The organism is Thermogemmatispora sp. (assembly GCF_042408735.1).
GTDB lineage: Bacteria > Chloroflexota > Ktedonobacteria > Ktedonobacterales > Ktedonobacteraceae > Thermogemmatispora.
Genome location: NZ_JBHOQV010000126.1, coordinates 115,344 through 173,014, shown reverse-complemented (window position 1 = coordinate 173,014; position 57,671 = coordinate 115,344). Strand labels below are relative to the sequence as shown.

Genomic DNA, 57,671 nt, shown 5'->3' with positions numbered 1-57,671 from the left:
CCAGTGGAAAGACACGCTACCGCTTCGACTATTACCCAACAGCAAATCAAGGTATATGCAACGAGCTGGTGTGGTGATTGTCGCAGAGCAAAGCGCTGGCTCGATGAACACCACATCGTCTATGACTACATCGATATAGAAAAAGACGAGCAGGCGGCTGCCTACGTCATGCGGGTCAATGGGGGTATGCGCAGCGTTCCCACCATCGTCTTTCCCGATGGCACCGTCCTCGTCGAGCCATCCAACCGCGAGCTGGCCCAGAAGTTTGGCCTCAGCTAAGAGCTGATCACTCAAGGCCCGTAGTCGCGTATCATTGCCTATCTACTCAGCGGGCCGGCGCTAGCCTAGCACCGCAGCATCCTCCTTCTCCTCTCCTTTGTTCTCTCTCTGAGTTTCTCCCTCTTGCTTGGTGATCGGAGGAATGAGGAACAGGGCGAGACCATGGGAGGGAGGATGCTGGTGGTGGCTTGGGGGCTGGCTCGCTTTCTCTTCTTCTTATCCTCTTCCCTCTTCTCTGAAGAGCGCCGGGGCCAGCCGGTGCCTGGGGCGTCCCCTCCCTCAAGCCAGATGTGATAAGATCTAAACGATCGGTCCTCGTCCGGCTCCTGGGTTTCCCGCTCTCGCTCTCACCTGGTGAGGGATTGGCCAGGCGAGTGCCTCGCGGACAAGGTCTCCGGCACTCTGCTCGGGGCCATAGTCCCCGGTGGCTGGAAGCCCGTGGGAGGCGGGGCGAGGCCGTTGATGTCGAGAGGAGCAGGAATTCTGGCTATGGAAGAGAGAGAGCAGAAGCGAGCAGCCCTTGATTCTGCCCAGCAAGAGCAAGCCACTGGCGACATGGACCCGGCCAGCTTTCGCCTCTATGCCCATCAGGTGGTTGACTGGATGGCCGATTATCTCGAGCATGCCGCTGACTATCCCGTCCTGGCGCGCACCCAGCCGGGCGACATCCGGCGGGCCTTGCCGGCCCAGCCGCCGCAGCAGCCCGAATCGATGCAGGCCATCCTTGCCGACTTTGAGCGCATTCTCCTGCCCGGCATTACCCACTGGAACGCGCCGGGCTTCATGGCTTTCTTTGGCATTACCGGCTCCGGACCGGGGATCCTCGGCGAGATGCTGACAGCGGCCCTCAACGTTAATGCCATGCTCTGGCGCACCTCGCCGGCGGCCACCGAGCTAGAGCAGGTGGCCCTTGATTGGCTCCGACAGATGCTTGGCTTGCCAGGGCCGCTCTTTGGGGTCATCAACGACACCGCCTCGGCTGGCACGCTCTACGCCCTGGCGGCGGCGCGCGAGGCTCTCAGCGACCTCCAGATCCGTCAGCGCGGTATGAGTGGGCGGCCCGAGGTTCCGCGGCTGCGCTATTATGCCTCGCAGGAAGCTCACTCCGCCGTCGACAAGGCTGGCATTGTTCTGGGTGTGGGGCTGGAGGGGCTGCGCAAGATTCCTGTCGATGACGAATACCGCATGGATGTTGCCGCCCTGGAGCGGGCCATCAAAGAGGACCTGGCGGCTGGTTGGCGACCCTTTGCCGTCGTGGCGACCGTTGGGACAACTTCTACCACCAGCGTCGATCCGGTTCCGGCGATCGCCGATCTCTGCGAGCGCTATGGTCTCTGGCTGCACATCGATGCCTCGTACGCTGGCTCTGCCGCCTTGCTGCCGGAGTACCGCCATATCCTGGCTGGCTGCGAGCGGGCCGACAGCTTTATCGTCAACCCTCACAAGTGGCTCTTCACGCCGCTCGACTGCAGCGTCTTTTTCACGCGCAAGCCCGAGATTGTCAAGGCGACCTTCAGTCTAGTCCTCGAGATCCTGCGCACCGAGGAGGAGGCTCCCAATCTGATGGATTATGGGATCTCGCTTGGGCGGCGCTTCCGGGCCTTGAAGCTCTGGATGATCATGCGCTACTTTGGGCAGGAGGGTCTGCAGGCCCGCTTGCGCGAGCACATCCGTCTTGGCCACCTGTTGGCGCAGTGGATCGACGAGGCCCCCGACTTCGAGCGTCTGGCCCCCACTCCCTTCAGTACGGTCTGCTTCCGGGCCCATCCGCGTGGTCTCGACGACGAAGAGCGGTTGACCTCCCTTAACGAGCGCCTGCTCAATCGCATCAATGGGGCGGGCCACTATTTTCTCTCGCATACCAGGCTGCGCGGCAGATATAGCCTGCGGGCCGCCATCGGCAACCTGCGTACCAGCGAGGAGACCGTGCGCGGCCTCTGGCGTGAGCTGCAAGATGGACTACAGGAGGAGCTGGCCCGAGGCTTCTAGGCATCGCAGCCCTTGCATCAAAGGGAGGCTGACAACAACAGTGAGTCAGGAAGGAGGTCAGTGTGAGCCTGCGCCATCCTGGACTGCGCGGCGACCCGATCTATCTCGACTACAATGCCACCACGCCGGTCGATCCTGTAGTGCTTGAAGCCATGCTCCCCTACCTGCGCGAGCACTTCGGCAATCCCTCCAGTGCTCATAGCTACGGTTGGGTGGCCCATCAGGCCATCGAGCGCGCGCGGGCCGAGGTGGCCGATCTGCTGGGCTGCAGGCCGGCGGAAATCATCTTCACCGGGGGAGGCTCCGAGAGCGACAACCTGGCCTTGCGAGGCGTGGCCCTGGCACGGCGGACGCAGGGTGACCATATCATTACCCAGGTCAGCGAGCATCCGGCGGTCCTCAATACCTGCCGTGCCCTGGAGCGGCTCCACGGCTTCCGCATCACCTATCTGCCGGTCGACGAGTACGGGCGCGTTCGGCCGGAAGAGGTTGAGCGCGCGATCGATCGGCGCACCATCCTGGTGAGCATCATGCACGCCAACAACGAGACCGGCACAGTGCAGCCGCTGGTCGAGATCGCAGCCATTGCTCACCGCTACGGCGCGCTCGTGCACAGCGACGCGGCGCAAAGCGTGGCTAAGATCCCCACGCCCGTCGCCGAGCTGGGTGTAGACCTGCTAACGGTGGCCGGTCACAAGCTCTATGCTCCCAAAGGGATCGGTGCGCTCTATGTCCGCCATGGCCTCAACCTTGACCTGGAGCCGGTCCTCTACGGAGGAGGGCAGGAGCGTGGCCTGCGAGCCGGAACCGAGAACGTGGCGGCCTGCGTAGCCCTGGGGGCTGCCTGCCGCCTGGCGGCTGAGCGTCTGTCCTCGGAAAGGGCCCGCTTGCAACGCCTGCGCGATCTGCTCTGGCAGCGCCTGCACGAGGGCCTGGGCGAGCGTCTCCAGCTCAACGGCCATCCCGAGGAGCGCCTGCCCAACACCCTCAATGTCAGCGTCGCCGGTCTCAGCGGCGAGGAGATTCTGGCGGCCACGCCCGAGGTTGCGGCTTCAACCGGCTCAGCCTGCCATGAAGGCAGCGCCGACCCCTCGCCGGTCCTCCTGGCGATGGGACTGAGCCGTGAGCGTGCCCTGGGGGCCTTGCGTCTGACGCTCGGACGCTGGAGCCGCGTCGACGAGGTCGAGCGGGCCGCGGTCGCGCTGCTGCGTAGCATCGGAACTCTGATGCGCCGGGGGCAGGTCTAGATAGACTAGATAGATAGGAGGAATGCCAGTCTGGCTGCTCTTGCCCCCCGACCTCCGAGGTGGGGTGGTGGGAGGAGGACAAGGAACGGCGGATCTGCTATACTCTGCGCTAGTAGCGGATGCCGATGGGGCCGGGGGGATGAAGGGGGACCTGAGCATCGCGAGAATAGCTAGAATAGATAGAAAGAGAGCCGAAAAAGGGGCTGCGTGGACGAGACCAGGCCCCGACGTCTTGTCTTCAGCACTCTGCAGTCCGGCGCTGGGCCGGGCTGGAGGCAGGGATTGAGGCTGCTAACGAGGTCCCCCGCGGCGGACCCTCTTCCGGTGCCACGGCCAGCGGGCCGGCCCTGGCTAGATCGCCAGGCCCTTCCAGGTGTGGACAGGCTGAGCCGGGCTGACTTACATATGGCCTGAACACCTCAGCACAGCGGTGGTCCACGCCACACCACAGGCAACCTGCAAAGACATGAGCAAGGAGCAAGCAGCCATGACCACGGATGCGTCGCGTGTGCCGTATCCGGCACCGCCTGCGGTAGAGCATCCTGAGCTAGAGAGCTATCGGCAGGAGTTCCCCATTCTCCAGCGCAAGACCTATCTCAATAGCTGCTCGCTGGGGGCCCTCTCGCAGCGCGGGATGGCGCGTCTGGCCGAATTTATGGAGCGCTGGAACGAATGGGGGGCGCATGCCTGGTACGAGCTTTGGCTGGGTGAGCTAGAACGGGCGCGGCGTCAGTTCGCGGCCATCATTGGCGCGGAGCCGCACGAAGTAGCTCTGGCGCCCAATGTCTCCGTGGCCCTTGGGGCGATTGCCAGCGCCTTTGATTATCGTCAGCGCAACAAGGTTGTATTGGCCGACATGGACTTTCCCACCCTCGCCTACCAGTGGCTGGCCAAGCAGCGCCTGGGAGTCGAGTGCGTCTTTGTCGAAAGTCCCGACCGCATTTACACGCCCCCGGAGCTGTTCGAGGAGAAGGTCGACGAGCGCACGCTGCTGGTAGCCACTTCGCGCGTCTTCTATACCAGTGGCTACATCCAGGATGTGCGGGCCGTGGCCGACATTGCCCACAAGCAGGGGGCCTACCTGCTGATCGATGACTACCAGGGCACGGGGCAGATCCCCATCGATGTCGAGGCTATGGACATCGATATTCTGGTGAGCGGCACCCTGAAGTGGCTGATGGGAGGGCCGGGCCTGGCCTTTGTCTATATCCGTGAGGGGCTGCTTTCGCAGTTGGAGCCGACGATAGCTGGCTGGTTCGGCCATCGTGAGCAGTTCCAGTTCAAGACGCGCGAGCTGGCCTTTCGCCCGGACGCAGCCCGGATCGAGCTGGGGACGCCGGCGGTGCCTTCTGTCTATGTTGCCAATGCGGGCATGGAGATTGTGCGCGAGATTGGGGTTGAGACCATCTGCGAGCGCACGCGTTACCTGACCAACGATCTGATCGCCAGGGCCCGCGAGCATGGCTGGCAGGTGCGGGCTCCCCGCGAGCCGGAGCGGCGCAGCTCGATCGTCATGTTGGAGGTAGAGCAGCCCGAGCAGGTGGTCGCCGAACTAATCAAGCGCGACATTGTGGTTGATTCGCGCCCCGGTCTCGTGCGCATCTCCCCCTACTTCTACAATACGATCGAGGAGAACGCCATTGTGATTGCCGCGCTGGAGGAGATCCTACAGGAGCGGTCTCGCTCTGGCCAGAGCTAGGGCGGGGGAACGAAACCAGGCTCTGCCTCGGCCCGTTCTATTTCTGTACCTGGGAGTCAAGCGAACATGACGAACATGAAGGACGTAAGCGTAAGGGAGGAGAGCAATGGTCTGTCCTGAATGTCAAGCCAGTTGCGCTCCGGAGGACCAGCGGTGTCCGGTCTGTGGAGCTGAACTGGTGATCCCGGTCTCGCGCAGCCTGGTGACCAGGCCGCGGCCTGCCCTGGAGCCGCGCCGGCTGCAATGGCCGGCGGCTCTGCGCGGTCCAGTCCAGGGGGTGGCCGCCGGGGTAGGAGCCTTGGCGGTAGGGGTAGGCCTGGAGCTGCTACGGAGGCGCCTGACTTCGCTGCTAGCGCGCTCTGCGGGTGCCGGACGCCAGGCAGCCCAGGCGCTGCCGCTGCTCAGTCATCTGAAGCCGCTGGAGCCGCTGTCATCCGCGAAGGCGCCCAAGTTGCCACGGGGCTATGAGATTCACGAGACCGTTATCTACGTCCAGCGGGTCATCCGCCGCCGCTCGTAAAAGGCTGCGGCAGCAAGCGCTCTGCTCTAGCCATTGGCGGCGCTGGCCCTCATGGCGTGCCCCTGGCCTGCTCTGGATGCTCATCGTGGGAGCGCTCCTCTCGCTCCTGGCGGCCTGTGCTCCCAGCAGCGGCATTCTGGCTGGGGGGGCCTGGGAATCCACCGGCCTGCAGCAGGAACATATCCGGGTCTTAGTGGTAAACCCCGCCAACCCGCTTCAGCTCTATGCCGGTGACGCCCAGGCGGGGATCTTTGCCAGCAACGACGCCGGTCAGCACTGGCAGGCGCGTAACCGCGGTCTGCCTCTGCCGCTGGCGGTGAATGCCCTCAGCTTTGACGCCAGCGAACGTCGTCTCTATGCCGCCAGCGATCGCGGGGTCTTTGTAAGCAGCGATGGGGGGGAGCACTGGCAGGCTGCCAGTCGGGGCCTCCCAGCCGACAGTTGCACGGCCCTGGCCGTTGATCTGGAGCGGGCTAGCCTCCTCTACGTTGGTACGGCCCGTCATGGGGTCTTTGTAAGCAGCGATGGGGGGGAGCACTGGCAGGCTGCCAATCGGGGCCTCCCGGCGGGCCAGCCGATCAATGACCTGGTCGACGTGAGCGATCAGGGGCGACTCTGGGCGGCCACTGTCGGCGGCATCTACCGCTCCGACGATGATGGGCGGAGCTGGCAGGCTGTCAGCCGTGGCCTGCCAGCGGGCATCACCGTCTACCGTGTACGCCCGGCGGCCCTCAGCGGGGGCGAGCCGAACCTGGTCTTTGCCGGTACCGATCAGGGTATCTTTCTCTCTCACGACAATGGGGCAAGCTGGCAGCGCAACAAAGAGGGCCTGGCGCGCCTCAGCGTGCGCGCTATCCTGATCGACTTTCGCACGCCAACCACCCTCTACCTGGGCACCAGCATCGGCGTCCTGCGCAGCAACGACAGCGGACAGGTCTGGAGCGCGGTCATCGGCAGCGGCGGTCTGCCCAAGAATCGCCAGGTCTATGCCCTGGCCCTGGGGGCTAGCGACTACAGCCAGCTCTACGCCGCCGTCGATGACGTCTACGTCTTCCCCGGCAGTAGCGGCGGTTGGAACAGCAACGGCCTTATTCCTCTGCTTCTGGCGGCAGTCTTTTTCGCCCTGCTCTATTGGCTCACGCGCAGCAACCGCCGTCACCGGCGCGGGCTGCTCAGAGTCTCCCCGCCCCCGGCGGGGCAGAACGGGCGGCCTTCCGCCCAAGAGCGGGAGGCCGGGCAGCGCCTGCCGCCGGCCGTACCCCCGCATCGGCAAGGAGGGGAGTCGCCCTCTGAGCAGCGCTAGCGGTCGGCAGCGCGAGGCTCTCCCCTGCCGGCTCTGCTGGCGGGCCTGGCGAGAGCCGCTGCGGTGGTCGATCTGCTCTCCTCATGGGTGATGACTGCCGATATAGGCCACCAACAAATAAATCGCGTAGAGTAAGATGCAGACCAGGAGAATAGCGCCATAGCAGGTCAAAGTCCAGGCGCGGCGCGTATTGAGCGCCTGGCGAAGCTGCTCCTCCATATCTGGGGGATCGAATTGAATATGCGGCGCCAGCTCGCGCAGGCGTGGGAGCATTGCGCGGAAATCGCGTACATTGCTCATTCCCTCGGCCAGCATCACCGTCTCATGCTCGTCAAGATCAGCCAGCAGGATCAGCCTGGCGGGATTCGGATCGCCCGGCATCAAGATCAAACGCTGGATCTCGGCCAGGGGGATGCGTGTCTCCTCGCCCTCCTCGCGCTTCACCACCGCCAGCTCCTCTGGATAGAGCTGGATCTCCTTGCCCAGACCGAAGCGGACCACGCTGACGGGGAGTGTTTTACCCTGTTCCTGTTCGCTCTCGCTCATAGGTTCCTTTGTCAGACCTTGCGTCCTGATTGCTTTGCTTGGCTTGTGTACTAGTTGGCCCCGATGGCGCCGCGGCGAAGCGGATCCTGGCGGGCCGGGCAGAAGCGCGCCCGACCAGCCTGGTAGGAGGAAGTCCAGACCCCGGAGGCAGATCGCTGGCCTGTGCGATGGAATGGACGATCTGGAAGCGGCGCATCAGAGCGGCAGAGCGGCGGCCTCGCCACACAGGCTGCCTTTCTCCTTCTTATCTGAAGGCATTGTACAGCATTGACGGCGGCCCGTCGAGGCGACGCAAGACATAGCTTGCACCCTTCGCAGGCGCAACACTATCTTGACATGCGTCTATCAAGAACACTACAATCTTGAACGGGATGTGTTAAGCAAAGGAGAACCATCACCAGATTTGCAGGACGTTGTCTGTCACCCTTTCTGTCTGAAAGAACAGGCAACAGGTCTGCTTTCGTAAGCGAGAAGGTAGCAATATGGCGCAGGTTGGCCTGCTGGAAGATAATCCGCGCATCGCGAAGCTTTGCGCGACCTTGCTAGACTTTGCCGGTCATCGCGTGGTGCATTATCGCCATCCACGTGAGTGCCTGGAGGCTCTCCTGGCAGAGAGGTCGGCCTCCCCAGACATGGCGGAGCGTACGCCCGACCCCCTGCCGATCGATCTACTCATCCTCGACCTCTACATGCCCGACATACCCGGCGAAGACGTCCTTCGGCGGCTGCGGGCCCATCCTCAGACGCGCAACCTTCCTCTCATTCTCTGCACTGCGGCGCCAGCCAGTGAGATTGAACAGGCCAGAAGCATTGCCCCTCGGGCAATGGTCGTCGAGAAGCCCTTTAAGCTCCAGACCCTGACAGCGGCCATCGATGCCCTTCTAAGTGCCCCTAACGCCGTTTGAAAAGGCGGCCTGTCTCTCGTCGCCGATGTAACTCGGCGAGCGACCTCTGGCCTGAAGCGGTAGGGAGGTGGTAGGGAAGCGGGCGCTGCGGCGCCCGGTGCAGGCAAGTACCCACTCAGATCCTGACGCTTGTCCCGACTTTCCCCTCTTGCCTCCCCTGCTCTCCTCCTCGTCTACTCGCAGATCTCGGCCCTGGATTCCTGACCCTGGTCTCTTCAGGTCCGGCCCGACCTCTCCTTGCTCTCTCTCGTCAGCAGGCAAGCAAGCGGCTTATATTAGGAGCGAGATCATCGGAAATGCATTGCTTTGAAAAGGAGCGATATGATATCACTGTTAGAGAAAGAGCCAGGGAGCATCTCCTGGCGACCTGCCGCCAGTGCTGTCGGAGGCAATGCCGCACAACGCGCGGATCTCTCAGTTGGCTATTTCCGGTTGAGGAGTGAGGACCTGGGGATGAGCACGCTCTTACTCTCTATCATTGCCTTCTGCTCCACCTGTGCAGGGGGAATCGTCGCCCTGCGGCAGCGGGAGCAGCTCCAGCAGGTCATGGCCTTTGCGGCTGGGGCCCTTGTCGGCCTGGCGGCTTTCCAATGGCTGCCGCGCCTCTTTAGCGTGCTGGCGCTCCTGCCAGAGGAGCGCTTTGCGGCCTTCGCCGCGCTGGCCGGTGGCTTCTTTACTTTCCATCTGCTCGAAAGACTGAGCCTTCACTGGCAGGAGAGTCAGCGCCAGGCGTCGGCCACCAGCGCGCCCTGGCCCCTGCTCGGAGTCGTCTCCGTCATGCTCTTCTCCCTCCATCGCCTGCTCGAGGGAGCGACCATCAGCCTGGGCTTCGTCGTCAACCCGGCCACCGGGCTGCTCCTGGCCGGGGCCATCATTCTCCACAACCTTGTGGAGGGACTCAACGCCGTTGCCCTCTTGCTGGCCAACCACAGCAGCCGCCAGCAGGCCTTCGCCTGGCTGCTCTTCTTTGCCTGCACACCTCTGCTGGGGACCCTGGCAACCATCTGGATCAGCCTTCCGACCGCGCTCCTGCCGCGCTATCTTGGCTTCTTCAGCGGCTTCCTGCTCTATTTGGGAGCCAGCCATCTTCTGCCTGCGGCCCAGCGGCCCGGCGCGCCCTGGTCCTTGCTGTGGACCCTGGCCGGAGCGGGGGCGGCTCTCCTCATGACCGTCCTGCTGCAGCCCATCTAAGACGAGGGCCAACAAAGTCGCGGCACGGGTCCACAGCTTCCCCAAGCCGGCTCCTGGCCTAGGCCGAAGGTGGCGGCGACTGCTCGTCAGAGGAGGTAGCGGGACCCGTCGCCTGGGCTGGCGGCTGCACCGCCTGGCGCAGGTGCCAGTTCTCCGCAAAAAGGTTGAAGAAAATGCGCTGGCGCGGATGGGCAGCGACGAAAGCCTCATCAAGCGTCACTCCCAGGCCTGGCCCTTGAGGAAGAGAGAAATAGCCGTCGATCACCTCGGGGTTACCTGGGGCAGCCTGCTTGACCCACTCCTCGTTGAGATCGTTGAAGTGCTCCTGGATCTTAAAATTGGGAGTCACAGCGGCCAAATGGAGGGCGGCCGCCGTTGACACCGGACCGCCGACATTGTGGGGAGCGACCAGCAGATAGTAGCATTCCGCCCAGGCGGCCAGCTTGCGCACCTCCAGCAGCCCGCCGCAGTGAGTAATATCGGGCTGAATAATATCGGCGGCCTGCAGCTCAAAAAGCTGGCGAAAATCGTAGCGCGTATGCAGGCGTTCGCCAGTAGCGACCGGAATAGTCACCTGCTCGGCCACCTTCTTAAGAGCCGCCAGATTTTCTGGCGGGACCGGCTCCTCTATCCACGACGGCTTGAAAGGGGCCAGCTCGCGCGCCATCTCCACCGCCGTAGCAGGATTAAAGCGCCCATGCATCTCGATCAGCAGCTCCACATCTGGACCAACGGCAGCGCGCACCGCCTCTACCAGAGCGACCGCCTTGCGCTTCTCTGCCGGCTCCAGCTCGTAGAAGCCCGAGCCGAAAGGATCGAGCTTCAAAGCGCGATAGCCGCGCTCAATCACGCGCCGGGCTGCCCGATGGAACTCCTCCGGTGTGCGCTCGACCGTATACCAACCATTGGCATAGGCTTTGATGCGATCGCGGACCGGGCCGCCCAGCAACTGATAGACCGGGCGTCCCAGGGCCTTGCCCAGGATATCCCAGCAGGCGATCTCGATGGTCGCAATGGCCGACATGGCGATCTCGCCGGCGCGGGCATAGTCGTTGCGGTACATGCGCTGCACCAGGTCCTCGATGTGGCCCGGATCGTGGCCGAGCACATGGTTGGGCACAGCCTCCGCCAGATAGCCCAAGAGGGCATCAGTATGATTGAGCATGCGGACCTCACCGACCCCTTCCAGTCCCTCGTCGGTAATCACGCGCACGAAGGTCAGATTGCGCCAGGCTGTCCCCATCACATGAGTTTTGACATCGACGATTTTCATGGTGGTACCCGCTAGCTCCTCCAGAGAAAGTGTCAACGATCTGATCTGCGGTCAATCGCCCCAGGCGAACTCACCTTGCCCTGCCCCCAGCTTGACAGAGACCGCATCTTATATTATCATACCGTTAAATTGTATGACAATTCTGGAGGCAGATGGCAAGAACCTTCCGTTCGCTCAGGCGGCAGAATCTGTCTGCGCAGGTCGTGCGGGAGATAGGGCTAAGCATCATGCGCAAGGACTTTCAGCCGGGCGATGCCCTCTTGAGCGAACCAGAGCTAAGCCAACAATTCAATGTCAGCCGTCCGGTCTTACGCGAAGCACTCAAAGTGCTGGCTGAGAAGGGACTGATCGAGGCGCGCCCACGGACGGGAACGCGTGTGCGTCCCCGGGCGGACTGGAACCTGCTTGATCCTGAGGTGCTGACCTGGCAGTACGAGGTCGGACCTGATCCAGCCTTTCTGGAGGCGGTCTGTGAAGTACGCCTCATGTTTGAGCCGATGACGGCGAGGCTGGCGGCCTCGCGCGCCACTGCCGAAGAGATAGAGACCATTGAGGAGGCCTGTGGCCGGCTGGAGGAGCTGGTCGAGGAGGCCGAGCCGTACATCGAAGCTGACCTGGCCTTTCACAGTGCTATCTGCGCCGCAGCCCACAACGAGCTGCTAGAGCGCATCGTGGCCACGCTGGCCGCTCCACTGCGCGCCAGCCGCCTGGTGACGGCGCGCCTGCCGGGGGCCAATCAGCGCACGATGCCGCTCCACCGGCGGGTCGCAGAGGCGATTCGCCTGCGCCAGGGCCTGACCGCTGAGGAAGCCATGCGCGACCTCATTGTCTTGACCACCGAGGATGTTCACCGGGCTTTGGGCTACGCGCTCTCTGGCTCAGGTCGCTCCCTGAGCGCCTGCCCCTATGACAGCCAGAGCGAGGCGCCCGCAGTGACAGGAGAAGGAGGTGAGTGAGCGAGCGAGTGAGTGAGTGGCCGGCGACTCGACGCTGCCCAGCAGCCGTGGTCGTCCCGCCATCGCTGCCCATTCGAGAGATCGATGAATATGGATGAAGGTGGAGAGTAGGAGCGCCGAGCGAGGTTGGAAGGAAGCGGGAGGGAGACAGACCGCACGCAGGCAGGCAAGGTAGCACAGCGACTGAGGCGAGGAAAACAAGCAAGCGGCAGCAAGGAGGAAGCTCTTCTTGCTGAGTTTCGTCGCTCGCTCGGAGTGAGCCTTCCCAGGCAATCGCTCTGTCTGTCAGGCGACTAGCTAGAAGGAACTGGAGGTCCAGCCGTGGAAGGATCAAGCTTCTCAGCCTATTTCGAGCGTCTTCCTCTCAGACGACGGCGTCTACTGCAGACCGCGCTGGCGGGAGGGGCCGGGGCCACACTGGCGTCGGCGCTGGCGGCCTGTGGTGGTCAGCCCACCAGCAGTTCGCCCACGGGAGTGGCGGGCAACTTCCCCAGCCATCCCAAATGGAACTTCGTCTTCATCAATCACGTCACCACCAACCCCTTCTTCGTTCCCACCCAGTACGGCATCCAGGATGCCTGTGCCCTCGTTGGCTGCACCTATCAGTGGACCGGCTCAGCCAACAGCATTGTGAAGGAGATGGTAGACGCCTTCAACGCCGCCATCGCCGCCAAAGCCGACGGCATCGCCGTCTCGATCATCGACCCTACGGCCTTCGACGACCCGGTCAACCGCGCTCTTGACGCCGGCATTCCTGTCGTGGCCTATAACGCCGATGCGCCTGCTGGCAGCAAGAACAGGCGCCTGGCCTATATCGGTCAGGACCTCTACCAGTCGGGGTACCGCATGGGGCAGCGCATCGTCTCCCTGGTTGGCAGCGGCGACGTGGTAGGCTTTATCGCCACGCCTGGCTCGCTCAACATTCAGCCGCGTATCGACGGAGCCAAGCAGGCCATCCTGGACTCCAAAGCGCCGATCAACTTCGTGGAGGTGGCGACCGGGGCCCAGGTTGAAGAGGAGCTGTCGCGGATCGAAGCCTACTATCTGGGCCATCCCAATCTCAAAGGCATGTTTGCCGTTGATGCCGGCAGCACCCAGGGCGTGGCCCAGGTAATGGAGAAGTACAACCTGGCGGCTAAGGGAGTGCATGGCGGCGGCTACGATCTGCTGACCAAAACTCTCCAGGAGATCCAGGCTGGCAACCTTGACTTCACAATCGATCAGCAGCCCTATCTGCAGGGCTTCTACCCGGTTATTCAGCTCTTTCTCTATCTGCTCTCGGGCGGCCTGATGGTGCCTTCCGACACCGACACAGGTCTGCTCTTCGTCACCAAGGAGAACGTTGGCCCCTATCTGCGCACGCAGACGCGCTTCGAAGGCAGCTCCTCTAAGGAGCAACTGGTGCCGCGCTCCTGACAGCCAGGTGCGTGGGGGGCAAAGGCCAATAGGGGCAAAGATCTGCCCGAGAAGCGGACAATACCAGGGCTAGTGAGCGGACTGGCGGGTCTGGATGACCATCAGACCATCAGACCTGCCAGTCCGCCAGGGTCGCAGCTCAGTGAACGAAAGAAAAGCGGAATCTGTAAGTCTGGCGCGCTGGAGGCTCCTCTGATCTGGCTGTGGGGGTGAAGGCCAGTCTGACGGGCCAGAGCCTCTTTCTGGAGAAGAGGAGCAGGAAAGCGGTGGGGACTTACAGATTCGTTTCCTATGGAACATACTATTACTGTCCGCTCCCTGGGTGGAAGAGGCGGAGGACCGGGTGGCCAGTGAGGAGCATAGCGGCGGGTGGAGAAGATCGGGGGGGGGAGCGCGATGCGGTGGGGCAGACAGGCAGGAGGCCATCGGAAGGTAGGCAGCACACACCAAGAAGGAGCATCGCAATGGCCGAGAACGTTCTTTCTGCTCCGCCAGTGAAGGCGGAGCCGGAACCGACGCCGGAGCGGCCCAATCCCTGGCTGCGGGTGGCCCGTCTCTTCCTGCGGCAGCGTGAAGCCAGCATTGTGGTCGTGGCCGTCGCCCTGGTGATCTACTTCCAGTTCTCCAATCAGGCCTTTCTCTCGGCGCAGAACATCAGGACTCTCTCCCAGTTTGTGGCCGCGACCGCCATCATTTCCGCCGGCGAGGTCATGCTCCTGATCTGTGGCGAGATCGACCTGTCGGTAGGTCAGGTCTATGCTCTGGCCCCCTTCATTATGTACTTCGCCAACCAGGCGGGGTTACCGCTGCTCGTGGGGCTGATCCTGGGACTGATTGTCTGTGCGCTTGTGGGACTCTTCAATGGCCTGATCACCGTTGTCCTGAAGGTGCCCTCGTTCATCACCACCCTGGGCACCCTCTTTCTGATCAATGGCCTGACGCTGACCATCTCGCAGGGCTTCCCGGTCCTGACGCCCTCGGAAGGGCTGGTCAATGAAGTGCTGGGGCACGCTTCCTACTCCGAGATTATCTGGGCCATTGCCATCGCGATCGTGATGCAGATTGTGCTCTCCTGGACCCGCTGGGGACTACACACCGTAGCGACCGGTGGAAACTTGCTGGGAGCCAGCGAGGTAGGGGTGAATGTGGCCCGCATCAAAATTGGAAATTTCATGCTCTGTAGCGTCCTCGGCGGCTTCGCTGGCACCCTGGAAGCCTTTCGGATCACCTCGATCGATCCTCTGGCTGGCGGCACCGACATTATGTTCATGGCCGTGGCCGGGGCCGTCATTGGGGGGACGGCCCTGACAGGTGGTCTGGGAACGATCATTGGGGCCTTCCTGGGAACACTGGTGCTCTCCATTCTGCGCGATGGTTTCACCTTGTTGGGAGTGAGTGCCTTTACTTTCGATATCATTCTGGGGGCAGCCATTCTGGTAGCCATGATTTTGAACGTTCGCCTGCGACTATGGCGAGAGGCAGGGCGCGAATGAGTACATCCACGACGACAGAGGTGATCCGCACGGAGGGCCTGGTTAAGCGCTTTGGGGCGGTGACAGCCCTCAATGGCGTCAGTCTCTATCTGCGCCAGGGCGAGGTCCTGGGCCTGGTCGGCGACAATGGCGCCGGTAAATCGACCTTGATCAAGATCCTGACCGGCTTCTTGCAGCCCGACGAGGGGCGCATCTTTATCGATGGGAGGGAGGTGCGCCTGCGCTCGGTCTCTCACGCGCGCTCGCTGGGGATCGAGACCGTCTATCAAGATCTCGCTCTCATCAATGAGCTGAGCGTCTACCATAATATGTTTCTGAAGCGCGAGGCGCTATTGAATCCTTTCCCGCTGCTCAATAATCAGCGTATGCGCCGCCAGGCGCGCGAGTATCTGGAGCGCATGGGGGTCAATATCCCTTCGGTCGATACGGAGGTGGCCCAGCTCTCCGGTGGCCAGCGCCAGTCGATCGCCATTGCGCGCGCGGTCTACTCGCAGGCCCGGATCTTGCTGTTGGATGAGCCGCTGGCGGCGATGGGGGCCAAGGAGGGCAGCCTGATTTTGAATCTGATTCGCACGCTCAAGCAAGAGGGCCAGGTCTCGATCATCATGATCGCCCATAACTATGCCCAGGTACTGGAGATCTGCGATCGCGTCAATTTGTTGCAGCATGGGCGCATTGCCCTCGATAAGCCGGCAGCCCAGACCTCGGTTGACGAGCTGACGGAGCTGGTGATGCGCGAGTATCGGAGCGGGGTCAACCAGCGCAGGCAGCCGGCGGCGGGTCGCTAGCTGCCTGCGCCGGTGCGCTTTGCTTGACAGGGCCGCCTGGCAGGTGCTATGTTGCAGCCCGGGAGGGCTTCTTGAAGGTCACTCCCCTGATACACAACATCTGGTAGCGATAAGACCGCTGCCAGCCTGGAGAAGAAGGGTAGCTTGCTTATGCAGCAACAGAGCACCGTTTCTCCGCAAGAGAGCGGAGCCGCTGAGAAGCCGGCCCGCGAGCGTGTAGGACTGGCCTTCTTTGGGACCGGTCAGGTTGCCCAGTTGCTGGCGACGCTGCGCCGCGCCGAGGAAGCCGGCGTGCGCCAATGCTGGATGACCCAGTTGCCGACCTCGCCGGATACACTGACGTTCTTTGCCGCGGCGCTGGTGCAGACCCAGAGCATTCGCCTGGGCACGGCCATTGTGCCGACCTATCCGCGTCATCCGCTGGTGATGGCCCAGCAGGCGCGCACATTGGAGGCGTTGGCTCCGGGGCGTCTGCGTCTTGGCATCGGGACCAGCCATCGTCACGCTGTCGAGGGAGTCTATGGCTTCTCGATGGTTGAGCCGCTGGAGCACCTGCGCGAGTATGTGACCATTCTGCGTGCCGCGCTGTGGGAGGGGAGCGTTGATTTCCAGGGCCGCTTCTACACGGCGCGGGCCTCTTTCCCCCAACCCTCGCCTCTGCCCATTCTCATCTCTGCCCTGCGCAGTCGCGCTTTCCAGTTGGCAGGCGAGTTGGCGGACGGCGCCATTTCCTGGATGTGCCCCCATCCCTATCTGCTGGAGAAGGCCAGGCCGGCCCTGGCTGAGGGGGCCGCCGCGCGAGGGCGCTCGCGGCCGCCCCTGCTGGCTCATGTGCCCGTCGCCCTGGGGACAGACTGGGCGGCGGTGCTGGAGGCAGCGCGCGGCCATCTCGGTGTCTATGCGCGTGTACCGTTCTATCGCAACATGTTCGCCGACGCCGGTTTCCCTGTGGGGGCCGACGGTCTCCTGCCCGAGGAACTGATCAAAAACCTCGTCGTCTGGGGCGATGAGTCCGGCGTGGCCGCCCGTCTGCGCGAGCTGCTGGCCCAGGGCTTCGATGAGTTGGTCGTGACCCACGTGCCCCTGGCCGATGGTCAGCGCGAGCTAGAGCAGCTGATGGCACTGCTGGGCAATCTCTAGCCAGTGAGGGCAAAGGCCAGGTCAGTGTCAGACATTCAGGCTGGGACTGGGCGGGCTGCAGGTCCGGCAAGAGGCTGCCCCTTGAAACAGCCGGCCTGCCTCCCGCCTCCCTCCTCTCTGATTGGCTGTTTGCCTGTCTGTCTGTCTCCCTCCCTCCCTGCCTTTGCTCTCGCGTCCTGTGGCCGCGGGCTGGCTTAGGCGGGACCCTGTTCTCCCCCTTGAAGGGCGTATGTGATACAATAGAAAGCAATCTCATTGATTCGCGGCCTCGCACGCTCGGCGAAAAATGGGGTTCCACAGCAGAAAGCGCGATTGCAGCTATGATGGAAACAGAAGAACGCGATGCACAGGCTCTAGACGCCTATTCGCGCGCGGTAACCACTGCGGCGGAGCGGGTGGGGCCGGCGGTAGTGCGCATTGACGTTGAGCGCGGCGGGCTGCGCTGGCCATACGTTCCCCCCTATGGCGGTCCCGGTTTTGATGCCACCGGCCTGGGTTCCGGTTTTCTCTTTGCCTCCGATGGGCAGGTTCTAACCAATGCCCATGTTGTCGAAGGGGCGCGGCGCATCCGCGTGACGCTGGCCGACGGACGCTCGTTTGATGCTGGGCTGGTTGGCGCTGACCCCGAGGCCGATGTGGCCCTCTTGCGCATCGGGGCGGACCGTCTCCCGGTCGCCGAGTTCGGGCGAGGGAAGCTGCGGGTAGGCCAGTTGGTGATTGCCGTGGGCAACCCCTACGGGCTGAACTGGACCGTGACCGCTGGGGTGGTCAGTGCCCTCGGACGTACTCTGGAAGGGCGTGGTGGGCGTCGCCTTACCAATCTCATCCAGACCGATACTCCCATTAATCCAGGCAACTCGGGCGGCCCCCTGGTTGACAGTTCGGGGCGGGTCGTCGGCATGACGACGGCCATGATGGCTCTCGCTCAGGGGCTGGGCTTTTCAATTCCTCTGGAGACGCTCCAGTCAGCCATTGCGCGCATCACACGCGGCAGCACGGCGCGGACGGGCAGCGTGGCCTTGGGAGTCGGAGGAATGCGCGTGCTGCTGGATGCGGCCCTACGGCGCGCTGCTCAGCTCACCCAGGTCAGTGGTATGCAGCTACTCGAGGTTCACCGCGATAGCGCCGCCGAACGGGCTGGCCTGCGTCGCCTCGACATCATTGTGGCCGCCGATGGCGAGCCAGTCACTGAGCCACGCGACCTGCAGCGCATCGTGCGTCGCCATCTCCCCGGCGATCGCCTCATCGTCAATTTTCTGCGCGATGGCAAGCTGCGCCGGGTAACGGCCGTCCTCTGAGAGCGGCGAACCCGTTGTCTTGCTCCATAGTTGATGGTTGCCACTCGGTCCGCTCGCGCGCTGCGGGCGGACCGGGGCTTGATCCGGAAGCAGGTCCTGGTCCGCCCACCCCCGACGCTGACGCCGGTCGATCCTGCTCCCGAGTTGCCACTTCCTCCCTCTGTCTCTTCACCTGGTGTCCCTCTGACCTGCTGCTAGGTCCGCGCCTGATCTTCCTTGATTACCGGGGAATATTCTTTCAAAAGCTTTTGCACCTTGGGAGCAATTACGATCATGCAATAGGGTTGATAGGGGTGGCGATCGTAGTAGTCGCGGTGGTAGTCTTCGGCTGGGTAGAAGTTGCTAAACGGGACAATCTCGGTGACGATCGGATCGCGGTAGGTCCCTGCCTGCTCCAGGGCCGCCTTTGAGGCCAGGGCGAGGCGATGCTGCTCGTCGTTATGGTAGAAGATGGCCGAGCGGTACTGCGTACCGACGTCGTTCCCCTGGCGGTTGAGCGTCGTAGGATCGTGGGTGTGCCAAAAGATTTCCAGTAGCTGCTCAAAGGAGATGACGCGCGGGTCGTAGCGGATCTGAACGGCCTCGGCGGCGCCAGTTTTACCCGAGCAGACTGCTTCGTAGCTCGGGTTCGGTACCTGCGAGGCGGCGTAGCCCGGCGTGACGCTCACTACTCCCTTGACGCGCTTAAAGACTGCCTCGGTGCACCAAAAGCAGCCCCCAGCCAGGGTAGCCAGCTCCAACTGATCATGGTCGCTCATAAAGCACCTCGTCTCATGCAGATTCTCTGCCTGTCCCTGTACTCTATCACAGCGGCCAGGGGGGCCACAATCTCTGCTGTGGCGAATCCTCTGGCCACTGCTGTCCGCCTGTTTCCCCGTCGTAGCTCTCCGCTGAGGGGCGGAGCCGCCTGTCTCCTCGATAGCCCCTCTTCTCGTGAAGAGAGATGTGCCTACCTGGCACATCTTTTCATGGAAGCCAGAGCAAAGCGTCCTTATAGAGTGTAGGTGGTCAACAATGTACCTGGGGTGATAAAAGAGCCTGCACACGACCGAAGAACGAAGGAGTGAGAGATCATGCTGCCACTGTTCATCTTTGCCATCTGCATCCTTCTGCTCGGCGGCCTCGTGGTTCTCTGCCACCTCTACCTGCGCTGTGGCCTGGGCCAGCCACGCCTCACCTCTCTCGGCCAGTGGCACGGACGCTGGACCGCGAGGACGGATGTCGATAGGTCGATCTCGACGCTGGAGCCGATCCAGCCGACCGTTCACGATGAGAGCCTGCTACTGGCCGTCAACGTGGCGCCTGACGAGACCAGCCGTCAGGCCCGCTTCATTGCCTTCCTTCTGCTCGGGGGCTTTTTCCTGAGCATCCTTCTGCTCCTCCTGAGTCTGGGGTCCTAGCCCTGGCCTTTGAGAAAAAGGAGAGGGGCCAGGCCAGGAAAGCGGGAGGGGCATGGCCTGAGCCTTTTCTCAGGCTGGGGAAGAAGCTGCTGGCTTGTGGCCCCAGACGGTCACCAGGGTCCAGACGGCGCAAAAGTCATCTTGTTGCATCTCCGCCAGGGCTTGCTGTATCTGCTGCTCTAGTTGATCCTGTTCGATCAGGCCGGTACGGAGCAGGAAAGGGCGGATCAGCTCCAGGCCCATCAGGCAATCCTTAAAGAGGCTGTAGTAAGCGGGAGTATCGATCGACCACTCGATGGCGCTGGCGTGGAGGCGTACATGCTGGAAGCCAGCTTGGCGCAACAAGCGCGGCAGCACTGGGGTGATGCCGACATGACGCCCATCCGGCGAAAAGCTCTGTCCGACCAGCTTCAAGGCCCGAGTACCCAGCTCGTGGAGTGCACTGAGCGTCGGACTGGTCGTCAGCGATAGCTCGCCCTCGGTCAGGCGTAGTACCCCTCCCGGCTTCAGCAGGCGGTACCCTTCGGCGACCAGGGAGGGCCAGGCCCCTGGCAGCATAAAGCCAGCGAGCAGGCGGCCATTGACCAGGTCGAAGGATGCCTCGGGGAAAGCCAGCGGCTTCATCACATCCATCACCTGGAAGGTGACGTTAGCCAGGCGACGGGTCCGTGCCTGAACCGAGGCGTACTCGACGACCGCCTGGCTGATGTCGACGCCTACCACCTCGGCATCGGGGTAGGTGCGGGCCAGGTCCAGGACCCAACCGCCTGGGCCGCAGGCCAGATCGAGCACCCTGGCTGCAGGAGGAAGCGTCTGTCCCTCGGGGAACAGGCCGCCCATTCCCTCGGTAATGATGCGCTCCTGCATCATCAGGCGTGCCATCTCCGCCGGATTCTCGGGATCGATCACGTAGGTGTGGCGGTCTGAGGATGAAGAAGGTCGCCCGGCGGGCTTATGTTCTCCAAAGTGCTCCGTTGAAGCGCTCATTGTCGGCCTATCCCTCTTATTGTCTGACACAGCGAGAAGAGGCAGCTCTTTCAGCCCGGACAGGCGGGCAGCCAGGGAGGCCGGTCCGACTCTTGCGAAGCAGTTGCCTCTCCTGCTTGCTGTTCTGGCTATGCCCTATTAGATAGAATAGCACGAGAGCCGGCCCCGTGCCAGGCTGATCAACTAGAGAAGCAAGCTGCGCGTAATGGAGAGGGAAGTGATTATTTGTTATTCAAAGCAAAGAAAGAGAAAACGAGCGCAGTGGTGAGGGAGAGGCTGGCGTACCGCTGCGCTCGTTGGGAGCGAAAGGAGAGAGAAGACCGGGCGAAGTTAGCGCTGAGAGTGGAAGGGCGCTGCTAATCCATGAGCATGCCGCCGTTGACATCCAGCACCAGGCCGGTGATCCAATTCGAGGCTGGGGAAGCCAGGAAAAGGATGGCCTCAGCAATATCGCGCGGGTCACCCAGGCGACCCAAAGGAGACATCTCATCGCGATAAGGATGCCCGATCGTCATATCGGTCCAGACCGGTCCGGGAGCCACGGCATTCACATAGACCGCGTAAGGAGCGCCGGCCTTAGCCACCCACTTAATAAAGGAGTGGACACCGCCCTTAGCGGCCACATAATGGGGCCCGGAGATCACGCCTCCCACCTTGCCGGCCACCGAGCCTACGCACACTATTTTCCCATAGCCGCGGGCCTTCATATGGGGGTAGACGGCCTGCACGCAGAGGAACGTGCCTCGAAGATCGATAGCCAGAACTCGGTCCCATTCCTCTACGGTCATAGCCTCCAGATCCGTACGAGAGACCACGCCGGCGCAGGTCACCAGGATATGGGGAGGACCGAGGCGGGCAACGACCTCATCGATAGCCTGGCGCACCTGCTGAGCATCAGAGACATCGCAGGAGAGGCCGATGGCCTGCTGACCCAGCGCCTCCACGGTCTGCACTGTCTCTGTGCACGGAAGCAGATCGAGGGCCGCCACGCTGGCCCCCTCTCGGGCCAGCACCCGGGCGGTGGCCTGGCCGATACCCCGGGCCGCACCGGTTACCACCGCCACCTGACCACTCAGGTCGATCCGATCGCTGACAGGAGCTACTGCCATAACGAAACCGCCTTTCGCTGCATTGCTTCACACTTGGCATCAACGCACAGTCGGCATCGCCCGTCTGGGCCGCGGGCTGCCTGGACGGACGAGCGAGTTGCAGCCAGGGCTAAACTCAATCGCAGAGCCTGCGGCTGTCTCGCTAGTCTGCCCTGATCTGTCAAGGCTTCTTGCCGCGCCCGCTGGCCGGCAGGCCGACGCCAGTCAGTCGGCTTATGCTACGATGAACCGGCTGGAGTTGCCTGGGCCTCCTTCTGTCTCTGATCATCTTCCTGGGCGATACCGCGCAAGAAGATCGAACTGAAGATAGCAGCGATTTCCTCGGGGGAGAGGCGCCCCTCGGGATTCAGCCATTGGTAGGCATAGTTATGCATGCCCAAGAAGCCCAAACAAGTGACTGAGACATCCAGGGGCCGGAACAGGCCCTGCTTGATCCCGCGCTCTAGAGCTGCGCGGATATAGCCTTCAAAGCGCTTGCGCTTCTCCCGAATCGCTGCCGCGCGTTCGGGGGAGAGGGCTCGCCACTCGTTCAAGAAGACAGTCACGTAGGGCCGATAGTCGGCGATAACGCGCATCAGAATGCAACTCAGCGTGCGCAGAGTATCGCGCGGGTCCATCTCGGCGCTCAGGCGCCGCTCTGTCTCCTCCAGCAAGGGATTGATGAACTGCTCGTGGACCCAGAACAGGAGTTCATCCTTGCTAGCGATATGGTGATAGAGGCTGGCCTTGCCCAACCCCAGCGCCTCGGAGAGATCGCGTACACTGGTACCGTGGTAGCCGTGTCGGGCGAACAACTGAGCGGCTACCTCGATGATATCGCGCTTACGCGCCACTGGGACCCTCCTCTCTGAGCGCGGAGCTGGAGGCGAGGGGCCGGCCTCTGCTCCCTTGACGAAAGCTTGTCAGTTACCATTAGCCTGCCTCGAGTTGATTTTCTGCCTAGCAGCAAGCAAAGGCGGCCTGGGTTTATGGGGGATAAGGAGGAACCGAAACCGGGATGGGAGCCGGAACCGCAGGTCGACGGCCTTGTATTCTCCTGCAGATCGGGAAGTGCTGGCCCATATGTCCCACCTTTCACATGCAGTACAGATTATAGAACGCTTGTCAATGGTTCTGGCCGGCGGCTGCGCTACGCAGAGCCTGCGTTGCCTCATAGTCAATCTGAAGACCCTCGGGATCGTGATAAGGATCGCCCCGGATTACCACGCCATATAGCTCTCGTGCCGCCTCGATGCTAATATACTCATCGCGCACATCCCGCAGGACCCGCTCGGGGGGGCGCTCCAAAGGATTGCCCCATCCCCCACCGCCGTTGGTCAGATAGCGGAACATCGTCCGTGGGCGTGTGCGCCAGATTGGCACGCGTGCAAAGTGGAAGTAGCGACCCTGGCGATCGAGAGCGTGAGTCTCCGGATTGAGCACTCCTGCAACGGGGGTTGCCTGACGATAGACTGCCTCATCGAAGCCGACCAGGCCGGCCTGCTGGACCTGTTCATACGCCTCTGGCTCCCAGACCCAGACTGCTCCCACGGCTCCATCTCTGCCGCCATAGACGCCGAAGCCGCTGGGGGCCTTCGTATGCAGAGGCATCGAATAATGCTCAGCCTCAGTCAGCCAGAGGGTATCTTTCACCACCGCTGCACCGCCGCGGTGCTGGCCGGCGCCGGCAGTATCGGTTGTGTACTCCTTGCGCAGTACCACACAAGGGAAATCAGATTCGATAGCCTCGGTGGCCGGGTCGAGGTTATTAGCCAGGTAGAAAACCATATAGCTATCGGCATCGCCATCCTTGGTTGCACCCCAGGGGCCGTGTTCGCCACCGCATTGAGCCATCGTTACCCAGGGGATGCCGTTGCGCACGCCATTGGCATTATGAATATTGAGCGAGCAGTAGTCGCCGCCAACGGCGTTTGGGCCCAGGGCCTCTTTCAGCGCGCGGAAGATGGCCAGAAGTAGAGGCTGAGTGCTTTCCCAGTAGAGGAAGATTGCCCCATCGGGAGGCATAGCGCTAAAGAAGGTGCCTTCTGGCAAAACAACATCCACATTGCGCAACGTACCCGAGGTAAAAGGACTACGCGGGTCCAGCAGATACTTGAGGGCCACCGCTACCGCCGTCTTGGCATCCAGCCAGCCGCCATTAATGCTGGTACGGGCCTGCCGTGAGCTGCCGCTCAAGTCAACCTCCGCGCGGTCGCCCCGGATACGCACCTTCACCTTCACGTGGTACTCCTCGCTGTCATCGACGCCATCGCAGTCGATGAAATCCTCACCCTCAAACTCACCATCCGGCAGGCGCGCCAGGGCCTGGCGCATGGTCTCCGCTGACAGATCGCAGGCGTAGCGGATCGCTCCCAGATAGCTCTCAACGCCGTAGCGCTGGATTGTCTCCAGCAACAGGTTCTCGCCCAGGCGTAGATTCTGGTAGATCGTCTTAATATCTGGCAGCATCAGGTTGCCGAAGCGCGCGTTATCGAAAATCAAGCTCCAGGCCGACTTGACTGGGCGATCGCTGTGATAGAGCAGCTGTGGCCCGATGACCAGGCCATTCTCGTAGACATTGCGCTTTGTGCCGCTGAAGCCAGCCGGCACCACGCCGCCCATGTCAAGCATATGGGCTTGCAAGTTGACAAAGCCGACCAGGCGTTCCTCAAAGAAGACTGGGCGAATGAAGCAAACATCATTCACATGGGTACCGATGCGATAGGGGTCATTGCACATCAGCACGTCGCCTGGCTGCAAGTTCTGGGGTCCGAATTCCTCCACGGCGTTGCGCACTGCGTCGGTCATCGTCCCCAAGAAGAGCACCAGGCTATTGCTGACCGCTGGCGTCGGATAGTCCAACTCGGGAGGGCCAGCGATGGTACTGGCAAAATCATACCAGTCACGGAGGATTACTGAGAATGCATTAGTCAACAATCCAGTGCACATGTGCTGTACAATATAGCGCAGGCGACTGGAGAGTACCGTAGCCGTAAAGCGATCGCACTGGTAGCGGGCGCGGAAAGCATCCTCGTCCAGATCCTTAATGAGCACCGATGGCTCAACGCGCACCATAGTCGGGACCTCCTCGGATACTCTAGATCCTGTATGCGGACTGCGAACAAGGCTGGGGAGGGCAGGAACCGGTGATAGATGAAGGGATGGATGGGGTGAGGTATCACCATTCCTGCCCGCGCTGGATAAGGAGAACGGAGTCAGCTAAACGGCTGGCTCGATAACGATCTCTCCCCACGAGCCGACACGAGCCACCTGGCCAGCGATCACATGGATTGTCGAAGTCGGCTCGCGGATAATCGCCGGGCCACGCACAATGGCTCCGCTGCGCAGGTGTACGCGCTCGTACTCCGCGACCCGCAGCTCGCCCTCGCTGAGGTAGCGCAGCGTGGTCCAGCGCTCGGGGGTCGCCTCATGCGGCTGGCCCTCTCCCAGGAAGGGATATTCCACCTTCTGAGAGGGCACCACCACTTGCACGCGATAGGTGACACTCTGCACCGGGATTGCCTCGAAGCGATTGCCCGAGCGCCGCTCATAGACCCGATGAAAATTCTCGACCATTGTCGCGATCGTTTCGGCGCTGATCTCGCCAGCGGGCACCTCCACAAAAGGTGTCTCCCAGGTCTGACCGAGCAGGCGTCCGTCGAAGCTGCGCAGTATCTGCACCTGGCTCTTTTCCCCGGGGATACGTGCTAGCAGCTTTTCCTCCATAGTACGGTAGATCTGGGCGATCGTCGGAGCGGCCTCCGGCGTTAAAACCATATAGGCACTCCGGCTATCGGAGTAGACCAGATCAGAGCTGAGCAGGCCGAGGGCCGAGAAGAAACCGGGGTAGGGAGGCACAATCACCCGTTTGGCCTTGATCTGCTCCAGGATCGCAGGGAGAAAGAGCGGGCCAGCGGCTCCATAGGCGATCAAACTATAATCACGTGGATCGACGCCTTGCTTAATCGTGATATCCAGCAGGCCCTCAGCGATATTATTCAGGCCGATCTTGTAGGCGTACTCGATGCGCTTCTCCAGGCTCAGCGCGGTAGGCAGGCGCTCGAAAGCGGCGCGCGCCAGCTCCACATTGAGATGCATCTGGCCGCCGAGGAAGCGCTCAGGGTCAAGGAGGCCGATCAGCAGGCAGGTATCGGTCAAAGTTGGAGCCATACCTCCCTTGCCATAGCAGGCAGGACCGGGATCGGCCCCTGCGCTCTCCGGCCCGACCTGCATTTCACCGGACGCAGCGATTGATACAATGCTGCCACCGCCGGCCCCAATGCTGGCGATCTCGATCGAGAGGGCATTGACCAGCAGATCGTGCTCCAGTTCGAAGGTCTCATTCACCACCGGTTGGCCGCCTGTTACCACGCTGATATCGCAGGATGTGCCCCCGATGTCGCAACAGATCAGATTCCCTTCGCCGATCAGGCGTCCAAAGTGGGCACTGGAGACCGCCCCTGCGGCAGGCCCGGCGAAGACGATGCGGAAAGGCTGCTCCATAGCGATCTCGGCAGGACGCAGCATAGCGGCACAGTCGGCAAAATTGACCTGGCCTATGAAGCCGGCCTCACGCAGCCCCGAGAGCAAATTGTGCGAGTACTGGGAGAAAATGATCTTCATCAGCACATCAATCAGGGTCGTTGAGGCGCGCGCGTACTCCTTGGCCAGGGGAGAGACCTCTGAAGAGATCGAGCAGGGAATATCACCAAGCTCCTCACGCACAAGCTCACGCAGGCGGATTTCGTGCTGCGGATTCAGATAGGCATTGAGCAGGCAGATAGCCACTCCCTGGACATGACACTTTCTAAGGATGGCCAGTTGCTCGCGAGCCTGAGCCTCATCGAGGGGCATCAAGACGCTGCCATCGGCAGTGATACGTTCGCTAATGCCGCGGCGCAGATAGCGAGGAACCAGAGGAGCGGCAGCATCGCCGAAGGGGCGACGCCAGCCAGGATCAGTCAAAGCGTCGAGCGGGCGCCATGTTCGCCCCATGTCCAGGATGTCCCGATGTCCGAGTGTCGTTAAAAAGGCTACCTTGGGCAGACGGCGCGTAATAATGGCGTTGAGGCCAACGGTGCTGGCATGGTTGAAGATCGGTTTGCTGGCGACATCGAGCAAGCGTGCGCCTTCAATCACCGAGCGCTCCGTCTCCAGGGCATTGGTAGGGACCTTGGTCACCTTGATCGAATGATCATCGAGGGCCACGACGTCGGTGAACGTGCCGCCAACATCGACTGCAAGCATAGGAAGACTCCTCAGGAGAAATACTTACACGAGGTGCCTCTACTATCAGTGAAGGTCAGGGTGCAACGATAACACTCTTCCCAGGCTCGGCTAGAGTGTCTCGGAGAGAAGCTGAATGGAGCCGAGGCGGCCCCAGCGCTCGCGTTGAAGGCTGTAGAGGCAGTCCTGGCATTTCGTGACAAGCCACCAGCCGCCCTCGCTTAGCACAGGGTAACGTTGCAGGTGCTGGCTGCCACACTCAGGGCACTGGCCCTGGACAGACTCCTTGTGGACAAAGAGGAAAGGCTCACTGGATCGTGGGTAGACGCTCATACTCAGACCTCCTTGGAACGAAGGCCGCACGTCGTCTCTGTGCGAGCCAGGCCGGACAAGACCAGGCTAGAAGCTCTCTCCCTCACCAGGCGGAGCAAGGCCCGAATGGGTCTGACAGCGCCTGGGAAGAGCCTCTGCTATGGACGCATCGCCACTATGCGACCGACCAGTCGGTTGAGAGTATAGCATAGACGAAGTGCCGCCGTCAAGGGTCTATTGATGATAGCAACCCTGCCAGTCGTTGTTTGTTGGAATTTAGTGAAATTATGCCACCGCATAAGATCTAGTTTCAGACGATGCTGACCCCGAACTGGTTACACTGACCCTTGACGCCAGATTGCAGGCTATGTTATACTTCCGCCAAACAGACCGATTGGTCGGTCGGTAAGCGGCGCGATGAAGGGGGAGGAATCCCTTGGCGGGCGCATGGACGCGACGAGGGGGGACTAGACCTGGGCCTATCTGCAGACTGGCACTGGTTGGTGGGTAATGCCACTGCGTGCCAGGTGGCTCCTCCTCTCCTCTCTCTTGTCTTATATCCTGGAAGGAAGGCGTGTGGCCAGGTCTTCAGCAAGCAAAGGAGCGATCTGCCTGGTTAGCTGTGGCCTGGCGAGCTGGCAAAGGAGCGCGTCATGACCTTCAACTTCAGCAGTGTCATTGAGCACTATGCGGAACGCTGCCCTGAGCGAGAGGCCATTATTTACGAGGGAAGGCGACTCTCCTATAGTCAACTGCATGCTCGCTGTGAGGCGCTTGCCTCTGCCCTCAAAGAGCAAGGTCTGGCGGCTGGAGATATCGTCGCTATTCTCCTCAAGAACTGTCCTGAGTTCCTGGAGACCATCATTGCCGTGAATCGGCTTGGCGCAGTAGCCTTGCCCGTCAACTGGCGGCTTGTTGGCGAGGAGCTGGTCTATATTCTCAACCATAGCGAGACCAAGCTGCTCATCAGCGAGCGCGAGTTCGCTCCTGTCGTTGAGGCGGTTCGTGGCCGCTGTCCAGGTCTGAGTCATGTAGTTGGCGTGGGAGCCGATGTGCCGGAGGGGTGGCTGGTTTATGATGAATTACTTGCGGCCCACTGGGGGCGACGGGTGCCGGCGGTGGAGGTTGGCAGTGATGACCTGCACCGTCTCATGTATACCTCTGGAACGACGGCCTATCCCAAGGGCGTCATGATCTCCTATGGTAACCTTTACTGGAAAAATATTGCTCAGATCACGCTCTTTGGCATCACGGCGGCAGATCGCACTCTGATCGTTGGGCCACTCTATCACGTGGGTGGGCTGGATCTGCCAGCCTCCTCGGTTCTCTACGCGGGGGGAAGCGTGGTCATTCTGCGCAAGTTCGAGCCGCTGGTCTTGCTGGAGACGGTCCAGCGCGAGCGTGTGACCAATATGTGGCTGCCGCCTTCGATGATCAACATGCTGCTGCAGGCTGAAGGGATCTGGGGCTATGATCTCAGTTCGGTCCGCTTCATTATCGATGGCGGCGAGAAGATGCCCATCCCTCTCATTCAAAAGCTGCTCTCCCTCTTCCCTCATGCCTGGTTTGCTGATGCCTATGGCCTGACCGAGACGGTCTCAGGCGATACCTATCTTGACAAGGCCAAGACCATTGAAAAGATTGGCTCGGTCGGCAAACCCTGCCTCCACCTGGATCTGCGTATTGTCGATGAAAATGATCAGCCATTGCCGCCGCGACAGCCTGGCGAGATTGTTCTGCGCGGTCCCAAGGTCTTCAAAGGTTACTGGAAGGACCCCGAGGCGACGGCGACGGCGCTGCGCAACGGCTGGTTCCATACTGGGGATATCGGCTATCTCGACGAAGAGGGCTATCTTTACATTGTCGATCGTAAGAAGGACATGATCATCAGTGGCGGCGAGAATATTGCCTCGCTCGAAGTGGAGCGCGTCCTCTACGAGGACCCACGCGTGTTGGAGGCGGCGGTAGTGGGCATGCCGCACCCTCGCTGGGGAGAGGTGCCGGTAGCCTATGTGGTAGTGAAGCCAGGCCAGGTGGTAACCTCCGACGAGCTGCGGGCCTCCTGTCAGGCCAAGCTGGCTCGTTTTAAGGTCCCCCACCACATCTTCTTCATCGAAGCGCTGCCCCGCAATCCCTCGGGTAAGGTCCTCAAGCGCGAGCTGCGCCTGCGCGTCGCTGAGGACCTGGCGGCTCTGGCTAAGGGGACCAGTTCCAGCCAATCGGTCAGCTAGAAACGGTTCGTTCGTCTGAGTCGGTCAGGGCATGCCGCTTACCAACCTGATTTGCCTGCTGATCTGAACTTGACTGCCCACGCTCGGGCGAGTGAAGTATAAGGAGGCTTCAATGGACAGAACGCTGAGCGCAGAGCTTGCGCGGTTCGTGGCCGGCCTGAGCTATGAAACCTTGCCCGCCCAGGTTGTTGATAAGGCCAAAACCTGTTTGCTGCATGGTCTGGCGGTGGGCCTGGCCGGCTCGGAGCTTGAGTATGCCCACATTGCTCGCCGCCTGGTAGGACTGGCTGAACCTGGGACCAGTGAGGTGAGTGCCCCCGTAATTGGTTCGACCTTGCGTGCGAGCCTGGCCGGGGCGGCCTTCGCCAACGGAGTTATCCTGCATGGGCGGGTGCAGGAGGACACCCATGGAACGGCTCACCCGGGCACAATGATTATCCCCGCTCTCTTGGCGGCAAGCGAGCTACGCACATTAGATGGTCGGGCCTTTCTGACGGCTCTGGTAGCTGGCTACGAGGTATTGGCCGCAGTCAGTCGAGATTTCACCGCTCTGACGACCCCGCGTGGCTTCCGGGCCAGTGCTATCTACGGAGTCTTGGGAGCCGCTGCGGCAGCGGGCAAGGCTCTGGATCTGAGTGAGGAGCGGCTAGCGGCAGCTTTGGGCTTTGCCTCTGCTTTTGCTGGAGGCACAACGCAGTCGTTTGCCTCGGGGAGCATGGAATGGCACTTTGAGAACGGGGTTGCGGCTCGCAATGGCTTGCTGGCTGCCTTGCTTGCGCGTGAGGGGGCGCGGGCCTCGGCTATTGCCTTGGAGGGACCAGCGGGCTTCTACCAGGCCTTTGCCGGCACGCGGGATGGCCTCGAGAGGGTGGTGAGCCACCTGGGGCGTGCCTGGGAAATCCTCAATGTGACCTTCAAGCCCTATCCGGTCTGCGCCTTTAACCAAAGTCCGATTACCGCGGCCTTGGCTCTGGCCCAGGCTCACGGGCCTCGCCTGGAGGAAATCGAGCGCATCGAGCTGGAGATGAACCCCTACGAGGCCAATTATCCGGGCATGGCCTATACCGGCCCATTTACTACGGTAGAGCAGACGCAGATGAGCGCACCTTTCTGTGTGGCCTGGGCGCTGGCTCATCGCTCGTTCTCGTTCTCCTCCCTCACTCAGTTTGAGGACGCCGCCACTCGTGCCTTGATTGGTAAGCTGGAGATGCGTGCACACCAGGAGCTGCCGCCGCTTTCGCTGCGCCTGACAGTTCATCTCGTCGATGGACGCACGCTGCGGCAAGAGCTGCTCATCGATGCCAGCTACTATGCCTGGGACTTTGCTCGCGAGTTGGAATTGGTCAGGGAACTGCAGCCCGATCTGCCCCTGACGCCTGAAGCGACTCAGCGCCTGGTCGAGCTGATTCGAGGGCTAGAGCACTGCCAGGATGTACATGAACTGACACGCCTTCTGGCTGCACCCGCTCCCAGTTCTGTGGGCAGCTAGGGTTGCTCGCTAGGTGGACGGTCAGGGCTGGAGGCAGGTGAAAGCAGCTATCCGCCGCCGCTGTCCGTCCACCCGGTACCTGAAATTGATCTTGTTTGGAGAGGAGGCTAGGTGTGCCGCCCGCTGAGGACATCGATAGGGCACTGGCGTGCCGCTTGCTGGCAACGATGCAGTTAATTCGGGCCTTCGAGGAGGCGGTGCGCGATCACTTTGCCGCCAGGCATATCCCTGGCTTTATTCATCTCTCTATTGGTCAAGAGGCTGTGGCGGCGGGGCTGGCCAGCGCTTTGGAACGCGATGACTATCTTTATGTGACGCATCGAGGGCATGGCCATGTCCTCGCCAAGGGGGCTGACCTGAAGCGGGTTGCGGCGGAAATCTTCGGCAAGGGCGCTGGCTATTGCCGAGGTCGGGGCGGCTCCATGCATATTGCTGCCTTTGAGGTGGGCGTGCTGGGGGCTAATGGCGTGGTAGGAGCGGGCCTCCCTCATGCGGCGGGAGCGGCCTGGGCCTTGCAACTGCAAGGACGGCGGCAAGTGGCAGTGGCGGTCTTCGGCGATGGAGCCGTCAACACCGGCCTCTTTCACGAGACGGCCAATATCGCTTCTCTCTGGCGTCTGCCGTTGCTCTTACTCTGTGAGAATAACGGCTATGCCGAGTTTACTCCCTTGAGCGTGCATGCGGCTGTCGAGAGCGTAGCGGAGCGCGCCGCTGCCTACCGGCTGCCGGCCTGGCGTGTAGATGGACAGGACCCGCTCGCCGTGCGCGCTGTGGTCCGCGAAGCGTTGCTCCGGGTTCGAGCTGGCGAGGGGCCGGCTCTGGTGGAGTGCCTGACCTGGCGTCTGCGTGGACACTACGAAGGCGACCCGCAGCGCTATCGGCTGCCAGCAGAGCTGCAGGAGGCTATGGCCCATGATCCTCTGCGCCTCTTTGCCGAGCGCCTTCTGCGCGAGGGCCTGTTAAGTGAGGCAGAAGAAGCAGCACTGGAGGCGCAGGCCCGTGAAGCGGTGGCTGAGGCCATCGCTTATGCTCAAGAGGCGGCCTTTCCTGATCCCGCTTCGGCGTTGGAGGATGTGCTCTATCAGCCGTTGGAGTCAGACTGATCTGAAGACCTGGGGATAGCGAAGGAGCACTTGCTGTGGCGGAAAAACGCTATGTGCGTGCGATCAATGAGGCTCTATGCGAGGAGATGGAGCGCGATCCGGCAGTTTGTCTGCTCGGGGTCGATGTCGGAGCGCCTGGCGGCCCCTTTGGGGCCACGCGCGGCCTCCTGGAACGCTTTGGTCCGCAACGTGTCCGTGACACGCCTATCAGCGAAGCGGCTGTCGTGGGCCTGGCCATTGGGGCGGCCACGCTTGGCCTACGCCCGGTCGTTGAAATCATGTTCATGGACTTCCTGGCGTTGGTCATGGATCAGCTCGTTAATCAGGCCGCCAAGATGCGCTATATGACTGGAGGCCAGGCCAAGCTGCCGCTGGTTGTGCGTACCCAGACCGGCTACCGCGATAGCGCTGGTCCGCAACATGCCCAGAGTCTGGAGGCGTGGCTGGCCCATGTCCCCGGCCTCAAGGTCGTTATGCCTTCTAGTCCGTATGAGGCCAAGGGCCTGCTCAAAGCTGCCATCCGCGATGACAACCCGGTGATTGTTGTCGAGAACCGAACTCTCTATGCCCTGGCCGAAGAGGTACCGGACGAAGATTATGTCCTGCCGCTGGAACAGGCTGCAATCAAACGTGAGGGCCAGGACGTGACTATTGCCAGTGTAGGGGTCATGGTGCGTGAGGCCCTGGCGGCGGCAGCAACCCTGGCCGAGCGAGGTATCTTCTGCGAAGTCATAGATTTACGCAGCGTCAACCCGCTCGATCTGCAGACCGTGCGGGCCTCACTGGCGAAGACCAACCGCTTGGTGATTGCCCATAGTGCTGCGCGCTTTGGAGGAATAGGAGCCGAACTGGCGGCCGCTCTCGGCGAGGATGCCTTTTACATGCTCGATGCGCCTATTACACGTGTTGGCGCAGCATTTGCCCCGATCCCTTTCTCCCCTCCACTAGAGCAGGCGGTTGTGCCCGATCGGACGGCCATTATCGCTGCTGTAGAGCGGGTTCTTGCGCCTTGAGAGGGGAAAGAGGGGCGCCTGTCTCCCTGAGCACAGTGGGGGCAGGGCCTTGGGACAACACGTAGTGCCAACCATTGGTTCTATCTGGTCTGACGGTTGATCATGTGGCCAAGCGAACACTTTGGGGAGCAGCTATGAGTGAGGCGAGTGCGGGGGCACAGGTCGAGGTGATCATGCCTCGTCTGGGTCTGACCATGCAAGAGGGAACTATTGTCCAGTGGGCCAGGCATCAGGGGGAGCCGGTCACGGCTGGCGAGGTGATCTGTACCATCGAGACTGAGAAAATCACCCATGAAGTTGCGGCCCCCAGTAGCGGCTATCTGCAGATCCTGCAGCCCGAGGGGGCCACGGTCTCTGTCGGCGCCGTCATTGCGCGCATTCTGGCCCAGCGGGAAGCGCTAGTTGCGGCGGCGGATGGGCCAATGATTCAGGCTCAAGAGCAGGCGCGGGGGGAGAGAGAACAGCGGCCGGCAGGTAGGTCGATCGCTGCTCCAGGCCAGGTGGCTGGTCCTGGGGGCGGGCGAGAGAGGCGTGAGATCTCGCCTGTGGCCTTGCGCATGGCCCAGGACCTGGGCGTACCCTTGGAGCGTATCCGGGGCAGCGGCCCCCGGGGACGTATTCACAAAGCCGATGTTCTGCAGGCCTGGCAGCAGCTCCGTGAAGAGAGAGGCCAGCAAGCGTCGGCAATCTCAGCAAGCGGCATAGCCGTAGCCCCTGCGACTACCATCTCATCTCACGGCGACGAGCCGCTGCGATCAGACGGAGAGGGGCAAAGGCAGTTGCCCTCCTACGACAGTGAGCCGTTGACCCCCATGCGTCGGCGCATTGCTGAGCATATGCTGGGCAGTCTGCAAGGGACAGCCCAGCTAACCCTGATGATGGAGGCTGATGTCACCTCGACCCTCCAGCTGAGAGCAGAGCTGCAGCAGGAACAGCAGCGCCATGGGGAGTCAGGAATCACGCTAACCCATCTGCTAATCAAGATTGTCGCTCTTGCCTTGCGTGAGCATCGCCTGCTCAATGCCGCTCTTGTAGGAGATGAGATTCGCCTCTATCGCGAGATCAACATTGGGGTCGCAACTGCGCTTGAGAATGGCTTGCTTGTGCCAGTGATCCGGGGAGCTGATCGCAAGAGTCTGGCTGAGATCAGCAGGGAGCTCCAGGCTCTGGTCGAGCAGGCCCGCAGTGGTCGGCTGTCACCCGATGCGCTCGCGGGAGCGACCTTTACGATCACCAACCTGGGAGCACAAGGAGTCGACTACTTCACTCCCATCCTGCCCAGGGAGCAAGGTGCCGTTTTGGGTATAGGGCGCATCTGTGAGCAGATTCGTCCCAGCGCCGAGGGCTTCCAACGTTACAGTCGCTTGGGGCTGAGCTTGACCTTTGATCATCGCCTGATCGACGGAGAGCCTGCGGCGCGGTTCCTGGCCCATGTCAAGTACCTGCTGGAACATCCTGGAACGCTTCTCCTCTCGACCCATTGAGAGTACTGTTCTACTGCAGAAGCGTCTTCTATCGTGGATGTTTCCCCCAGGCAGGCAGCCAAGACCTGCGAGAGCGAACCGCACGCCTTGGTCCATCCTATCTTGTGCAGGGAGAACAACGATGGATTTTCAGACCTCAGAGGAGCATGCCCTCATTCGTGAGAGTATACGGCAGCTCGCCAGCCGCTATGGCCTGGAGTACTGGCGTGAAAAAGATCGCCAGCATGCCTTTCCCGAGGAGCTATGGAGGGAGCTGGCTCAGGCTGGCTGGTTGGGAACGATCATCCCCGAGCGCTATGGGGGGGCTGGCATGGGATTGCTAGAGATGGCGATTGTGGTAGAGGAGATGGCCGCTAGTGGGGCAGGAGCCACCATCGCCCAATTGTTTATGATGACACCGGTCTTTGGGGCCCTCACCATTCTACGGCACGGCTCTGAGGAGCAACGCGAACGCTACCTGCCTGCGCTGGCTCGTGGCGAGTTCGATTTCAGTATGGCCCTCACCGAGCCGGATGCTGGCAGCGATACCCTGGCCACCAAGACCCTGGCGCGCCGTCGTGGCGATGACTACATTATCAGCGGCCAGAAAGTGTGGATCTCGGGAGTCGATCGAGCTGGTGGCATGCTACTCGTGGCACGTACCACGCCCCTGGAGGAGGCACCTCGTCGTACCTTTGGCCTCAGTCTCTTCTTGGTTGATCCGCGAGCACCAGGCATCAGCTATCTGCCCCTGGAGAAGGTCGGAACGCACTGTGTGACCTCGAGCATGGTCTTTATCGACGAGCTGGTCGTGCCCAGGACAGCTCTCGTTGGCGAGGAGGGCGAGGGCTGGAGATACCTGGTAGATACTTTGAACAGCGAGCGTATTGTCACAACGGCGGGTTGCGTGGGGGCCGGAGATCTGGCCATCAAGCTAGCGGTCGATTATGCCAATGCGCGCGTCGTCTTCGGTCAGAAAATTGGCCGCCACCAGGCTATTCAGTTTCCGCTGGCGCGCCTAAAGGCCGAGATTGAGATGGCTCGCCTCATGAACTACAAAGCTGCCTGGCTGCTTGATCATCATCTGCCCTGCGCGGCGGAAGCCAATATGGCTAAGATGGTAGCGGCAGAGGCTGCCTTTAATGCCTGTGATCAAGCCATGCAGACCCTGGGTGGCTATGGCTTTTCGACGGAGTACCATATTGAACGGCTCTGGCGCGATGTCCGGCTGTTCCGCCTGGCGCCAATCAGTCAGGAGATGGTTCTCAACTATATTGCTCAGCACGTACTTGGGCTGCCGCGCTCCTACTAAGCGGTTGGTCAGCGTAAAGCGAGGAGGCGAGAGATGAGTTATCGTTACCTGCGGATTGAGCGTCCTCACCGGCAAGTGGCTCAGGTAACCGTTGCGCGACCGGACCAGCTCAACGCTATTGACCGGACTGTCCTCGACGAGCTACGTCAACTAGTAGATGAGTTAGAGCGGGACCGTGAGCTGCTGGTTGTCATTCTGACTGGCGCGGGAGAAAGGGCCTTTGTGGCTGGGGGAGATGTGGCCTATATGGCGGCTATGAGCCTTTCAGAAGCGCGGCGCTTCGTCTATGAGGGACAGGAGGTGCTGTTGAAACTTGAGCGCAGCAGCAAAGTGAGCATTGCAGCTATTAATGGCTATGCCCTTGGAGGAGGCCTGGAGTTGGCCCTGGCCTGCGATATCCGTCTGGCTGTAGAAGAGGCTCAGCTTGGCCTGCCGGAAACCTCGCTTGGTCTGCTGCCCGGCTGGGGGGGGACCCAGCGTCTAGCGCGCCTGCTGGGGCCGGGATTGGCTAAAGAGCTTATTTTCACGGGACGTCGTCTGAGGGCGACGGAGGCGCTCCAGCTCGGTCTGGTCAATCGCGTCGTGCCTCGCGCGCGCCTGCTGAGCGAGGCCCACGAGTTGGCGCACAGCATTGTGCGCAACAGCCCGATTGCTGTGCAGCAGGCCAAGCGAGCCATCAATCAGGGACTGCAGACCTCCTTGGACCAGGGCCTGGTCATAGAGGCAGAAGCCTGGCTCGTGCTCTTTGGCACTCATGACCGTCAAGAGGGGACACGCGCCTTTGTCGAGAAACGCCCTCCTCACTTCACCGGGGAGTAACCGATAACCGTTGGGCGGAACATCCAGGAAGGGAAGAACGAAGGTCACCGCCCTCTGCCTGTAAAGGCGAGACAGGTCGCGCCTGCGGACCTTCGTTCTCTTTCTTCTGCCTGTGCTCTCGTGGTCCAGCCTCATCCTATTTCTGAGCTATCTCCTGCCGGGCAGACCAGGCCGATTCCGGGGCTGAGTCTCTCCGTTGCGCTTGTCCGCGGTTCTCTGAGAGCCTCCTTGTATGGCGCTTTCTTCCCATGCGCTCCCTTCCTGACCCCGGAACTGCTGACCGGTTTCGTCCTCGCTTGCTGGCTTAGGGATGATATCGTCCTTCTCTGCTTGCCTATCATGGCCTGGATGTGGGTTGCGGCCTCTAAGCAGCCGGAGCTGGCTGAAGGCGGGGAGCGGTAGCAATTATGATGCTGGCGTAAAGGGCCAAAGTGGCTTTGGCGCTCGGCCGGGTTGGTCCTGGCCTGGGGAGGGACTGCCTGGGCGAACAGGGAAGAAATGGCCTGTTGACTCTGGCAGGACTACCCTCCCCAGTCAGGAAGCTGGGAGCTGAGGGAGTCATCAGGGGCACGTCGAACGAGCCATGCCACATAGGCGAGCCGGGGTACCTCAGACTGCCGTGAACAGGTCGGGCGAAGCCTGGCTCTGGCCGGCATTGCTCCCATAGAGCAGCGCGCGCAGCGTCGACGACAGGCGCTTGATCCCCTCGCGCAGCTGCTCAGGCGACTTATCGGCAAAGGTCAAACGCACACTTGGGCACTGCTGCTGACTGCTCTCCGCGCGGAAAAGCTGGCCCGGAGCCAGCAAAAGGCCGCGGTCAGCTGCCTTCTCTATCACCTCATACTCCTGCAAGTGTGGTGGCAGCCACAGCAGGAGATTGAAGCCTGCCGTCGGGATCGTCCAGCGGCAGTCAAGCCCGGCTAGCTCCTCCTCCAGCAGGTTCAGCAGGACGTCGCGCCGACGCCGATACTCCTGGCGGCAACAACAAAGCTCCTCCTCGAAAGCGGAATCGCTCAGGTGCTCCAGTAAGGCCCGTGCCAGCGGCAGCGAAGCCCCACGCGCGAAAGCCTGCTGGCCCTCGACCAGGCGCGCCAGGATGGGGGGGGCGGCCACAATGCAGCCGAAACGGAGGGTTGGAAAGATTAGCTTGTTGAAACTCTTGAGGTAGATCACACGCCCCTCGCGATCAAAGCTGCGCAGAGCCGGAGGAGGCTCACACCCGGCCTCGGAGTAGAACAGCTCGCTGCAATAGTCGTCCTCGACGATCAATAGATTGTAGCGGCTGGCCAGTTCGACCAGCCGCTGACGGCGCTCGCGCGAGAGCGTAACGCCGGTGGGCGAATGGGCCGTTGGTACCACGCAGAGCAGGCGGGGACGGACCGCAGGGGCCTCCAGAGCTTGCTCCAGAAGATCGAGGCGCAGCCCCTCTTCATCGATCGGGATCGGCTGGCAGGCTATCCGCTGCTGCTCAAAAATATCCAGTGCCGCCAGATAGGCTGGCTCCTCGATAAAGACCGACTCGCCCGGCGTCAGCAAAACACGAGCCACCAGGTCCAGCCCCTGCTGATTGCCGCTGGTCAGCAGAATCTCCTGCGGCTCAGGGTGAAAGCCGAAGCGCGTGAAATACTGGCACAGATAACTGCGCAGAGCCTCGTCGCCCAGCGTCGAGCCATACTGTAGCACCTGCAAGCCGGAGGCTCGCCTGACCTCCTCGGCCAGAAGCTGCCCCGCTCGCGCCATCGAACGCTCCCAGCGCTCGATTGGAAAAAGGCTGACGTCAGGGTAGCCGCTGCTTAGATTGATCATCGTAGCCGGATCGCCCCACCGTTCGAGGGCGCGCTGTGTCAGCCACTGCAGTTGGCCCGCGCGACTGGTCTGTAGAGCCAGCCCTCCGAGCCAGCTCGCCGCCCAGTCCTGCCGCTGGCGCTGAAAGGCTCCAGCTACACTGCCTCCCTGCGCGTGAGGATCGCCCCCAAAGGGCGCCCGGGCCCGCGCCAGGGCCGTCAGGGGCGAAGAAAGGATATAGGTGCCACGCCCAACATGACCACCAATGACTCCCTCGCTGGCGAGAAGATCGTAAGCCTGGGCAACCGTCGTTGTGCTGACACCCAGGTCTGCCGCCAGCCGCCGCACCGGCGGCAACTGCATGCCCTCGGTCAGCTCCCCTCGCACAATCGCCCCCTTGATTTGTTCGGCAAGCTGCTGATAGAGCAGAGTGCGCGTGCTCTTGTCCAGTGAAAAAGTGATGCTCATTGTCCCTGGCTTCATCCTAACTGCTACTTCATGGGAAATACTCTAAGCTATAGATGGGGTTCATTTCGCTATTTGGAGCCTTTAAGGATTGTATAGCCTAGTATATGCGAATCCACAATCGTTGTCAATTCAGCAGTTTGCTGCTCTCTCCCTTACACAAGGGATCGATTGTTCGTAGATGGCTATCATTAAACAACCAATAGAAGCTTATAGGAAGCGAAAGAGCCTGTAGTCAGTACAATTAATACATTCGCTGTCTGGAGAGGCTGGGGGGAGGGAGCCGGGGGGCGATGGTATAATATCCTCTGCCGGCCAATGAAGGCAGGAAGCGAAGAGGAGCCTGCCACCTCATGCTCAACGAACGCGGTCGGCGAAAGGCGGGAACGCACTTGGCATCGCTACCTGAGCGCATGCAGACGCGCTTTACCGAGCTAGTCAACATCCGCTATCCAATTGTCCAGGGAGGTCTCTCTCATCTCTCCTTTGCCGAACTGGCGGCGGCGGTCTCCAACGCGGGCGGTCTTGGTCAGATCGGCTGTGCCTGTTTCGCCACGCCTGAAGAATTGCGGGCCGAGATCCAGAAGGCCAAGCGCCTCACGGCCCAGCCCTTCGGGGTCAACTTCCCCATAGGGCACATTCCCCTTGAGCCTTTTCTCGACGCGGCCCTCAGCGAGGAGCCGGCGGTAATCAGTATTACTGGAGGTAACCCTGAGCCGCTGCTCAGGCGCATCCAGGCCAGCGGCGTCAGAGTGCGCACGATGGTCCTGGTGGCGGGCGTGCGCGCGGCGCGCAAAGCGGAGGCTCTGGGGGCGGACGCCATTATCGCCGTCGGCTTTGAAGGCGGGGGACATCTCGGGCGCGACGATGTCGGCACGCTCGTGCTGACGCCTCGCGTCGTCGAAGCTGTCAAGATCCCGGTCCTGGCCAGCGGCGGCATTGCCGATGGGCGCGGCCTGGCGGCAGCGCTGGCCCTGGGAGCCGAGGGGGTGGAACTGGGCACGCGCTTTGTGGCCGTTCGCGAGAGCAACGCTCACCCGCGCTATCAGCAGGCCCTGCTTGAAGCCCAGGAGACGGATACCACGATCATCGAGCGCAGCATTGGGCGCCCCGCGCGTGTTCTCAGAGGGCCGGTCGCCGAGCGCATTCGCCAGGTCGAAGAGGCTCTCGAGCGTGAGCAGGCGACTCCCGAGGAGCGCTTGCGCCGGCTGCTACCGCTCATCAGCGGGTCGGTCAACAAGCGAGCTGCGCTGGAGGGAGTGATTGACGAGGGCTTTGTCTGGGCCGGGCAGGTGGTCGGTCTGATTCACGATATTCCAACGGCACAGGAACTGATCGAGCGCATGGTGCAGGAAGCCTGGCAGATCAGTCAGCGCCTGCCAGGCCTCTTCAGCGCGCCCCACTGATCCTGCCAGAAAAGGAAAACCAGGAAACGAGCGAGTGTCGAGAGCCGTTGCGGCTGCCCTGGGTCGTTTTCGGTTTGGACCTCAGGGGGACGGCTGTGCTCTGCCTCGGTCTCGACCTCGCTCCTCGCTGCAACTCGCTCAGCTCTCGGCCTGCTGATCGGCAGGGTCGGAGGCCATGTTGGCCAGAAACTGGCCGATCTCGGCCAGGGCAGCCATAGCGCGACAGGTGATCTCGATCGATTCGTAGTAGGGGATCCCCTCAGCGCGTAGCAACTGCAGAGCGGGTATATCCTTATCGTAGCGGGCGTAGATGGTCTGCACCAGGACCGGCTTGCGATACTGGCGTACGAGGCGGCCCAGGGCGTGGGCGGCCTCCTCCTCGCGGGTCCCGAAGGTCTCTGAAAGCAGCCAGCGATAGCCGCCGAACAGGCCCGTAATGATGACGCCGTCGACGGTGGGGTCGGCCAGGCAGATCTCGGTCAGGTGAGCGAAGGCCAGCGGGTCCTCATCGGCGGCCCCGGCGACATCGATCGGATTGGTGGCCGTCGCCCGTGCCGGCATCAGGGAGCGTAGCCGTTGCTGGGTCTCCTCCTTGAGGATGGGCACCTCCAGGCCGCAGCGCAGGGCTGCGTCGCCCGAGGCGACCACGCTGCCGCCGCCGTCGCCCACAATCGCCACGCGCCGACCGCCACGCGGAGTCGGTGGCTGCAGTGCCAGCGCGCGTGCCACCGGATAGAGTTCGTCGGAGCGGATAACGCGTACCACGCCGCTGCCGAGGAGTGCTGTATCATGGTCGGGGCGCACGGTGGCCAGGCTGCCGGTATGGGCCAGGGCGGCGCGCACGCCGACCTCCGTGGCCCCACTCAGCAAAATCACCACCGGCTTGTAGCGTCCCTGATGATAGAGCTGCTGGGTCACCTCCCGCAGCGTTGCCTCATCGATGGCCTCGACGTAGCCGGCGATCACCTTTGTCTCAGGGTCGTTGGCCAGATACTGCAGATACTCGGGAAAGCGCACGTCGGCCCCGTTCCCCATACTGAGGAAGGTTGTGAAGCCCAGGCCGTCGAGCTGAGCCTGAGCGTAGAGATACATTCCCAGGTTGCCGCTTTGAGAGACCAGGCCGATCGGTCCTTCTGGCAAAGGAAAGGCCATGCCCAGGGCGTTGAGCTGGGCACGTCGCACGTAGACACCCATGCAGTTGCTGCCCAGGATACGGATGCCGTGCTCGTGGCAGCGGGCGACCAGTTCCATTTCGAGGGCGCGGCCCTCGGGACCGGTCTCGCTGAAGCCGGCGGTGACGATCACGATGCCCTTGACTCCGTGAGCGATACAGTCATCGACGGCGGCGGGCACGTGCTGGAAGGCGGTGGTGATAATAGCCAGATCGACGGGTCCGGGCACTGCGCGCAGGTTCGGGTAGGTGCGCTGGCCGAGAATCTCGGGGGCGCTGGGCGTCACAAGGTAGACCTCGCCTGGAAAGCTCGCCAGCAACTGGCGAGCGGCGACATGGCCCCACTTCTGGGGCGCGCGCGAAGCGCCAATGATGGCGACAGAGCGCGGGTGCAGCACTTCCTCAAGCGTATACAGCCGGTTGCTCATTCAACCCTCGTCCTTCGAATCGTCGGTATCGGTGGGTGGCCCCTGTTCTCGCTCACGCCGCAGTAGTTCCTCAACGCTGCGGATGAGCACGTCCGCACTCGGCAGGGGACCGGTGCCGGCGGGACGGTCAAGGTCGGAGGTTGGCCCGCCGCTCGTATCGCTGATCGACGGCTCCTCCTCGTCCTCCGGATCAGCCTCGTCGTCTTCATCCTCCTCGTCCGCCAGGGCGTGGATCTGTTCCTCCAGACGGCGGACGTAGGCGCTGGCCTCGGGGTCACGCGCCACCAAGGCCGTGATTTGCTCCTCGAAACGCACCGCGTCCGCCTGGATCTCGTTAAGGTCGAGGTCGAGGGAGAGGAGGCTGTTGACATAGGTCAGGAGGGCCGCAGTGACCTTGATGTTGGGGGTGGCGGCCAGATAATGGGGCGCTGCCGCCCAAAGGCTGGCGGCGGGAATGCTGGCGCGGCGACAGGCGTCCTGCAACACGCCGATCATGCCGGTGGGACCCTCGTAGCCGGAGCTGTGAATGTCCAGCTCGCGTAGCCGCTCCTGCAGCTCGGGCGTCGATGAGCTGCCAGTGATGGGTACTGCCAGCGAGTGGGGAATGTCTGCCAGCATGGCCCCCAGGAGGATGACCTCCGAGACGTGAAAGTGACGGCAGACCTCTAGAAAGCACTCGCTGAAGGTGCGCCACTTGAGCTGCGGTTCTACTCCCAGGTAGAGAATGATGTCGCGCTCTTGCTCGGGAAGGCCGTGGGCAGAGAACTGGTTGACAGGCCAGATTAGAGAACGCTGCATGCCGTCGACGATGCGCACGATGGGCCGTGTTTCGGTGAAGACGTAGAAGTCTTCGCTGTCTATTTCGGCGATCTTGATCGGCTTCCAGCGATCGATCAGGAATTTGATGGCGGTGGTGGCCGAGTCGGCGGCGTCGTTCCAACCGGCCAAGGCGGCAATCAGCACCGGGTTGCGTAGTGGCAGGTGTTCACGATAGTACTGGATCGAAGACATGCTCATACCTCTCTCTGCCTTCCCTGGACCGTATCCTACACATTCTATCATGTCGGGGAAATGGTGGGCAGTCTCCCTGTCTTCCCTTCCCTCGCTGGCCTTCTGCCTTCTGGCCCGACGGCTGACTGCTATGAACCCGACGCGCCTCTTGATCCTCGGGGAGGCCAGAACTATAATAGCCTGACAATCGCTGCACGCTCGGGCAAGGCTTGCCTGGCTCGCCGCGTGTCCCCTTAAGCTGGTAGCAGGAGGCGGTTTCTGTGATGGAGTTGGACCCGGGCTTGATTCTCTATCAGGATCAGCATGTGTTGGCGGTCAATAAGCCGGCAGGTGTAGTGATTCATCCGACCTATAAGCATAGCGATGATACCCTCTGGAATATGATTCTGGCTTATCTTGAGCAGCAGGGACCGCAGGAGTGGCAGCCACCGGATTTGCCCGATGAGCCGGGCTGGGAGCGGGCCCCCGAGGCGGTGCGCCTGATGCTGCGCGAGCGACGGGCGGCTCGTTTGCGCAAGCAGGAGGGACCGCTGCCCAAACCGGTGCTCCTGCATCGCCTGGATAAGGATACATCAGGGGTGGTGGTGCTGGCTCGCACGGAGAATGCCTGCCGCTATCTGGGCCGGCAGTTCAACGAGCATCAGGTGCTGAAGCGCTATCTGGCTGTGGCCTGCGCCGGATCCCCGAGCTGGACGCGACCCCTGCAGCCGCTGCGGGTGAGTCGTCTCTCTGGGGCCGAGCTTGATCAGGAGCTGCTCAGAACGGAAGGCCCCTCTGTCTTGGAGGAGCTGGCGATCTCGGGAAGAGAAGCAGAGCTGCTGCCATTGCCCGTGGGAAGCCTGTGGTTGCTCGATGGGCCAATCCAGCGTGATCCCCAGGACCGTCGACGCTGTGTGGTGGGACCAGAGGGCCTGCCTGCCCAAACGGTGCTGCGGGTGCTGGCCCAGCAGGGGCCTTTTCTTTTGCTGGAGGCGCGCCCCATTACGGGCCGGATTCATCAGATCCGAGTCCATCTGGCTTCCCTGGGCTATGCTTTGGTCGGCGATCAGACCTATGCCCCACCTCCGCCAGCTGGAACGCCCCAGGCTGCTTTGTCGCGCCAGTTTCTCCATGCCTCTCGTCTGACTGTGCGTCGTTATCCCGATGGGACACCGCTGACTTTGGTGGCTCCCTTGGCTGAGGAGCTGCGCCTCTGGCTGGAGAGGTACTTTCCTTCGGCTCCGGCTCTGCTCGCTCGCCTCGATCAGGTGAGATCGCTCCCGGCTTCGGACTTCTTATAGCCATAGAGAGAGCGCTAATTCTGGCCCTGACTCTGCTCCAGGGCGCTCCGCTTTTGAAAAATAGGAACGGCAACCGGATCGAGGCTTTTGGCTGAGGCTGGCCCTGGTCCCGGCTCGACTCGCTCAGACTGGCGATGGAGCTGATAGGTGTGAGAGGCGAGACGTTAGGGGAGCAGGAGGCGTTACTTTTGGTAGCTGCCATGTTCGAAGGCGGCATAACCCGAAGGTGGGCTGGCGGTGACTCCTTGTTCAGGGGTCACCCCGCCTGCTTTCTGTCAGGCCCGGCCCGATCCAGGCGAGGATGTGGCGAGGCATAAAGGGGGGGGGAATCGGCCTCCTTGTCTGCTTGCTATGAAGGGTGGTGCGGATTCCCCTCCCACCGCTGAGCTAGGGGAGCGTGGAGCTTTCTCCCCAGTCGCGTAGTAGGGCCATTGCTGCGTTGTGGCCGGGGGCTCCCATGACGCCCCCGCCCGGATGGGTTCCTGAGCCGCAGAGGTAGAGACCGGCAATCGGGGTACGGTAGCGGGCGCACTCGGGCGTTGGGCGTTGACCAAAGAGCTGATCGGGGGTGATCTCTCCGTGGAAGATGTGCCCTTCGGTCATGCCATAGCGCGCCTCGATGTCAAGCGGACTGAGCACCTGCCGGTCGATGATAGCATCGGCGAAGTTGGGTGCGAATTCGCTCATGGTGGCAATCACGCGCTCGGCCATTTCCTCTTTGACCTCCTCGCTCCAGGCCCGCTCTTTCAGGTGGTACGGGGCATATTGGCAGAACAGAGAGATCAGGTGCTTGCCCGGAGGAGTCAGCGAGGGATCGGTAGCCGACTGCATGTACGCCTCGATGTAGGGACGGCGCGACAGCTCGCCGCGCAAAGCCTCCTCATAAGCCTGCTGTACCCAGTCTGGGGTCGGCGAGATCTCGCAGGAGCCAGCATGTTGGAGACCCGGGGCGCTGCCGGGCAGGCAGGTGAAGCTGGGCAGCTCTTTGAGGGCCAGATTGATCTTGATAACAGGACTCTCGGTCCTGAAACGCTTGAGGCGAGCCAGGAAGACAGGATCCAGGCCGGCGTCGGCGCAAAGCTGGAGAAAGGTGCGCTTAGGATCGGCGTTGGAGAGCACTGCTCGGGCCCGCAGCTCCTCGCCGTTTTCCAGGCGTACTCCTTCGGCGCGCCCATTGTGGATGAGGATGCTGGCGACGGGCGCCTGGAGGCGAATGATGGCACCATGCGCCCTGGCGGAGGCGGCCAGAGCAAAGCTGATACGCCCCATGCCGCCGCGGACGTAGCCCCAGAGACCACGCTGTCCGTTGACTTCTCCGAACATGTGATGCCACATCACGTAGACGGATCCCGGCGTTTTGGGTCCGATAAAGCTGCCGATGACGCCCTGTCCAGCAAAAGCAGCCCGCACCTGGTCGGATTCGAAGTACTCGGCCAGCAGGTCATAGAGGTTCCCAAACATGAGCCAACTGTAGATCTCTTCATCGGGGCCACGGAAACGTGCCGCCAGCTCGGCCAGGCTGGGTGGCTCTTCCAGCAGTAGAGGGGTAAGAATCTCTGAGGCCCGTTCAAAGAAGCGTAGGAAGCGCGGATAGGCGGCGGCGTCCCGTGGTGAGAAGCGCCGTATCCCTTCGGCGGTCAGCTCGCTGCTGGCACGAATGAAGAGATAGCTCCCATCAGGGAAGGGAACGAACATCTGTGGGTCTTTGACGTAGGCTTCAAAGCCGTAGCGCGCTAGCTCCAGGTCGCGGATGATCTCCGGTCGCAGGAGGCTAACGACGTAAGCACAGGGGGAGACGCTGAAGCCAGGAAAGGGTTCTTCAAGGGTGCAGGCGCCTCCAACTCGGTCGCGCTGTTCAAGGACTAGAACCCGCTTGCCCGCTCGGGCAAGATAGCCGGCTGCGACGAGGCCGTTGTGCCCGGCTCCGATAATGATTGCGTCGTAGCGCTGCACTCGTTCGCTCATCAGGTGGTCCCTTTCTGCTCCGCTGGCCGCCGCGGGCAATGCCCTCGCTTTGCTTTTGCTAGGGATGATAGCCGCTGGCCTGGACAACGTCAAGTCGGTATGCCTTTCCCCCCAAAGAGGATAGAAATTCTTATAGCCATAAGAGTGTGCCAAGGATAGGCCCATGCCTGGCTTAGTAGAGACGTGACAAAGCAGGTGGAGAGCGCCACATTGCTCTCCACTTGCCAGCTTCAGGACGGGAACAGGAAAAGGCCCGATCCCTCAGGCGAGATTGCCCGCCCTATGGCCTTGCTTGCGGCCTGGGGCGATAGCTCGCTGGGGAGAAGTAGGCTATTTCAGAGAGGAGGATCTGTTTGTCTTATAGTCATTGACTACACAGAACCGACGGACGAACAACAACAAAGGTACCGAGCAGATAGACACATAGTCCGAGGGGACCCCACCACCCAGCTCCCAAAATCGCAGGCACAGGCAACCTCTTTCTCTCACCTCGTTACCAGGCAGAATTTGCACCGTCCCAACCCTTCGAGAGGGAGTTATGCTAAACATCAGAGGGTATCTCTGTGATCTCCATCGCCCAGCGCACGGAAGGCACGCAGGAACAATGGAAAAGTATGTAGGCAAGAAGAGCAATCAAAATCTGATCTATATTGCTATATGCGCATTATTGCTTATTCTGGGAGGATGCGGGCAGAGCAGCGAAAGCTCAGGAGGGGGACCGACAGCCCCAACAACGGCCCAGTCACGCCCAGCGGCAGCCCGACCAGACTGGCAGGGGCGCGATCTGGAGAGCAACCGGAGCCTGATCGCCAGGGCGCGCCAGATCCTTGCCAGCCTGACCCTCGACCAGAAACTCGGTCAACTCATCATCGTGGAGTACCTGGGCCACGACTACCAGAGCAGCGGCCTGCAGGAGATGATCCGCGACCAGTACGTGGGTGGCTTCATGTACCAGGAGAGCAACCATAACTTCGATGCACCCTACAACAGCATCAGCGCCATCGCGGAGTTTTCCCAGCAGGCGATGCAGGACGCCAAGGTACCCCTCCTGATCGCCACCGACCAGGAGGGAGGACTTGTCAACCGGCTCTATAGATTTCATGGGCCACTTCCATCGGCAGCGGAGATGGCAGCCAGCGGCAAGCCATCCTACGCCTACCAGCAAGGTAGCCAGGCTGCCGAATGGATGAGACAGCTCGGCATCAACAGCGACCTGGCCCCCGTCGTCGACGTCCACAGCGTCGACCCCCCGGTACTAGAGACACGCATGTTTGGCCGTGACCCCCAAACGGTGGCCACCTACGCAGGAGCCTACTTACAAGGGCTGCAGGAACACCAGGTCGCCGGCTGCCTCAAACACTTCCCAGGACTGGGGGCCATTACCTCAGATCCCCACAGCGGCCTGCCAGTAGTCAACCGCGATCTGACAACGCTCAACCGTATCGATCTGGCCCCCTACCGGATCATGATCCCCAAATACCAGCCAGCCATGATCATGGCGACCGACGTCCTGATGCCCGCCATTGACCCCCAACTGCCGGCGGAGCTATCGCCGAAGGCCATCGACGGCGTACTGCGCCAGCAGCTTGGCTACGACGGTGTCGTCATCACCGATGGCCTCTACATGCGAGGCATCAGCGAACACTGGTCCCTGAGCGAAGCCGCCGTCATGGCCATCGAAGCCGGCAACGACCTCATCGAAGGTCCCTACACACCACAGCAGGTGGCTGACGTCGTGAGCGCCCTCAAGGCCGCCATTCAACAAGGGCAACTCACAGAAGCCCGCATCGACCAGTCAGTCGAGCGCATCCTGACCCTCAAACTGCGCTACGGCATCATCCGCTAGAGAAGCAAAAAAGAGGAGGCGCCATCTGGCGCCTCCTCGCTACCCGCCGATCTCCGCAGCGCCAACGAGACAGCAGAGCGACTCACAACAGGCCCGCCGCCTCGTCCACAGCCAAAGCCAGGGCCTCAACCAGCGCCTCCAGGGCCGACCCAACCAAAAAATTCGCCGCTAGCTTCACCACATTAGCAGCAGCCGGCTCGTTGCCGAAGACAAAGACCGCCTGCCCAAGCACCTGCAGCAGAGGTCCAACACGCTCCCTGGCCGCCGGCTCACCGGCCAGACAGATCCAAAGCTTACCGGCGGCAGCAGCATCGGGCCGCCCGACAACCGGAGCCGCCACATAGACGCAGCCACGCTCAGCATGCAAACGCTTCATACGGCGGGCGATAGCGGGTGAGACCGCGCTACAGGAGACATGGATACCCCCAGGAGCCAGGCCAGCCAGCAGGCCATCATCACCGACCGTCACGGCCTCCAGCGCCGCATCATCGGCCAGCATCGAAAAAACCACCCCACCCGGCTCGGCCAGATCACGGGGACGCTCAACCCACTGGGCCCCCTCAGCTACCAGCTCATCGGCCCGCCCCGGCGTACGATTGTATACCCGCAAACGGTAACCCGCCCGGAGCAAATTGCGGGCCATAGGCAGCCCCATGCGCCCCAGACCAGCAAAACCAAGCGCACTCAGCGCCTCAGTCACCACCTAGAGTTCCTCCTTTCCCCGCGCCAGTCATGATGAACTGTGTGCGAACAGTGACAGAAACTCAACAAGCAACAGCAACAGCAGCAAAGAGAAGCACCTCTCCCAAAGCATCTTACATTACAGACAGGCAAGCCAGCAAGAAAAGAGAAGTCAAGTCGGGAGAGGCAGCGCGAAGAAGAGCGAAGCAGGCAACAAGACCGGCCCGAGTAGTCCCAGATCCCCACCCTCCCTTGCAACAAAACGAAACCCGCCATACATTATGATATGGCGGAACGAGAGCAAGGGAAGGAAAAGAACCAGAGAAGGAAGAGGCAGCAAAGCAAGGGAAAGCATCTCAGGCAGCGCAGCCGCCGATCACCTCAAAGCGAGCAAGCAGGCAAAGTAAAGAGAGAAGAGATGGAACAGAGCATTCCCCAAGAACTCTGCCAGGTACTGCGCCAGGCCAGGCGCATCGTAGCCCTTACAGGAGCAGGCATCTCAGCAGAGAGCGGCATACCCACCTTTCGAGACGCAGCCAGCGGCCTCTGGACACACTTCAGACCAGAAGAACTGGCGACGCGCGAAGCCTTCGAGCGCGACCCGCAGCGCGTCTGGAAATGGTACGCCGAACGGAGGCAGAAAGCCGCAGCAGCCGAACCCAACGCCGGCCATCGGGCCCTGGCCGAAATGGAGCGTCACGTAGAAGAGGTCACCGTCATCACCCAGAACGTCGACGGTCTGCACCAGCGGGCCGGCAGCAGCCGCGTCCTGGAGCTACACGGGAACCTTTTCCGCACCAAATGCCTGGCCCAAGGCCACCCGGCCGATCCCGAGAGAGACAGCGGACAGGAAATACCCCCCCGCTGCCGCCTGTGTGGCAGCTACCTGCGACCAGACGTCGTCTGGTTCGGCGAACTTCTCCCTGAGCAAACCTATTACCAGGCCCTGCAGGCTGTCCTGCGCTGCGACGTCCTGCTCGTCGTCGGCACCTCGGGCATCGTCGAGCCGGCCGCCTCGCTGCCCCACACCGCCCTACGAGCAGGCGCCACCGTAGCGGTCATCAACCCTGAAGCCACCCCATTGCTGCAGGAAGAGACGACCTACGGGACCCGGGCCAGCCGACTCTACGACCTGCGAGGTAAAGCCGGCGAGGTCCTGCCGGCCATTGTCAGCGCCACCTGGGGGAGAAGCACGGCCATCACCAACTGAGAGTCGCTCACGAGCGCCAGCCACAGAGGCGGGGAAGAGAGAAGCAGGCGCCAGGACCTGGACAAAAGGATGTATACTGGAATCATCTAGTTGTCTAGATCACCCAACCAGGGGGAGGAAGAAAGCAAACCGTGGCCCGCATCAAACTTGCCTATATTGGGGGAGGAAGCACACGCGCCGCCGGAACGCTGGCCTCCTTTATCGCCCAGGGAGAGAACTTCAACGGCTCCGAGATCGTCCTAATCGACTTGAACGAAGAGCACCTCCGGATCGTACAGACCATCGGCAGCAAACTGGCCCAGGCCCGTGGCCTCGACCTGACCATCACCATCACCACCGACCGGCGCGCTGGCCTGCAAGACTGCGATGCCGTCCTCACCAGCTACCGGCCAGGCGGCTTCGAAGCCAGGCACCTGGACGAAAGCATTCCCCTCAAATACGGCATCATCGGCCAAGAGACCCAGGGACCGGGCGGCTTCTTCATGGCCCTGCGCAGCATAGCCGTCATGCAAGGCATCCTGGCCGACATGGAGGCCGTCTGCCCCCAGGCGCGGCTCTTCAACTACACCAACCCGATCAACATCATCTCAGAAGCTGTCACCCACCACAGCCCCATTCCCACCATCTCCTTCTGCGAAGGTCCGATCATGGACACCGCCCGCTTTGCCCGCTATGCTGGCCTGGATCCGGCCCGAGTAAGCGTACGCTTCCGAGGACTCAACCACGGATCCTGGGGACTCAACCCGCGCTACGACGGGCAAGACCTGCTGCCGCTCCTGGAAGAAACCTACGAACGGCTGCGTCGTGCGCATCCCGAAGGAGAAGACACCCCCGATCCCGAACTGCGCTACACCCTCCGACAGCTCCGTTTAGCTGTGACCATGCAGGCCCTACCCAACCACTACCTGCAGTATTACTACTACAAAGACGAACTCCTGGCCGAGCAACAAGCCAAACCCACCACGCGCGCCCAAGACATCATGGCCAGCGTCCCTGACTACTGGAATCACTACCGCGAGCAAGCCGAACGCGACCTGCCAGCGCTCGACCCCCAGCGCTCACGTGGCGGCCTACACGAACTCGAGCTAGCCATCGACGTCATGGACGCCATCTACAACGACCGAGGCGAGCTTTGGTACGTCAACGTCCCCAACCGCGGCGCCCTTCCGGGGCTACCCGATGACCGCGTCGTCGAAATCGTCGGCTACGTCGACCGCCAGGGAGTCACCCCCCTGCTCCACGAGCCGCTGCCAGCCCACCTGCGAGGTCTCATCGGCCAACTTGCCGAATACCAGGCCCTCACCGCCGAAGCCGCCTGGAGCGGCAACCGGCGCGACGCCATTCGGGCCCTGGCCAGCCATCCGCTGGTCCTCTCGCTCAGCAAAGCAGAGGCCCTCTACGACGAGATGGCTGCCGCCCACCGGGCCTATCTTCCCGAGCGACTCCTCCACTAAGCCCACAGCAGCCAGATGAACACAAAGGAGCAGACAGCCATGGCAAGCTACGCACTCGCCGTCGACGGAGGCAACACCAAAACCCTGGCCCTGGTAGCCACTCTCGACGGTCAGATCCGCGGAGCAGGGCGGGCCGGCTGCGGCGACATCTACCGCCTTGCGCCGGGCGAGGCCCCCCACAGCCACCTGCACGAGCCGCCAGCCCTGCGCGAGATCGAGCGGGCTGTCGAAAGTGCGCTCCAGCAAGCCGGCTGTAGGCCAGACGAACTGGAAGCCGCCATCTTCAACATGGCCGGAGCTGACTGGCCAGAAGACTTCGCCCTGCTCGAGGCAGCCATGCGCACACGGGGGTACGGAAAACGGCTGCTGATCCAAAACGATGCCCTTGGGGTCCTACACGCCGCCTGCATGAACAGCACCAGCCACCAGGGGGTAGCTGTCATCTGCGGAACAGGCGCTGCCACCGGAGCCCGAGGACCGGACGGACGCACCTGGCACTCCAGCCACTGGCAAGACAGCGTCCAGGGAGCCGGTCACCTCGGCCAGCTAGCCCTGACCGCCGTCTTCCATGCCGAACTGGGCATCAGCCCCCCGACAACCCTGCGCGAGCGCGTCCTCGCCTACTTTGGCGCCGGCAGCGTCGAAGAAGTCCTCCACCGCCTCAGCGCTCGCCTACCTCAGCAAACGCCCCCACCGAGCGGACTAGCCGCTGCTCTACTTGACGAGGCCGAGGCCGGCGACAGGGTCGCCCGCCGCCTCGTCACCGAGCACGGCAGCGCCCTGGGAGACTTCGCCAACGTCGCAGCCCAGCGCGTCGGTCTCGAAGGTCGGCCCTTTCCCCTGGTCCTGGCCGGAGGCGTCCTGCGCCATCCGTCGACACTGCTGGCCGAAGCCATCATCGCCCGCGTGCGCAGCCGCTCACCGCAGGCTCAGCCCATACGCCCACGCTTCGAGCCAGTCGTAGGGGTCCTCTTCAGTGCCCTGGAACTGGCGGGCCAGCCCATCGACGAGCAACTCATCGCCCGTCTCCTACCGACCCTGCCAGCGGCCAGCTTCTTCGACACGCTCGGCTGAAGCCCACGGGCCGCCAGACGCCGGCCAGAGGCCGAGCCGGGCAGCGGTCCCCCCCCCGACCAGCCAGGGCCGGGGAGGCAGTTCAGCCAGGCGCAGCGGACAGGCGAGCGGGAGCAGCGCCATCAGGCGAACTGCATGCTCGCCACCGGCGTATGGGCCAGCAGCTTCTGAGCGTTACGCCACAAGATTTTCTCGCGCACCTCGGGGGTGAAATAGTCGAGAGCCTCAAAATCGCGCAGCCAGCGCTGAGGCGTAATGAAAGGATAGTCGGAGCCGAAGAGGATACGATCCTGAAGGCGAGTTGCCGCCTCGCGCAGCAACGACTGAGGGATATACTTCGGCGACCAGCCCGACAAATCATTAAAGACATTCGCCTTATGCTGGAGAACAGCGATCATCTCCTCATGCCAGGGCCAGGAAGGATGAGCTCCGATAATCGTCAGGCCCGGGAAATCGGCGGCCAGCGCATCCAGATAGATCGGGCGGGTATAATCCAGCTTAATACCCATCCCTCCAGGCACACCCGCCCCCAGACCATTCGTCCCCGTATGGAAAAGGGCCGGTACCCCCAACTCCTGAATCTTCTCCATCAGCGGATAGAAAGCGCGGTCGTTGGGATAGAAGGCCTGCACCCCCGGATGAAACTTCACCCCGGCCAGACCCAGATCCCTGATGGCCCGCTCGACCTCCTTAACAGCCGCCTTGCCCTTATGGGGATCGACACTGGCAAAGCCGATAAACTGCCGAGGATAACGCTGCACGATAGCCGCCACATAATCGTTGCCCAAAGGAGGAAGGCCCGTAGCCGTCTCCGCATCCCAGGCTAACAGCACCCCGACCATATCCAGCTCCGCATAGTCGGCGGCCATCTGCTCAATATCCTTCAGGCGCACCTCCGTACGAAAGAAACGCTCAGCGGCCCGGGCATAGGGACCAAGGGTCACCTGAATAAACTCAGTCGTTGGCAAATGCACATGGAAATCGATCGCACGTGGCATAGAGAACATCCTCCGCAAGCGCTGGACAGCTCAGTCAGTCAGTCAGTCAGACGGACGCAGCCTCGCCCCCATCGACCGACCGACACCCCGCATCCCTACCATTGTAACACAGCCAGCCGGAGGCGCCTGATCCCTCCCTGACCAGGCCGAGCGCCGCTACCGGAGCGCCGAATTGACAATCGTCCCCACTCCCCCTATACTTGACAGCAGGCTCACCCACCCAGCCAGGAAGAACAAAAGGGACGTGGCTATGTCGTTCACCGAAGACGAACTGCAATCCTTCAACACCATACTCGAGCGCCGCCTTACTGCTCACCGCCAGGACATGGAGCGGACCTTCGAGCAGCGCCTCAGCACCCTGAGCCGCGACTTTGAGCAGCGCCTTAACCAGCTCCAGCAGGAGCTACTGCGCAGCCTGACCCACAAACTCAGCGACCAGCAAAATGAACTCAACATCGCCCTCAGCCAGAAGCTCGGCACCCAGCAAACGCGCCTGATCCAGGCCCTGGGCCACGAAGTCGAGCAACGCCAGCAACAGCAACAACAGCACATCGAGAGCGCCCTTGACCGTCTCCTTGCCGCCCAACTGATGGGCATCGAGCAACTCCTCAACCAGCTCCTCAGCCAGCGCTCCGCTGGCATCCCCTCCACCGTTGGCGAGCAAGGCAGGCCCGGCAGCGACGAGGCTGCTCCCCCCCCACAGCCCTCTGGGCCCGAAGCCGAGGCCGAAGCCCTCGAAGTGCAGGCCGAACTCTCCTGGGACGACCTGATGGAGGCCCTTGGCCGAGTACTCGATGAGCGTCTGGAGCGCCTCTACACCGCCCTGCGCGAGCTGGCCACCACCTGGGAACAGCACCTGGCCGTTCAGCGAGCCAGCACCAGTGCTGTCGAACCCTACCATGACAACCAGGCCCCCTTCCAGCAAGTCTTCCAGAGCATCGAGCGGCTCGAGCAACTCGTCGAATCCCTACAAGTCGCCATGACAGCCAATCACGCCCTCCTCTCGAACCGACTCTACCACCACCAGCACCTGCCGCTGGAGCGCGCCCACCCCAGCAGCCATCAGTCCCACTCCCCCAGCGCACGCCCAGGCCGGGAGCCGCGCGTCTCCCTGGCCGAAGAACACGAAGAGGAATAGGGAGAGAGGGGGAGCGAACCCAGCCAACCCCGAGCAAGTCACCACCGACCCAGACCGCTCCCCTCCCCTGCCAGACCACAAGCAAGACAAAAAGAAAGAAGGCACAAGTGGCCAGCAGCTAGTCGGCTGGCCACCTAGCCCGGAAGTGGTGAGAGCCGCCCGTCTGCCCGCCCGACCAGCCAACCCGGCAGCCAGCGAAGGGGGCAGCCGAGCGGGATTCAGGAGGAATACTCATAGAAGCCACGCCCACTCTTGCGGCCCAGCATCCCCGCCGCCACCATGCGACGCAGCAAAGGAGGAGGAGCATAGAGCGGCTCCTTATACTCCTCATAGATAGCCTCTGCCGCCCACAGAGTCGTATCCAGACCCACGTAATCCAGCAGCGTAAACGGTCCCATGGGGTAGCCGCAACCCAGACGCATAGCCGTATCGATATCATCGCGGGAGGCCATCCCCTGCTCCAGCATCCGGATCGCCGAAAGCAAATACGGAATCAGCAAGAAATTCACAATGAAGCCGGCGGTATCCTTAGCGACCACGGGAGTCTTCCCCAGAGACTCCGCAAAACGCCGCACCGTCTCGATAGTCTCCTCGGAGGCCGTAATCGGTCTCACCACCTCCACCAACTTCATCACCGGAGCCGGATTAAAGAAATGCAGCCCACACACCTGCTGCGGGCGGCGCGTCACGGCCGCCATCTGGGTTACACTCAGCGAAGAGGTATTTGAGACAATCAGCGCCTCCGGCCTGAGCAGGCGGTCGAGAGCCGTAAAGAGGCGCAGCTTCTCCTCCATGCGCTCAATAATGGCCTCGATCACCAAATCACAGCCGGCCAGCTCCTCCAACGCCACTACCCCCCGCAAGCGCCCACGATACTCCTCGGCCTGCTCCTGGGAGAGCCGGCCCTTACCCACCAGCATCTGCCAGGCCTCAAAGATACGCTGGAGGCCCTTGTGCAGCAGCTCCTCAGAGACCTCACGAACTACCACCTCGTAGCCGGCCTGGACACAGGTCTGGGCAATGCCGCTGCCCATCAGGCCACAGCCAACGACACCAACAGTGCGAATCGTTGTCACAGCCATGAACGCATTCCTCCTCTCAAGCGAAAAAAGAAGAGCACACAGACCACGACCTGGCGACACCAGCCAACCCGCCAGCAGGCAGTCCCGCCAGCGGCGACAGGCTGAGCGGAGGTCGCCTCACCTACTATAGCATCCTGCCCCGGTCCCGAGACAAGACCCGGCCCGTCTTGACTTTTGGTCAAATTTGAACTATATTCAATACAGGGAAGGGAGCGGCGAGGGGAAGGGAGCAGACGCGGGCGCTCAGCGGCCAGCGCGCAGAAGCGAAGCCAGGCCGGGCCAGGCCAGTGAGGCAAGCCGGAGGGGATGCCCGCGGGGTCAGCTGAGCAGAGGGTCGTCTGACGCTCGGCCCGGGCCGGTCAAGGGGTTGACCGGCGCAGCAAGCCGTCACCACCAAAGGAGGAACACGCATGGCACCGCGCTACTGCATCATTGGCGCCGGCTACTCAGGTCTGGGCATTGCCCGAGCCTTCCAGGAAGCCGGCATTGCCTTCGACATCTTCGAGAAAAACGACGACGTCGGCGGCAACTGGCTCAACGGCGTCTACGATGCAACGCACATCATCTCTTCGCGCAACAGCACCGGCTACGAAGAGTACCCCATGCCGGCCAGCTATCCTGACTTTCCCAGCCGTCAGCAAGTCCTGGACTACCTGCGAGCCTATGCCGACCACTACGGCCTGCGGCGCTACATCCAGTTTGGGCGCCGTGTCGAACGCCTCGAGCCGCTGGACCAGCGCGGTCTCAGCGGCTGGCGCGTCACGCTGGACGATGGGCGCACTCTCGAATACCAGGGGGTCATCGTCGCCAACGGCCACCACTGGGACCGGCGCTACCCGCGCTACCCTGGGCACTTCAGCGGCAAAACCCTGCACTCCAAGGACTACAAAAACGCCGACGACCTGGAAGGGGAAAGCATCCTGGTCGTCGGGGCAGGCAACTCCGGCTGCGACATCGCCGTCGAAGGCGCTCTCTGCAAGCGCATCAAGCACGTAGCCATCTCCATGCGCCGTGGCTACTACTTCCTGCCCAAGACCATTGCCGGCATCCCTGTCGCCGAAATGGAAATGCCCTGGATGCCGCTCTGGCTCCAGAAGCTGATCATCAAAGCCGCCCTGGCCCTGATCGTCGGCCCCAACTCCCGCTACGGGCTGCCCAAACCCGACCACGACCTCTTCGACCGCCATCCGATCGTCAACTCGCAGCTCCTCTACTTTATCCGTCACGGACTCATCAGCCCCAAGCCCGACATCGCGCGCCTGGACGGCAAACGAGTCCACTTTGTGGACGGCAGCAGTCAGGAGTTCGACACCATCGTCTGGGCCACCGGCTTCAACGTCTCCTTCCCCTTCCTCGACCAGAACCTCTTCACCTGGGAGCATGGCTATCCACGTCTGGTCGCTCACCTGCTCGTGCCGGGCCTGGCCAACCTCTACATCTTCGGCCTCCTGCAGCCACGCGGCGGCGCCGGCCCCCTCATCAGCCGTGGGGCCCGCCTGCTCGTTGACCTCGTCCAGTGCCAGGAGCGGCTGGAGACGCCCATCGTTGAGCAGATTGCCCGCTGGGAGCCGCCATCGGCCCGCTACCTGGTTGGCGTCCAGGAGACCATGCGCTCCATCGAGCGTCTGCGGCGTCGGCTACGAGGTCTGGCCCCCCGAGCCAGAGGTGGCCAGCCTGGCAAGCTCAGCGGCAACCAGAGCCAATCACAGCCGCAGCCGGCAGCCGAGAGTGCCCCCGGCTACGCCGTTCCGGCCGCCGGTCATGCCAACCAGTCCTGACTGACAGAGGCATTCTCTATCCTGTCTGCCTGTCTGCCTGACAGGGAGAGAAAGCGAAGCGAGAGGAGCGGGCAAGCCAGCAAGCACCTCATCCCAGAGAGAGAGAAGCACGGAGGGAGGGATCACTATGCAAAGCCACCAGCGCGGCCCCCTGGCCGGCAAACGAGTCCTCGTGACGGGCGCGGCGGGGGCCATCGGTGGAGCCACCTGCGCCGAACTACGCCGGCGTGGGGCGCAGGTCATCGGCCTCGACCGGCGCGGCGGCGAGGGCATCATCCAGGCCGACGTCACCAGCAGCGAGGCCGTTGAGCGGGCTGTGGCCCAGGCCATCAGCGAGCTAGGCGGGCTAGACATCCTCATCAACCTGGCAGGCATCGGTCTCCCCCAGGACGCCGGTGCCCCTCCAGGAGAGG

At 62.1% G+C, this 57,671-nt stretch carries 47 protein-coding genes (1 of these 47 only partly in view); 31 read left to right on the top strand and 16 right to left on the bottom strand.

Translation table 11 applies throughout. The features are described 5' to 3' along the window. Positions 1-3: 3 nt before the first annotated feature. The 6 genes from ACFMO7_RS12205 (at position 4) to ACFMO7_RS12180 (ending at position 7,037) form a co-directional block, all read left to right on the top strand. On the top strand, positions 4-279 hold the full coding sequence (locus tag ACFMO7_RS12205; RefSeq protein WP_376795754.1) for a mycoredoxin: 276 nt from the start codon (positions 4-6) through the stop codon (positions 277-279). A gap of 489 nt (positions 280-768) precedes the next feature. Beyond that, positions 769-2,268, top strand: a complete 1,500-nt coding sequence (locus ACFMO7_RS12200) for a pyridoxal phosphate-dependent decarboxylase family protein (RefSeq protein WP_376795753.1) — start codon at positions 769-771, stop codon at positions 2,266-2,268. A 62-nt stretch (positions 2,269-2,330) separates the two neighbouring features. Further along, positions 2,331-3,515, top strand: a complete 1,185-nt coding sequence (locus tag ACFMO7_RS12195; RefSeq protein ID WP_376795752.1) for a cysteine desulfurase family protein — start codon at positions 2,331-2,333, stop codon at positions 3,513-3,515. Positions 3,516-4,002: 487 nt separating this feature from the next. Next, positions 4,003-5,214, top strand: a complete 1,212-nt coding sequence (locus ACFMO7_RS12190) for an aminotransferase class V-fold PLP-dependent enzyme (protein WP_376795751.1) — start codon at positions 4,003-4,005, stop codon at positions 5,212-5,214. A gap of 106 nt (positions 5,215-5,320) precedes the next feature. Continuing rightward, positions 5,321-5,734, top strand: coding sequence for a hypothetical protein (locus tag ACFMO7_RS12185; RefSeq protein ID WP_376795750.1), 414 nt, complete (start codon positions 5,321-5,323; stop codon positions 5,732-5,734). Between the two features lie 85 nt (positions 5,735-5,819). Beyond that, positions 5,820-7,037, top strand: a complete 1,218-nt coding sequence (locus ACFMO7_RS12180) for a hypothetical protein (RefSeq protein ID WP_376795749.1) — start codon at positions 5,820-5,822, stop codon at positions 7,035-7,037. Positions 7,038-7,118: 81 nt separating this feature from the next. Here ACFMO7_RS12180 and ACFMO7_RS12175 read toward each other — a convergent pair whose 3' ends face one another. Further along, positions 7,119-7,583 (bottom strand): hypothetical protein, encoded by a 465-nt coding sequence (locus tag ACFMO7_RS12175; RefSeq protein WP_376795748.1) that lies wholly within the window; start codon positions 7,581-7,583, stop codon positions 7,119-7,121. 482 nt (positions 7,584-8,065) lie between these two features. Here ACFMO7_RS12175 and ACFMO7_RS12170 point away from each other — a divergent pair, with 482 nt between their 5' ends. Next, on the top strand, positions 8,066-8,488 hold the full coding sequence (locus ACFMO7_RS12170; protein WP_376795747.1) for a response regulator: 423 nt from the start codon (positions 8,066-8,068) through the stop codon (positions 8,486-8,488). 453 nt (positions 8,489-8,941) lie between these two features. After that, complete coding sequence (locus ACFMO7_RS12165) at positions 8,942-9,679, top strand: ZIP family metal transporter (protein WP_376795746.1); 738 nt, start codon at positions 8,942-8,944, stop codon at positions 9,677-9,679. A 58-nt stretch (positions 9,680-9,737) separates the two neighbouring features. On the opposite strand, the gene dgoD is transcribed toward ACFMO7_RS12165, so the two are convergent. Continuing rightward, positions 9,738-10,952 carry a galactonate dehydratase gene (gene dgoD, locus ACFMO7_RS12160; RefSeq protein WP_376795785.1) on the bottom strand — a complete coding sequence of 405 codons (1,215 nt, stop codon included), beginning with the start codon at positions 10,950-10,952 and terminating at the stop codon, positions 9,738-9,740. Between the two features lie 152 nt (positions 10,953-11,104). Between dgoD and ACFMO7_RS12155 the strand changes: the two genes are divergently transcribed. From ACFMO7_RS12155 to ACFMO7_RS12130, 6 genes are all read left to right on the top strand, one after another. After that, a complete protein-coding gene (locus tag ACFMO7_RS12155; RefSeq protein ID WP_376795745.1) occupies positions 11,105-11,908 on the top strand; it encodes a FadR/GntR family transcriptional regulator in 804 nt (267 codons plus the stop codon). Between the two features lie 321 nt (positions 11,909-12,229). Continuing rightward, positions 12,230-13,324, top strand: coding sequence for a sugar ABC transporter substrate-binding protein (locus tag ACFMO7_RS12150; protein WP_376795744.1), 1,095 nt, complete (start codon positions 12,230-12,232; stop codon positions 13,322-13,324). A 464-nt stretch (positions 13,325-13,788) separates the two neighbouring features. Next, complete coding sequence (locus ACFMO7_RS12145) at positions 13,789-14,817, top strand: ABC transporter permease (RefSeq protein WP_376795743.1); 1,029 nt, start codon at positions 13,789-13,791, stop codon at positions 14,815-14,817. Next, complete coding sequence (locus tag ACFMO7_RS12140) at positions 14,814-15,605, top strand: ATP-binding cassette domain-containing protein (protein ID WP_376795742.1); 792 nt, start codon at positions 14,814-14,816, stop codon at positions 15,603-15,605. The genes ACFMO7_RS12145 and ACFMO7_RS12140 overlap by 4 nt, the downstream gene beginning before the upstream one ends. A gap of 150 nt (positions 15,606-15,755) precedes the next feature. Next, on the top strand, positions 15,756-16,745 hold the full coding sequence (locus tag ACFMO7_RS12135) for an LLM class flavin-dependent oxidoreductase (protein WP_376795741.1): 990 nt from the start codon (positions 15,756-15,758) through the stop codon (positions 16,743-16,745). A 320-nt stretch (positions 16,746-17,065) separates the two neighbouring features. Beyond that, the gene (locus ACFMO7_RS12130; protein WP_376795740.1) at positions 17,066-18,043 is read left to right on the top strand and encodes a S1C family serine protease; all 978 of its coding nucleotides are present in this window, start codon (positions 17,066-17,068) and stop codon (positions 18,041-18,043) included. Between the two features lie 194 nt (positions 18,044-18,237). Here the strand turns inward: ACFMO7_RS12130 and msrA are convergent, their stop codons facing one another. Beyond that, positions 18,238-18,801, bottom strand: a complete 564-nt coding sequence (gene msrA / locus ACFMO7_RS12125) for a peptide-methionine (S)-S-oxide reductase MsrA (RefSeq protein WP_376795739.1) — start codon at positions 18,799-18,801, stop codon at positions 18,238-18,240. 315 nt (positions 18,802-19,116) lie between these two features. Between msrA and ACFMO7_RS12120 the strand changes: the two genes are divergently transcribed. Beyond that, positions 19,117-19,443 (top strand): hypothetical protein, encoded by a 327-nt coding sequence (locus ACFMO7_RS12120; RefSeq protein WP_376795738.1) that lies wholly within the window; start codon positions 19,117-19,119, stop codon positions 19,441-19,443. A 69-nt stretch (positions 19,444-19,512) separates the two neighbouring features. Here ACFMO7_RS12120 and ACFMO7_RS12115 read toward each other — a convergent pair whose 3' ends face one another. The 6 genes from ACFMO7_RS12115 to ACFMO7_RS12090 all read right to left on the bottom strand — a co-directional run bounded on the left by ACFMO7_RS12115 (position 19,513) and on the right by ACFMO7_RS12090 (position 27,077). Then, positions 19,513-20,430 (bottom strand): class I SAM-dependent methyltransferase, encoded by a 918-nt coding sequence (locus tag ACFMO7_RS12115; RefSeq protein WP_376795737.1) that lies wholly within the window; start codon positions 20,428-20,430, stop codon positions 19,513-19,515. A gap of 356 nt (positions 20,431-20,786) precedes the next feature. Next, positions 20,787-21,539, bottom strand: a complete 753-nt coding sequence (locus tag ACFMO7_RS12110) for an SDR family NAD(P)-dependent oxidoreductase (RefSeq protein WP_376795736.1) — start codon at positions 21,537-21,539, stop codon at positions 20,787-20,789. Positions 21,540-21,757: 218 nt separating this feature from the next. Next, positions 21,758-22,372, bottom strand: coding sequence for a TetR/AcrR family transcriptional regulator (locus ACFMO7_RS12105; protein ID WP_376795735.1), 615 nt, complete (start codon positions 22,370-22,372; stop codon positions 21,758-21,760). 271 nt (positions 22,373-22,643) lie between these two features. Next, positions 22,644-24,593: a hydantoinase B/oxoprolinase family protein gene (locus tag ACFMO7_RS12100; protein WP_376795734.1), complete on the bottom strand. Its 1,950-nt coding sequence runs from the start codon at positions 24,591-24,593 to the stop codon at positions 22,644-22,646. 144 nt (positions 24,594-24,737) lie between these two features. Next, the gene (locus ACFMO7_RS12095) at positions 24,738-26,765 is read right to left on the bottom strand and encodes a hydantoinase/oxoprolinase family protein (RefSeq protein ID WP_376795733.1); all 2,028 of its coding nucleotides are present in this window, start codon (positions 26,763-26,765) and stop codon (positions 24,738-24,740) included. A 90-nt stretch (positions 26,766-26,855) separates the two neighbouring features. Further along, a complete protein-coding gene (locus tag ACFMO7_RS12090) occupies positions 26,856-27,077 on the bottom strand; it encodes a hypothetical protein (RefSeq protein ID WP_376795732.1) in 222 nt (73 codons plus the stop codon). A gap of 632 nt (positions 27,078-27,709) precedes the next feature. Between ACFMO7_RS12090 and ACFMO7_RS12085 the strand changes: the two genes are divergently transcribed. The 7 genes from ACFMO7_RS12085 to ACFMO7_RS12055 all read left to right on the top strand — a co-directional run bounded on the left by ACFMO7_RS12085 (position 27,710) and on the right by ACFMO7_RS12055 (position 36,486). Further along, a complete protein-coding gene (locus ACFMO7_RS12085) occupies positions 27,710-29,287 on the top strand; it encodes a long-chain fatty acid--CoA ligase (protein WP_376795731.1) in 1,578 nt (525 codons plus the stop codon). Between the two features lie 112 nt (positions 29,288-29,399). Next, the gene (locus tag ACFMO7_RS12080) at positions 29,400-30,776 is read left to right on the top strand and encodes an MmgE/PrpD family protein (RefSeq protein ID WP_376795730.1); all 1,377 of its coding nucleotides are present in this window, start codon (positions 29,400-29,402) and stop codon (positions 30,774-30,776) included. 113 nt (positions 30,777-30,889) lie between these two features. Next, entirely contained in the window at positions 30,890-31,879 is a 990-nt protein-coding gene (locus ACFMO7_RS12075) for a thiamine pyrophosphate-dependent dehydrogenase E1 component subunit alpha (RefSeq protein ID WP_376795729.1), read from the top strand. A gap of 35 nt (positions 31,880-31,914) precedes the next feature. Next, complete coding sequence (locus tag ACFMO7_RS12070) at positions 31,915-32,892, top strand: alpha-ketoacid dehydrogenase subunit beta (protein ID WP_376795728.1); 978 nt, start codon at positions 31,915-31,917, stop codon at positions 32,890-32,892. A 134-nt stretch (positions 32,893-33,026) separates the two neighbouring features. Further along, positions 33,027-34,376 (top strand): dihydrolipoamide acetyltransferase family protein, encoded by a 1,350-nt coding sequence (locus ACFMO7_RS12065; protein ID WP_376795727.1) that lies wholly within the window; start codon positions 33,027-33,029, stop codon positions 34,374-34,376. A gap of 121 nt (positions 34,377-34,497) precedes the next feature. After that, positions 34,498-35,667, top strand: a complete 1,170-nt coding sequence (locus ACFMO7_RS12060; protein ID WP_376795726.1) for an acyl-CoA dehydrogenase family protein — start codon at positions 34,498-34,500, stop codon at positions 35,665-35,667. A 33-nt stretch (positions 35,668-35,700) separates the two neighbouring features. Then, the gene (locus ACFMO7_RS12055) at positions 35,701-36,486 is read left to right on the top strand and encodes an enoyl-CoA hydratase-related protein (protein ID WP_376795725.1); all 786 of its coding nucleotides are present in this window, start codon (positions 35,701-35,703) and stop codon (positions 36,484-36,486) included. Positions 36,487-37,095: 609 nt separating this feature from the next. Here ACFMO7_RS12055 and ACFMO7_RS12050 read toward each other — a convergent pair. Beyond that, positions 37,096-38,739 (bottom strand): PLP-dependent aminotransferase family protein, encoded by a 1,644-nt coding sequence (locus ACFMO7_RS12050; RefSeq protein WP_376795724.1) that lies wholly within the window; start codon positions 38,737-38,739, stop codon positions 37,096-37,098. Between the two features lie 410 nt (positions 38,740-39,149). Between ACFMO7_RS12050 and ACFMO7_RS12045 the strand changes: the two genes are divergently transcribed. After that, positions 39,150-40,142, top strand: a complete 993-nt coding sequence (locus ACFMO7_RS12045; RefSeq protein ID WP_376795784.1) for an NAD(P)H-dependent flavin oxidoreductase — start codon at positions 39,150-39,152, stop codon at positions 40,140-40,142. A 138-nt stretch (positions 40,143-40,280) separates the two neighbouring features. Here the strand turns inward: ACFMO7_RS12045 and ACFMO7_RS12040 are convergent, their stop codons facing one another. Together ACFMO7_RS12040 and ACFMO7_RS12035 are read right to left on the bottom strand one after the other, a co-directional pair. Next, entirely contained in the window at positions 40,281-41,741 is a 1,461-nt protein-coding gene (locus ACFMO7_RS12040; RefSeq protein WP_376795723.1) for an acetate--CoA ligase family protein, read from the bottom strand. Next, on the bottom strand, positions 41,742-42,758 hold the full coding sequence (locus ACFMO7_RS12035; protein ID WP_376795722.1) for a PAC2 family protein: 1,017 nt from the start codon (positions 42,756-42,758) through the stop codon (positions 41,742-41,744). Between the two features lie 257 nt (positions 42,759-43,015). Between ACFMO7_RS12035 and ACFMO7_RS12030 the strand changes: the two genes are divergently transcribed. Beyond that, entirely contained in the window at positions 43,016-44,032 is a 1,017-nt protein-coding gene (locus tag ACFMO7_RS12030) for an RluA family pseudouridine synthase (RefSeq protein ID WP_376795783.1), read from the top strand. 387 nt (positions 44,033-44,419) lie between these two features. Here the strand turns inward: ACFMO7_RS12030 and ACFMO7_RS12025 are convergent, their stop codons facing one another. Then, positions 44,420-45,997, bottom strand: a complete 1,578-nt coding sequence (locus ACFMO7_RS12025; protein ID WP_376795721.1) for a phytoene desaturase family protein — start codon at positions 45,995-45,997, stop codon at positions 44,420-44,422. A 604-nt stretch (positions 45,998-46,601) separates the two neighbouring features. Between ACFMO7_RS12025 and ACFMO7_RS12020 the strand changes: the two genes are divergently transcribed. Continuing rightward, the gene (locus tag ACFMO7_RS12020) at positions 46,602-47,843 is read left to right on the top strand and encodes a glycoside hydrolase family 3 protein (protein ID WP_376795720.1); all 1,242 of its coding nucleotides are present in this window, start codon (positions 46,602-46,604) and stop codon (positions 47,841-47,843) included. Between the two features lie 82 nt (positions 47,844-47,925). Here ACFMO7_RS12020 and ACFMO7_RS12015 read toward each other — a convergent pair whose 3' ends face one another. Continuing rightward, entirely contained in the window at positions 47,926-48,546 is a 621-nt protein-coding gene (locus ACFMO7_RS12015) for an NAD(P)-dependent oxidoreductase (protein ID WP_376795719.1), read from the bottom strand. A gap of 396 nt (positions 48,547-48,942) precedes the next feature. Between ACFMO7_RS12015 and ACFMO7_RS12010 the strand changes: the two genes are divergently transcribed. The 3 genes from ACFMO7_RS12010 (at position 48,943) to ACFMO7_RS12000 (ending at position 52,262) form a co-directional block, all read left to right on the top strand. After that, positions 48,943-49,734 carry an NAD-dependent deacetylase gene (locus ACFMO7_RS12010; protein ID WP_376795718.1) on the top strand — a complete coding sequence of 264 codons (792 nt, stop codon included), beginning with the start codon at positions 48,943-48,945 and terminating at the stop codon, positions 49,732-49,734. A gap of 131 nt (positions 49,735-49,865) precedes the next feature. Further along, on the top strand, positions 49,866-51,188 hold the full coding sequence (locus ACFMO7_RS12005) for a glycoside hydrolase (protein WP_376795717.1): 1,323 nt from the start codon (positions 49,866-49,868) through the stop codon (positions 51,186-51,188). Positions 51,189-51,227: 39 nt separating this feature from the next. Further along, positions 51,228-52,262, top strand: coding sequence for an N-acetylglucosamine kinase (locus tag ACFMO7_RS12000; protein WP_376795716.1), 1,035 nt, complete (start codon positions 51,228-51,230; stop codon positions 52,260-52,262). A gap of 122 nt (positions 52,263-52,384) precedes the next feature. Here the strand turns inward: ACFMO7_RS12000 and ACFMO7_RS11995 are convergent, their stop codons facing one another. After that, positions 52,385-53,260, bottom strand: coding sequence for an amidohydrolase family protein (locus tag ACFMO7_RS11995; protein WP_376795715.1), 876 nt, complete (start codon positions 53,258-53,260; stop codon positions 52,385-52,387). A 250-nt stretch (positions 53,261-53,510) separates the two neighbouring features. Between ACFMO7_RS11995 and ACFMO7_RS11990 the strand changes: the two genes are divergently transcribed. Then, the gene (locus ACFMO7_RS11990; protein ID WP_376795714.1) at positions 53,511-54,398 is read left to right on the top strand and encodes a hypothetical protein; all 888 of its coding nucleotides are present in this window, start codon (positions 53,511-53,513) and stop codon (positions 54,396-54,398) included. Between the two features lie 218 nt (positions 54,399-54,616). Here ACFMO7_RS11990 and ACFMO7_RS11985 read toward each other — a convergent pair whose 3' ends face one another. Beyond that, entirely contained in the window at positions 54,617-55,480 is an 864-nt protein-coding gene (locus ACFMO7_RS11985; protein ID WP_376795713.1) for a 3-hydroxyacyl-CoA dehydrogenase family protein, read from the bottom strand. A 410-nt stretch (positions 55,481-55,890) separates the two neighbouring features. Between ACFMO7_RS11985 and ACFMO7_RS11980 the strand changes: the two genes are divergently transcribed. Both ACFMO7_RS11980 and ACFMO7_RS11975 read left to right on the top strand, forming a co-directional pair. Next, positions 55,891-57,258 (top strand): flavin-containing monooxygenase, encoded by a 1,368-nt coding sequence (locus ACFMO7_RS11980; protein WP_376795712.1) that lies wholly within the window; start codon positions 55,891-55,893, stop codon positions 57,256-57,258. 127 nt (positions 57,259-57,385) lie between these two features. Continuing rightward, positions 57,386-57,671, top strand: partial view of an SDR family NAD(P)-dependent oxidoreductase gene (locus ACFMO7_RS11975; protein ID WP_376795711.1) — the beginning only. It continues 533 nt past the right edge of the window; the window shows 286 of its 819 coding nt (coding positions 1-286); its start codon is at positions 57,386-57,388; its stop codon lies beyond the right edge, outside the window.

Bases quoted from the DNA above. Each gene is read 5' to 3' on its own strand.
- ACFMO7_RS12200 (WP_376795753.1), top strand. From the start codon at position 769: ATGGAAGAGAGAGAGCAGAAGCGAGCAGCCCTTGATTCTGCCCAGCAA.
- ACFMO7_RS12190 (WP_376795751.1), top strand. From the start codon at position 4,003: ATGACCACGGATGCGTCGCGTGTGCCGTATCCGGCACCGCCTGCGGTA.
- ACFMO7_RS12185 (WP_376795750.1), top strand. From the start codon at position 5,321: ATGGTCTGTCCTGAATGTCAAGCCAGTTGCGCTCCGGAGGACCAGCGG.
- ACFMO7_RS12175 (WP_376795748.1), bottom strand. From the start codon at position 7,583: ATGAGCGAGAGCGAACAGGAACAGGGTAAAACACTCCCCGTCAGCGTG.
- ACFMO7_RS12170 (WP_376795747.1), top strand. From the start codon at position 8,066: ATGGCGCAGGTTGGCCTGCTGGAAGATAATCCGCGCATCGCGAAGCTT.
- ACFMO7_RS12165 (WP_376795746.1), top strand. From the start codon at position 8,942: ATGAGCACGCTCTTACTCTCTATCATTGCCTTCTGCTCCACCTGTGCA.
- dgoD (WP_376795785.1), bottom strand. From the start codon at position 10,952: ATGAAAATCGTCGATGTCAAAACTCATGTGATGGGGACAGCCTGGCGC.
- ACFMO7_RS12155 (WP_376795745.1), top strand. From the start codon at position 11,105: ATGGCAAGAACCTTCCGTTCGCTCAGGCGGCAGAATCTGTCTGCGCAG.
- ACFMO7_RS12145 (WP_376795743.1), top strand. From the start codon at position 13,789: ATGGCCGAGAACGTTCTTTCTGCTCCGCCAGTGAAGGCGGAGCCGGAA.
- ACFMO7_RS12140 (WP_376795742.1), top strand. From the start codon at position 14,814: ATGAGTACATCCACGACGACAGAGGTGATCCGCACGGAGGGCCTGGTT.
- ACFMO7_RS12135 (WP_376795741.1), top strand. From the start codon at position 15,756: ATGCAGCAACAGAGCACCGTTTCTCCGCAAGAGAGCGGAGCCGCTGAG.
- ACFMO7_RS12130 (WP_376795740.1), top strand. From the start codon at position 17,066: ATGATGGAAACAGAAGAACGCGATGCACAGGCTCTAGACGCCTATTCG.
- msrA (WP_376795739.1), bottom strand. From the start codon at position 18,801: ATGAGCGACCATGATCAGTTGGAGCTGGCTACCCTGGCTGGGGGCTGC.
- ACFMO7_RS12120 (WP_376795738.1), top strand. From the start codon at position 19,117: ATGCTGCCACTGTTCATCTTTGCCATCTGCATCCTTCTGCTCGGCGGC.
- ACFMO7_RS12115 (WP_376795737.1), bottom strand. From the start codon at position 20,430: ATGAGCGCTTCAACGGAGCACTTTGGAGAACATAAGCCCGCCGGGCGA.
- ACFMO7_RS12110 (WP_376795736.1), bottom strand. From the start codon at position 21,539: ATGGCAGTAGCTCCTGTCAGCGATCGGATCGACCTGAGTGGTCAGGTG.
- ACFMO7_RS12100 (WP_376795734.1), bottom strand. From the start codon at position 24,593: ATGGTGCGCGTTGAGCCATCGGTGCTCATTAAGGATCTGGACGAGGAT.
- ACFMO7_RS12095 (WP_376795733.1), bottom strand. From the start codon at position 26,765: ATGCTTGCAGTCGATGTTGGCGGCACGTTCACCGACGTCGTGGCCCTC.
- ACFMO7_RS12090 (WP_376795732.1), bottom strand. From the start codon at position 27,077: ATGAGCGTCTACCCACGATCCAGTGAGCCTTTCCTCTTTGTCCACAAG.
- ACFMO7_RS12085 (WP_376795731.1), top strand. From the start codon at position 27,710: ATGACCTTCAACTTCAGCAGTGTCATTGAGCACTATGCGGAACGCTGC.
- ACFMO7_RS12080 (WP_376795730.1), top strand. From the start codon at position 29,400: ATGGACAGAACGCTGAGCGCAGAGCTTGCGCGGTTCGTGGCCGGCCTG.
- ACFMO7_RS12065 (WP_376795727.1), top strand. From the start codon at position 33,027: ATGAGTGAGGCGAGTGCGGGGGCACAGGTCGAGGTGATCATGCCTCGT.
- ACFMO7_RS12060 (WP_376795726.1), top strand. From the start codon at position 34,498: ATGGATTTTCAGACCTCAGAGGAGCATGCCCTCATTCGTGAGAGTATA.
- ACFMO7_RS12055 (WP_376795725.1), top strand. From the start codon at position 35,701: ATGAGTTATCGTTACCTGCGGATTGAGCGTCCTCACCGGCAAGTGGCT.
- ACFMO7_RS12050 (WP_376795724.1), bottom strand. From the start codon at position 38,739: ATGAGCATCACTTTTTCACTGGACAAGAGCACGCGCACTCTGCTCTAT.
- ACFMO7_RS12045 (WP_376795784.1), top strand. From the start codon at position 39,150: ATGCAGACGCGCTTTACCGAGCTAGTCAACATCCGCTATCCAATTGTC.
- ACFMO7_RS12040 (WP_376795723.1), bottom strand. From the start codon at position 41,741: ATGAGCAACCGGCTGTATACGCTTGAGGAAGTGCTGCACCCGCGCTCT.
- ACFMO7_RS12035 (WP_376795722.1), bottom strand. From the start codon at position 42,758: ATGAGCATGTCTTCGATCCAGTACTATCGTGAACACCTGCCACTACGC.
- ACFMO7_RS12030 (WP_376795783.1), top strand. From the start codon at position 43,016: ATGGAGTTGGACCCGGGCTTGATTCTCTATCAGGATCAGCATGTGTTG.
- ACFMO7_RS12025 (WP_376795721.1), bottom strand. From the start codon at position 45,997: ATGAGCGAACGAGTGCAGCGCTACGACGCAATCATTATCGGAGCCGGG.
- ACFMO7_RS12020 (WP_376795720.1), top strand. From the start codon at position 46,602: ATGGAAAAGTATGTAGGCAAGAAGAGCAATCAAAATCTGATCTATATT.
- ACFMO7_RS12010 (WP_376795718.1), top strand. From the start codon at position 48,943: ATGGAACAGAGCATTCCCCAAGAACTCTGCCAGGTACTGCGCCAGGCC.
- ACFMO7_RS12000 (WP_376795716.1), top strand. From the start codon at position 51,228: ATGGCAAGCTACGCACTCGCCGTCGACGGAGGCAACACCAAAACCCTG.
- ACFMO7_RS11995 (WP_376795715.1), bottom strand. From the start codon at position 53,260: ATGCCACGTGCGATCGATTTCCATGTGCATTTGCCAACGACTGAGTTT.
- ACFMO7_RS11990 (WP_376795714.1), top strand. From the start codon at position 53,511: ATGTCGTTCACCGAAGACGAACTGCAATCCTTCAACACCATACTCGAG.
- ACFMO7_RS11985 (WP_376795713.1), bottom strand. From the start codon at position 55,480: ATGGCTGTGACAACGATTCGCACTGTTGGTGTCGTTGGCTGTGGCCTG.
- ACFMO7_RS11980 (WP_376795712.1), top strand. From the start codon at position 55,891: ATGGCACCGCGCTACTGCATCATTGGCGCCGGCTACTCAGGTCTGGGC.